The following is a 57,671-nucleotide window of genomic DNA, read 5'->3' as shown; positions in this document are numbered from 1 at the left end:
GCCGGGCCATCTCGTCGGCCAGCAGGGCTTCGATGCCCTTGGGGCAGGTCACCAGAATATCCAGCTCGGGCGTTGCCGGCGGTAGTAAAGAAGGAGAGGTTTGGCTCGGCTCGGTCATGATTATCGGGCGCCTGCGGCGCGGCATTCCTGGTCGATGAAGAAGGTCGATGAAAAAGGGAACAAAAAGGGAAACGTTAATTATTGTCGTCGGATGCGGCCTAAAGGCTCGACAGCGGCTCCATTGTGGGCTAATCATAAGGGTGTAGCTACACAAAACGCATGCGTTATCGGGCCGTGCCTCAAGGCACGGTATCAGGGTAACCGGCGGTACGCTCCGCATGGGAATGCACAGCACTTTGCCGCCCGGTTCCCGCCGCTCTTTGCTTGCCCACTGCCGCACGGCCGTTCATTTGCCCGCGGCGTTTCGAGTGGGTATCGAGTCAGCGCTTGCCCCGGCGCCGGGCACAGCACGACGCCTGATTGACCGCCAGTCGGCAGCGCGCTGCTTTTCGTCAAGGCTTTCATAAAAAGAGGTTAGCCCATGAAACGACAAAAGCGTGATCCCTTTCAGCGAGCCTATGTCCGTGGTTACCAGGCCGGCGTTAAAGGCCGTTCCCGCGATGAGTGTCCAAGTGATAACGTCAACGTGCGCGAGTACTGGATGAGCGGCTGGCGTGAGGGTCGCGGCGATCAATGGGACGGCATGACCGGCGTCGCCGGCATCCACCGAAGTCCCACCGTTTCTGTCTGAATGCCCCGGTGACACAAGCGTCACGACGGCCGCCTTCAGGCCTGGAAAGCCCGCTTATCCGGCGGGCTTTTTTGTGCCCGCCGTTTGCCCCGGCTAATGTCGCTCAATTAGTTTTCCTCGGCTAACGCTCCGGCGCATTCGCCTACCAGCCCGGGGCCCTGGTAAATCAATCCGGTGTATAGCTGCACCAGGTCTGCCCCGGCGGCTATTTTGGCCTTCGCCGCCTCGCCGCTGTCGATGCCGCCCACGCCAATAATCACCATCTCGGGCAGGTGCTCGCGCAGCTGGCGAATCACGCGATTCGAGGCCTTAAACACCGGCCGGCCAGAAAGCCCGCCGGCCTCTTCGGCCTGGGGGGCATCCTGCACCGCCTCCCGGGAAATCGTGGTGTTGGTGGCAATCACGCCGTCAAGGGCGTTGCGCGCGATGCTTCCGGCCACCAGTTCCACTTCGTCGGCCTCCATGTCCGGGGCAATCTTGACCAGCAGCGGCACGCGCCGGCCGTTTTCCTCATCCAGCTCAAAGGTGCGCGTGCGCAGCGGCGCCAGCAGCGCGTCCAGCTGCTCGCCGAACTGCAGAGTGCGAAGCCCCGGCGTGTTGGGCGAGGAGATGTTCACCGCGACGTAGTCGGCGTGGGGGTGTATCGCTTCCAGGCAGGTCAGGTAATCCCGCAGGGAGTCGTCCACCGCCGTTGCCAGGTTCTTGCCAATGTTGATGCCCACCACGCCGTCAAAACGGCGCTTTTGCACCCGCTCGACCAGGTGCGCCACGCCGTGGTTGTTGAAGCCGAAGCGGTTGATGATCGCCCCGTGTTCGGCCAGGCGAAACATCCGCGGTTTGGCGTTCCCCGGCTGGGCCTTGGGCGTCACCGTGCCCACTTCCACAAAGCCAAAGCCCAGCTCGCCCAGCGCATCCAGATGGTCGGCGTTCTTGTCGAGCCCCGCCGCCAGCCCGACGCGGTTGGGAAAGCGAAGACCCATCAGCTCCACCGGGTCCTCCACGCGCTTGCCGGCAATCTTTGGCACGCCGCCGGCGCGGTGGAGCCACTCCAGGGAGGTAAGCGCGGCGCGGTGGGCGGCTTCCGGATCCAGGCGGAAAAATAGCGGGCGGACAAAGTGATACATCGTCTCTCCAGACGTTGGGCAGGGGCGCGGCGAGTATAGCGCAAAGCAGAGTGGGAGAAAAAAGCACGCCGCAAAAAAGCGCCCCGAGCGGCGCTGGATGACGTCGCTCGGGGCGCTTGGGCCGGCCTTAGCCGGCATCTTGGCGCGGCATGCGCCGGGCGTTCGGCTTATTCGCTGCCGCTTTCGGCAAGGCCCACCAGCGCCCGTACCGCAACGGTGAACAGGGCAAAGCCGGGCTCGTTACCGCTGCGCACTTCGCTGATCAGGCGGCACCAGCGGTCGTGCAGCTCGGCGTGCTGCTCGAGCCACCGGTCTACCTTATCGGCGGCGCTGCCGCTGCTTTCCTCAAGCGTCAGCACGCCGGTGGTCAGCGCCAGCTGCTGGCGGTCGATGTCGTCGCGGAAGGTTTCCCGGGCCTGGGCCTGCCAGGCGTCCCGGGCTTCCAGCCGATTCACCTGCTGGATCATCCACGGAAGCTCCAGCCGGCTGCCGACCTCGTAGAACACCTCGGCCACGCGCTCGGGCGCCTCGTCGGCCTGGCGAGCGGCCTGGATAATCCCCAGCCCGGCATACAGGCTCGGCGCGGCGGCCACGGTCACGGCCAGGCTCTCCGGCACGCCGGCCTCCGTCAGCTCGTCCCGGCGCGCCTGCCAGGCCTCGAGCTCTTCGCCGCTCAGCAGCTCGCCGATGCTGCTTTGCAGCGTCGCCAGTCGCGGACCGAAATACTCGATGGTGTCGGTAATCGAGAGCCCGGTGTGCTGGCGCAGGAACCAGCGCGTGGCGCGGCGGATCATGCGCATCAGATCCAGCATCATCGAGTACTGCACCTGGCCCGGGACCTGGTTGTCGAGCGCTTCGATCTCGCCCCACAGCGCGGACAGGTTGAAGCTGTCCCGGGCGACGATGTAGGCCCGGGCGATGTCCGCCCGGCCAAGGCCGGTGGAGTCCGTCAGCCGGCGCACAAAGACGATGCCCATGCGATCCACCAGATCGTTGGCCACCTGGGTGGCAACGATTTCGCGCTTCAGGCGGTGGCCGTACATTTCGTCGGTGTAGCGCTCGACCAGCACCTCGGGAAACAGGCGCTCCAGGTGCTTTTCCACGTAGCTATCGTCGGGCAGTTCGGACTCGTTCAAATCGCCCTTGAGCGTGCTCTTGGCATAGGAAATCAGCGTCGCAAGCTCGGGCAGCAGCATGCCCTGGCCGCTGGCCGTACGCTCCTTGAGCACGTCGTCGCTGGGCAGCGCTTCCAGCTCGCGATCGATCTCGCCGACGTTCTCAAGCTCGCTGATAAAGCGGCGGTACGGCCCGATGCCCTGCTGCGAAATCAGCTCGGACAGATCCAGCGCCTGGGTCTGGCGATAGTTGTCCTTGATCACCAGGTCGGCCACTTCGTCGGTCATCTCGGCCAGCAGTTCGTTGCGCTGCTTGTCGGTCATGTCGCCGCGCTTGACCACTTCGTCAATGAGGATCTTGATGTTGACCTCGCGGTCGGAGCAGTTCACCCCGCCGGCGTTGTCGATGAAGTCAGCGTAGACGCGGATGCCCTTGGCCGCGGCTTCGGTCCGGCCAAGCTGGGTGCAGCCCAGGTTGCCGCCCTCGCCGATCACCCGGCAGTTGAGGTCGGCGCCGTTGACGCGCAGGGCATCGTTGGCCTTGTCGCCCACCTCGGCCTGGGTTTCTTCCGCCCCCTTGACGTAGGTACCGATGCCGCCGTTCCACACCAGATCCACCCGGGCGGTGAGCATGGCGCGAATCAGCTCCGCGGGCGCCAGCCGGTCCTCGCTGATGCCGAAGGCTTCCTGCATCTGCGGGGTAATGTCGATGGACTTGGCGCTGCGGCTGAAGACCCCGCCGCCTTCGGCAATCAACGAGGTGTCAAAGTCTTCCCAGCTGGAGCGCGGCATCTCGAATAGACGCTTGCGTTCTTCATAAGTGGACGCGGCGTCCGGCGACGGGTCGACGAAGATGTGCAGATGGTTGAACGCCCCCATCAGTCGGACCTGGTCGGACAGCAGCATGCCGTTGCCGAACACGTCCCCGGCCATGTCACCCACGCCCACCACGGTGAAGGTATCGTTCTGGGTGTCGACGTCGAGCCCGCGGAAGTGGCGCTTGACCGACTCCCAGGCGCCGCGCGCGGTAATCGCCATGCCCTTGTGGTCGTAGCCGTTGGCGCCGCCGGAAGCAAAGGCATCGCCCAGCCAGTGGTTGTATTCGTGGGAAATCTCGTTGGCGATGTTGGAGAAGGTCGCCGTGCCCTTGTCCGCCGCCACGACCATGTAGCTATCGGCATCGTCGTGGCGAACCACGTCCCTGGGCGGCACCACGTCGTCGCCGTCGAGGTTGTCGGTGATGTCAAGCAGCGCGCGGATGAAGGTCTGGTAGCAGGCGATGCCCTCGTTCTGCCGGGTTTCGCGGTCGGGGTTGTCGGGCATCTGCTTGCACACGAAGCCGCCCTTGGCGCCTACCGGGACGATGACCGAGTTCTTCACCTGCTGGGTTTTCACCAGCCCCAGCACCTCGGTACGGAAGTCCTCCAGCCGGTCGGACCAGCGCAAGCCCCCGCGGGCGACCTTGCCGCCGCGCAGGTGCACGCCCTCGATGCGCGGCGAGCAGACAAAGATTTCGTACGCCGGCTTGGGCTTGGGCATGCCGGTAACCCGGGACGGCGCCAGCTTGTAGGCAATGTAGTCCTTGGGCTTGCCGCTGGCGTCATACTGGTAGTAGTTGGTGCGCAGCGTGGCATCAATAAGCTCCATGAAACGACGCAGCAGCTGATCGTCATTGAGGCTGTCCACCTGCTCCAGATGCTCGTTGATGCGCGCAAGGCAGGCGTCGGTATCCCGGTCGTCAAGCGCGGGGTCAAAGCGCAGCCGGAACAGCTCGACAAGCTCCCGGGTAATCTCGGCGTAGCCGTTAAGCGTAGTGGCAATGTAGTCCTGGGACATGCCAAAGCGGATCTGCTTGAGATAGCGGGCGTAGCCGCGCAGCATCGCCACTTCGCGCCAGTCAAGGCCAGCGGAGATGATCAGCCGGTTGTAAGGGTCGTTGTCGGCCTCGCCGGCCCAGATGCGCTTGAACGCCTGGGTAAAGCCTTCGCCCATGTCGCTCAGGCTGACCTCGGCGCCGCTGTGCTCCAGGTTGAAGTCGTGGATCCAGTAGCGCTGATCCGCCGCGACAATTTCGTAGGGACGCTCGCCGATCACGCGCAGCCCGAGATTTTCCATCATCGGCAGCACGTCGGACAGCGGAATCTGGGCATTGTACTGGTAAAGCTTGAGCTTGACCCCGCCGTTCTGCTCTTCCAGCGGGCGGTAATAGGACAGCGCCAGGCGATTCTCGTCATCCAGGCCCAACAGGTGCTGAATGTCGTACACCGCCGTGCGGGCGCTGAAGTCTTCGCGGTAGCTGGCCGAGAAGGCGCCGTCAAAGCGATCCATCAGGTGGTTGGCCTGCTCTTCGCCAAAGCCCTCGATCATGGCCGAATGCAGGTCGTCGCGCCAGCTGCGGGCAAGCCGGGCGATCTTCTGCTCCAGCCGGGCAAGATCAAACTTGCCGGGGCGCTCGCCGTTAAAGCGCAGGATTAGCTGGATACGCGCCAGCACCGACTCCGAGAGGTAAGTGTTGAAGTCGCCGAAGTGAGCGTCCATTTCCTCGCACAGCAGCTGCTGGATAGCGGCGCGCAGGCGGGTGGAAAACACGTCCCGGGGCACGAAAATCAGGCACGAATAGAACTTGCCGCTGAGGTCTTCGCGAACGAACAGGCGTACCTGACGGCGTTCGCGGATATCGAGAATGCCCCGGGCGGTTTTCGCCAGCGCCTCGGTGCCGATATGGAAAAGGTCGTCGCGCGGGTAAACCTCAAGCACCTGCAGCAGCTGCTTGGCGTCGTGGCCGTGCGCGCCGAAGCCGGCCAGCTCCATCACTGCCTTGAGCTTGCGCCGCAAAAGCGGAATGTTGCGCGGCGAGTCGTTGTATACGGTGGCGGTCAGCAGGCCGAAAAAGCGCCGCTCGCCGATGACGTTGCCGTCGTCGTCGTAGCGGTCAACGCTGATATAGTCCGGGTAGGCCGGCCGGTGCACCCGGGAATGGTGGGCGCTTTTGGCAAATGACAAGAGCTGCGGCATCAGCACGTAGCCGTTATTTTCGTCCAGCCCTTCCGGCGCGCGAATATGCTCGTCGTTGCGCGGCTGCTCCAGGCGAAACACCCCAAGCAGGCTGTCGGGGTCACGCTTGAGCGTGCCGTTTTCCAGGCCGTACTCGTCGTAGCCGAGGAAAATGAAGTTGTCCTTGAGCAGCCACTCGAGAAAGGCAATGGCCTCTTCGTGGTCGTCCGGATCCACCTGGGGCGGGCAGGCTTTTTCCAGCTCTTGAATAGCGTCGCCGACCCGCGCGCTGATGCTGTCGTAGTCGCTCACCGCCGTGCGCACGTCGCGCAGCGCATCGTGCAGCTCCTGCTTCACGGCTTCAAGGGCCTCAGGATCGCTGTGGCGGTCCACTTCGATGACGATCAGCGACTCGCGCTGCTCGGGCGCGTTCTCGCCGCGCACCGTGGTCACGCTTTGCAGCTCATGATCGGCATTGCGCTCAACCGCCAGCACCGCGTTCTGGATCGCGTGGATGGTCAGCCCCTGGCGATTGAGAGCAATGCGCACCGAATCCACCAAAAACGGCATGTCCGGATGCAGGACGGCAACGAAGGTGTGGGAAGACTGCCAGCCGTGGGCCTCGAAATCGGGGTTGAAAACCTGCACCTTGGGGCTGTCCGGGTCGTGGTGCTGCAAAAACTGCCAGACGGAAAGCGTGGCGCCGTAAAAGTCGTCCAGCCGGCGGTTGGCTAGATCTTCCATGGGCACCGTGGCGTAGAACTGCCGCGCGAAAGCGTCGATGGCGGCCGCTCGCCCGGGTTTCAGGCGGGCGTCCAGACGCTCCTTTAGCTGCTTCAGCAGATCCTGCCGGCTTTCCTCAATCGCAACGTAATGCATCCGTCACCTCGACTGCCAAGACCGCTATCCGGCCAATATTGAAGGAAGAGAGGCGCTTGCCTCTCCTTGCCCCAGCTTACGCCAGCTGGGCAAGTGACCCAAGCCCCTTGAGCATTTGCTCATACTGCATGTCCGCGGCGCATGGCTGCCACTGGGCCACCTCAGGCGCTGTCGTGGCGGACCAGCAGCACGCCGCATTCGCAGTGGTGGGTAAACGGGAACTGGTCAAAAAGCGCCAGCCGCTCGATGCGGTGAGTAGGCGCGAGCTGCGCCAGATTGTCCGCCAGGGTTTCCGGGTTGCAGGAAACGTAGACGATGCGCTCATAGCCGCTGAGCTGCGCGCAGCTGTCCGCGTCCAGCCCCGCCCGCGGCGGATCCACCAGCACGGTGGAAAAAGCATAGCCGTCAAGCGCCATCTCGGCCACGCGGCGCCCGCCCTTCTCGCCTTTCAGCGCCAGGGCAAAGTCTTCCGCGGACATCCGCGCGACGCGGACGTTATCCACGCCGTTGGCGTCCAGGTTGACGCGGGCGCTGGCCACCGAGGTGCGCGAAATCTCGGTGGCCAGCGCCCGGCGGAAGTTGCCGGCAAGGGCAACGGTGAAGTTGCCGTTGCCGCAGTAAAGCTCGACCAGATCCTGCGCTTCGCTGCCGGCGGTAACGTTTTGCGCCCAGGCGAGCATCTTTTCGCACACCCGGGCGTTGGGCTGGGTGAAGCTGTTTTCCACCTGCTGGTAGGCAAGCGCGCGGCCGTTGACGTAAAGCCGCTCCCAGACGTGGTCCCGGGTAAGCACCAGGCGCTGCTTGCGCGAGCGGCCAATGATCATGATGCCAAGCTCGCGTTCAAGCGCCCGAGCCTCGGCTTCCCAGGCGTCGTCCAGCGGTCGGTGATACACCAGCGTCACCAGCGCTTCGCCGGAAAGCGTGGTCAAAAATTCGATCTGAAACAGTTTTCGCCGCAGGGTATTGCTTGCCAAGAACGCCGCGCGCAGCCGGGGCATCAGGGCGTTGATGGCCTCGCTTGCTACCGGGTATTGATCCAGACGCACGACCGTTTTCTGCTTGTTGCCGGCAGCGTCCCGCGCCACGTCGAACATGGCGTAGTAAAGATCGTCGCCTTCGTGCCAGAGGCGAAACTCGCAGCGCTGGCGGTAATGGCTCGGCGGCGAGTCGTAAACTTCCATCTCGGGGGTATCAAAGTCGGCAAAAAGGCGGCGGACGGTGTCGCATTTGGCCGCAAGCTGGGCATCGTAACGCTGCGGCTCCACCTGGGGTATGGCCAAGGGCTTCTCCTCTTGTGCGGGTAGCGGCTGGGCTTGTAGGGCAATGGCTAGTAGACAACGGCTAGTGGGCGACGGCACCGGCGTCGGCGAGCGCTAACGGCGCGGGCGGCTGAAAGCCGTAGGCGGCAAGCGCGCGTGCCAGCACGGCATTGGGGGCTGTCGCCAATCCGCGGCTTCGTTCGCCGCCGGCCGCGGCAAGCGGTGCTGCCAGCTGCCCTACGCGCCGGGCAATGGCATCGCCGGAATCGATCCAGGCAAGCGGCGTCGGGGCCAGCGCCGACAGCGTCGGGGTCAGCAGCGGAAAGTGGGTGCAGCCCAGCACCACGGTATCCAGCGGGGCCGCACCGGCCCGGGCCGCCTGCCATAGGGGGGCCAGAGCGGCGTCAAGGCGCGCGGCGTCAAGCTCGCCCCCGCCAAGCCAGGTTTCCGCTTCGCCCACCAGCGCATCGGCGGCAAGGCAGGTCACCCGGCAGTCGGCGGCAAAGCGCTCGATCAGCCGCTGAGTATAGGGGCGGCGCACCGTGGCCGACGTGGCCAGCAGGCCCAGGTGGCGCGTACGGCTCAGCGCCGCCGCGGGCTTGATCGCCGGCACGGTACCCACAACGGGTATCGCAAGCGCCCGGCGCAGCGGCTCGAGCGCCAGGGTGCTGGCGGTATTGCACGCCACTACCAGTACGGCCGGGCGGCAGGCTTCCACCGCGGCGGTGCACACCGCCACGATACGCCGCACCAGCGCCGCGTCCGGGCGTAGGCCGTAGGGCAGCCAGGCATTGTCGCAGGCGTAGCACAGCGCCGCCTCGGGGTAGTGGCGGCGCAGGGCCGCCGCGACAGACAGCCCACCGACGCCGGAGTCGAAAATCAGCACGGGGCCGGTCATGGCGGAAAGGCGATCTCCTCAGCGTGATGGCTCGGGACACAAGCCGGCCCGTAGGGCATAAAACCTGAAGGGCATAAAAAAACGGGGCGGCCAGTTTAGCACGCCCCGCTGTCAGGGTTCTCGCTCATTTTATGGCCGCCAGGCGCTAATCAAGGGGCGGCACGTCGGCCTCTTCCAGCTCTGCATAAAGCTCGGGGTAGGCCTCCTTGAGATGCTCGATTTTCTTGTCCGCATTGCTCGGCATCGTCTGCTCAAAGAACTCGGTGCCCTTGGCGTCAAAGCGGGTTTCCAGCAGCGGAAACAGCTCTTCGCGCTCTTGGCGCAGGTATTCCCGGTGCGCTTCCAGATACTGCTTGAGGTCGTCGGCAAAGCGGTCCATGGGCAGAATATTATCCATCAGCACCATGTCGATATCGTCGGAAAGCGCCTCCAGCCGGGGCCTGAGCTTGCGATAGTCGGCCAGCATCTGCTCGGCCACTTCTGAGTGCTCGGGCACGTACTCCTTGAGCTGCTCGACAAACCCCTGCTCAAGGGAGACCGCAAAGTCTTCCATGTAGGAAAGAATATAGTCCACCACTTCGCGCATCAGATGGAAGTTGGGGCGTTCGCCCTGCTGGAGAACCCGGTATTTCAGGTCCAGCACGTGGAGCATCCGCGCCATGTTGGCGTGGTCCAGGCTCAGCTGATTAATCATGGTACCGTCTCCTTTTCACCGCGCCTGCCCCAGGCTTTGCGCGTATGCGCGCCTGATGCGCGTAAGCCTTGCAGGGCACGGCGGGTCTCTTGCACTTGACGTTCATGTCCGAGGTTGCGCTCGACTCTTTTCGCGCTGACTGAAACAATCATGCTAACAGTAGCCGGGCGCCGAATAGATTGCCACCGTATCAGGCAAGCCACGGCACCTGCCCTTCATGACAGCCAACGGCACGGCGTTGTTCAACGGAGTTTGCATGGACCTTTTTTCTACCGCCGCCGGCCAGGCTCCGCTGGCTTACCGTATGCGCCCGCGTCGCCTTGCCGACTACATCGGCCAGCAGGCGCTGGTGGGCGAAGGCAAGCCGCTCAGGCAAATGGTGGACACCGCCACGGTTCGCTCCATGATCTTGTGGGGCCCGCCGGGCGTAGGCAAGACGACTTTAGCCGAAATACTTGCCCACGCCTCAGGCGCGGCGCTGGAGTCCCTGAGCGCGGTAATGGCCGGGGTCAAGGAGATCCGCGCCGTGGTTGAGCGCGCCCGGGCGCTTGCCCCCACGCCGATGGTGCTGTTTCTCGATGAGATCCACCGCCTGAACAAAAGCCAGCAGGACGCCCTGCTGCCCCACGTCGAGTCGGGGCTTTTTACCCTGATCGGCGCAACCACCGAAAATCCTTCCTTCGAGGTCAACTCGGCGCTGCTATCCCGCGCCCGGGTCTACGTGCTCAAACCCCTTGACCACGACGCGCTGATCGAGGTCATGCAGCAGGCGCTCGCCGATACGCAAAACGGCCTAGGCGAACGCCATATCCGGGTGGAAGACGGCGTGCTCGAGGCGCTGGCCCGGGCAAGCGCCGGCGATGCTCGCCGGGCCCTGGGACTTCTGGAAACCGCCTGCGACTTTACTACCGCGGCCGGCGACGGCGAGACGCTGGCGCTTGACGTGCTGGACGACGTCATCGGCCATCAGGCCAGCGCCATGGACAAGCAGGGAGACGGCTACTACGACCTGCTTTCCGCCATTCACAAGTCGATCCGCTCCTCAAGGCCCGACGCCGCGCTGCTCTACATCGCGCGGTTCACCCAGGGCGGCGGCGATCCTCTGGACGTGATCCGCCGGCTCACCGCCATTGCCTCGGAGGACGTCGGCAACGCCGATCCTCGCGCGCTGCCGCTGGCGATTGCCGCCTGGGATGCCTATCTGCGGCTCGGCGATTACGAGGGCCAGCGGGCCATGGCCCACGCCGCCATTCACCTGGCCGTGGCGCCCAAGAGCAACCGCATCGACCGCGCCTGGAAGGCGGCGCAACAGTACGTGCGCGTGCAGCCCCAGGTCGAGGTGCCGACCTACCTGCGCAACGCCCCGACCCGGCTGATGGAGGAGCTGGGCCACGGCGAGGGTTACCGCTATGCCCACAGCGAGCCCGACGGCTACCCTGCCGGAAGCGCCCACGACTGCTGGCCGGAGGGGCTGCCCCCGGCCAGCTTCTATCAGCCGGCGGAGCTCGGCCACGAAAAGCGCTTTGCCGCCATCATGGCCTGGCGCGCCGAACGCGACGCCGAGGCCGACGGCCAGCGCCGGCCATGAAGCCCTCGCTTAGGGCGCATCCTCGCGGATTACATCGACGCCGTCGGGCATATCAAAGCGGAAGCGCGCGTCGTCGATGGGAGTATTCTGGCTGATACCGGAAAAGCGGATAGCGGTGCGCTGGCCGGTGCTGTCGGTCATCCACAGCTCGGTCAGGGTATCACCGTCAAAGGTCATGCTGAGCTCTTCAAACAGCGTATCCGGCGAGACGGGAATCAGAGTAAAGACGTCGTCGCCGTCTTCCTGCTCGTAGAAAACGTCGAAGCTGTCGGTAAGCTCGCCGGCACTGCCGGACAGCAGCAGCGCCGGGGTATAGGTCACCCGGTTATCCAGGCCCTGGACCGTAACCTGCTCCAGATCGGGATCGTAGAGATAAACCTCGTCGCCGTCGGACACCACGGTCTGACTATAGGGGGCGCCGACCTCCCAGCGCAGCATGCCCGGGCGCGATAGCCACATCTCCCCTTCTGCCTGCTGCAGGCGCTCCCCGCTGCTGTCAAGGATCTGCTGATCGAACTCGGCCTCGTAGGTTTCCAGCGGGTCAAGCCGCTCGGTCAGCCGTTCGGCGGCCTCGTTGGCCCACGCCTGGGGGGCGGCAATAAAGCCCAAGGCGCTTGCGGCTAGCGCAAATGAAAACGATCGCGGTGTCTCGATATGGCGCATCTATATCTCCCTGAGGCCTGAGCGGCAAAAATGTCGTCCCCACTATGACGTAAAAAGCGCCGGCAGGTTTCCTCAGCGGCGCTTTTTCCCGATTTTTTCACGTTGTGGTCAGTCTCTGACCGGCGGCGGCGCCAGCACTTCCCGGGCGCCGTTGCTGCCCATGGGGCTAACCACGCCGGCGCTTTCCATGGCGTCCACCAGGCGCGCCGCGCGGTTATAGCCGATCTTGAAGCGGCGCTGCACCGAGGAAATGGAGGCGCGCTGGGTCTCGGTGACAAACTGCACCACCTCGTCGTAGAGCGCGTCCTGCTCGGCGTCTTCGCCCTCGGCCCCTTCGGCTTCCAGGCCGGCCAGGGCGTCGGCGGACACCCCGCCGGAGAGGATTTCCTCGATGTATTCGGGCTCGCCCCGGCGGCGCAGGTCTTCCACCACCCGGTGGACCTCGTCGTCGTCGACAAAGGCGCCGTGCACCCGGTTGGGCGGCCCCGAGCCCGCGGGCAGATAGAGCATGTCGCCGTGGCCCAGCAGGCTTTCCGCGCCGCCCTGGTCGAGGATAGTACGCGAGTCGATCCGCGACGACACCTGAAACGCCATCCGCGAGGGGATGTTGGCCTTGATCAGGCCGGTGACTACGTCCACCGAGGGCCGCTGGGTCGCGAGAATCAGGTGAATCCCCGCCGCCCGGGCCTTCTGCGCCAGCCGGGCGATGAGCTCTTCGACCTTTTTGCCCACGATCATGAACATGTCGGCAAACTCGTCGATCACCACCACGATATAGGGCAGCTTTTCCAGCACCGGCGGGTTCTGATGCATTTCCCAGGGCTGGGGCTCCCACAGCGGGTCGGCCACCTGGGCGCCGGCGCGCTCGGCTTCGTCAAGCCGGGCGTTGAACCCGGCAATGTTGCGCACGCCCATGGCCGCCATCAGCTTGTAACGGCGCTCCATTTCCGCCACGCACCAGCGCAGGGCGTTGGCGGCTTCCTTCATGTCGGTAACCACCGGCGCCAGCAGGTGCGGTATGCCGTCGTACACCGACAGCTCCAGCATCTTGGGGTCGACCATGATCATCTTGAGCTCGTCGGGCCTGGCCTTGAGCAGCATGGAAATCAGCATGGCGTTGACCCCCACGGATTTGCCCGAGCCGGTAGTGCCGGCCACCAGCAGGTGGGGCATTTTGCCCAGGTTGGCCACCACCGGCCCGCCGCCGATGTCCTGGCCAAGCGCCATGGTCAGCGGCGATTCCTTGTCCTGATAGACGTCGGAATCGATCACCTCGCGCAGGCGAATCATCGCCCGGCGGGGGTTGGGGATCTCGATGCCCACCGTCGGGCGGCCGGGAATCACCTCGACCACGCGCACGCTCTTGACCATCAGCGAGCGCGCCAGGTCCTTGGACAGGTTGCTGATCTTCGAGACCTTGACCCCGGCCGCGGGCTTGATTTCAAAGCGCGTAATCACCGGCCCCGGCCAGGTTTCCACTACCTCGGCCTTGACGCCGTACTCGCGCAGGCGCACTTCGAGAAGCTCGGCCATATCGGCAAGCTCCTGATCGGTATAGTTGGGCTGGTGGGGTTCGGGCTGGGTCAGCAGCCGGTAGCTCGGCAGCTCGCCTTCGGGTTCGGGCATGTCGTCGAGCACCGGCCGCTGGTTTTGCAGGTGCTCCACCGTCCACAGCGCCGGCGCTTCGTCGTCCGCTGACGCCGGCGTTTCGGGCATTTCCGGTTCCGGGCGCGCCGGCTCGGGTTCAGGCGCGGGGGTAGGTGACACAAACGCGGGGGGCGCCTGAGGCGACTCGGGCACTTCGTCGTCCTCCTCCCAGACGGGCTCGGGCACCACTTCGGGGCTGCGCGGCGGTGCAGGCGCCGGTTCAGGCTCGGGGCCTGTCTCAGGCTCCAGCTCCGGCTCTATCTCGGGCTCCGGCTCTGGCGCTAGTTCTGGCTCCGGCTCCGGTTCTGGTTCCGGTTCTGCATCGGATTCCGGCTCTGACGCTAATGCCGGTTCCGGCTCTGTCTCTGGTTCAGGTTCAGGTTCAGGTTCAGGTTCAGGTTCAGGTTCAGGTTCAGGTTCAGGCGACGATGCCGCTGCCGGCGCTGACTCGGTCTCAAGGTCACGCTGCGCGTCGGGATCGGGCTCCGCCCTTGCACCAAGAGTTGGTTCCCGGCGCGTGCCGGCTTCGCTGCGCTCCGGGACTTCCGTCGACGGCCCATCGCTTTTTGACTCAGAGGCTTTCGGCTCAGGAGCTTCTCGTGCAGGGGCTTCCGGCTCGGAAGCGCGGCCGGCGGCCTTGCCGGTAAAGTACGTCGCGGCGTCCCAGGGGATCTCGGTGGTATCGGCCTGCTTCGCGGCCGACTCGGTCGCGGCCAGGCTCGGCTCGCGCCGGGAGGGCCGCGCCGGCTCGGGCGCCGGCTGTACGGATGCCGCCGCCGGAGCAGCGCGGGCTCTGCCACGCCGCTTTTCACGAAGGCCCGCCGTGCGCGCCTTGAGCCAGTCGCCCAGGCCGTAGGCGCGGTAGCCTGCTTCATCTGCCACGCGCAGCCAGGACACGCCGCTGAACAGCGGAAAGCCACCGGCCATCAAAGCCGCGGCAATCAGCCCCGTGCCGGCGCTGCCCACCAGCGGCACCAGCGCGCCGACCAGGCCTTCGCCGATAATGCCGCCGGAGCCGTAGGGCAGCACGCTTTGCGGATGATAAAAATGCAGCGCCCCCAGCATGGTAGTGCCCAGCATCAGCAGCACGAGCCCGCCGACGTGCACCGCCAGCGCCACCGGGTCCAGGGTGAAACGCACCTGGCGTGAACGTATCAGCCACCAGGCGGCAAAGCCGCCCATGCCCGGCCACCACAGCGCGCTGGCGCCGAGCAGCGAATACAGGACGTCGGCAAGCCAGGCGCCAATGGTGCCCATCCAGTTGGCCACGTCGCTTTCCGGCCCGCGATAGGACCACCCCGGGTCTCCCGGCTGATAGCTCAAAAGCGCCAGCAGCAAGAAGACACACAGCGCCAGCAGCACCACGACCACGCTCTCACGGGCGGCCCCTTGAAGGCGCACGCCCATGCGCCGCGCCCCTTGTGTCGCTGCCTGGACGCGCCCTTTTGCTACCTTTGCGGACGTCTGTGGCCTGCGCTTGTTTCCCGCTTTATTAACTGTCAAGCGACCCCCTGTTGTACCCCTGAACCTTTGATGGATGCTTCGTTTGCCAGGCGCCGTGCGGTTATTGGTAACGTTCTCGAACGCGCCGGGACGTGGCATCATACCGGGCATCTTTATGCCGTCACAGGGCTCGTCACGCCCTGCCCGTCATCGGAGCACGCCATGCTACCCTGGCTATCCTCGCCTACGCCCGTCTTTCCTCCCGCCCATGCAGCGCTGGATCAACCCAACGGCCTGCTGGCCGCCGGCGGCGCGCTGACCCCGGCGTGGCTGGTCAACGCCTACCGTCACGGCATCTTCCCGTGGTTTACCGACGGCGACCCGATCCTGTGGTGGAGCCCAGATCCCCGCATGGTGCTTTTCCCCGAGGCGTTCAGGCAGCGCCGCAGCCTGACCAAACGGCTGCGCCACGGCGGCTTCAGCGTCACGCTGAACGGTGACTTCGCCGGCGTGATACGCGCCTGCGCTGCCCCCCGGGACGACGAGGCCGGCAGCTGGATCACCGCGGAAATGCACGCCGCCTACTGCCGGCTGCACCGGCTGGGCATTGCCCACAGCCTGGAAGTCTACCAGCACGGCGTGCTGGCCGGGGGGCTATACGGCGTCGCCCTGGGGCCTGTGTTTTTCGGCGAATCGATGTTCTCGCACCGGCCCGACGGTTCCAAGGCAGCGCTTGCCTACCTGGCTGCCGCCATGCGCGCCCGCGGTGGCAAGCTCATCGACTGCCAGATGCACACACAGCATCTGGCCAACCTCGGCGCAGTCAACGTGGCCCGGTCGACGTTTCTCGACTACCTTGATGCCTGGCTGCCCGAGGTTTCCCCCGGCGCGCCCGGCAGCCCGACGGCTCCGCCGCGCGTGCCCCGGCCTTCCTGGCTTGATGCCCTGGCGGCGCCCGACAGCCGGCGGCTGGTCATTTAGCCGGATTTATCCCGCGACTTTTGCCTTGACGCCCGCCTTGCGGCACAATATAGCGCGTTTTCCCCGCCCGGGCGCTGGCCGCGGGCGGCGCCTCCCCTGCGGGAGGTCTATCCAACATTCATTGAACCAGTGAGGAACGGCCTATATGGCACGTGAAGATCATATTGAAATGGAAGGCGTGATCGTCGACACCCTTCCCAACACCATGTTCCGCGTCGAGCTGGAAAACGGGCACGTGGTAACCGCCCACATTTCGGGCAAGATGCGCAAGAACTACATTCGTATCCTGACCGGCGACAAGGTCAAGGTCGAACTGACGCCGTACGACCTCTCCAAGGGCCGCATCGTCTACCGCTCGCGCTAGCACCGGACCCCTGACCTCTCCTTCCGGGCATGCTCTCGTTGCGCTGCCCGCGACGCCTGCCATCCCGCATCTGCCAGGCCCGGATACGCAAGCGCCCCGTCACCGTTATGGACAGGGCGCCTGATGCATTGCCGGCTCAGCGGCTGGCAGCGCCCCTGTCAGGGCGCATCCGCCATTTCCGCTTCCGTTGACAGCTGCAGCTCGCCGTTTTCCAGGCGGACGTGAACCGTGCCGCCGTGCTCGGCCAGCTCGCCGAAGAGGATCATCTCCGCCAGCGGCTTCTTGAGCTTTTCCTGGATCAGCCGTGCCATCGGGCGGGCGCCCATGTCGGGGTCGTAGCCCTGCTCGGCCAGCCAGTCCCGGGCGCTGTCGTCCACTTCCAGCTGCACGCGCTTCTCGTCCAGCTGCGCCTGCAGCTCGATGAGGAACTTGTCCACCACGCTGCGCACCACCTCGATCGGCAGCGAGCTGAACTGGATGATGCCGTCCAGCCGATTGCGGAACTCCGGCGAAAACGTCTGGTTGAGCACTTCCATGGCGTCGGTTGAGTGATCCTGGGTCTGAAAGCCGATGGAGCGCCGGGTGGCAAGCTCGGCACCGGCGTTGGACGTCATGATCACGATGACGTGGCGGAAGTCCGCTTCCCGGCCGTTGTTGTCGGTGAGCCGGCCGCTGTCCATCACCTGGAGCAGAAGGTTAAACACTTCCGGGTGTGCCTTCTCCATCTCGTCAAGGAGCAGCACGCAGTGGGGCTGCTTGGTGATGGCTTCGGTCAGAAGCCCGCCCTGCTCGTAGCCCACGTAGCCGGGAGGCGCGCCGATCAGCCGCGACACGGTATGGCGCTCCATGTATTCGGACATGTCGAAGCGCACAAGCTCGATTCCCATGATGTGGGATAGCTGGCGCGCTACCTCGGTCTTGCCCACCCCGGTGGGGCCGGCAAAGAGGAAACTGCCCACGGGCTTGTCCGGCGACTTGAGCCCCGCTCGGGAAAGCTTGATGGCCGCCGCCAGGGTGTCGATGGCTTCATCCTGGCCGAACACCAGCATCTTGAGATCGCGGTCGAGGTTGGCCAGCAGCTTGCGATCGGAGCTCGACACGCTCTTGGGCGGAATACGCGCCATGGACGCCACTACTGCCTCGACCTGGTCGACGTCGATGGTATCGATGCGCATTTCCGGCGGCAGCAGCCGCTGGTGGGCGCCGGCCTCGTCGATGACGTCGATGGCCTTGTCCGGCAGGTAGCGATCGTTGATGTAGCGATCCGCCAGGCGGGCGGCGCTTTCCACGGCGGCGTCGGTGTACTTCAGCTCGTGATGCTCCTCAAAGCGTGAACGCAACCCCTTGAGAATACTGATGGTGTCGTCCACCGAGGGCGCCAGCACGTCGACTTTCTGGAAGCGCCGGGCCAGAGCGCGGTCTTTCTCGAAGATGCCGCGAAACTCCTGGAAGGTGGTAGAGCCAATGCAGCGAAGCTCGCCGGAGGACAGCAGCGGCTTGAGCAGGTTGGAGGCGTCCATGACGCCGCCCGAGGCCGCGCCGGCGCCGATCACGGTGTGGATTTCGTCGATGAACAAAATCGCGTTGGGCTGCTTTTTCAGCTCGGCGAGCAGGGCCTTCAGGCGCTTCTCGAAGTCGCCACGATACTTGGTGCCGGCAAGCAGCGCGCCCATGTCCAGGGCGTAGACCACCGCATCGGCAATGACGTCGGGGACGTCTTCTTCTACCACTCGCCGGGCAAGCCCTTCGGCCACCGCCGTCTTGCCCACGCCGGCTTCGCCCACCAGCAGCGGGTTGTTCTTGCGCCGGCGGGCAAGAATCTGCACCACCCGCTCAAGCTCGTGGTCGCGCCCGATCAGCGGGTCAATCTTGCCCAGCCTTGCCTGCTCGTTGAGGTTGGTGGCGTAGCCGGTCAGCGGATGCGAGGCGCTGTCGCCGGTGCCCTCCTCGGCCTCTTCAGCTTCCTCCCGGGACGGCGACGGCGAGGCGCCGTGGCCGGACACCTTGGAAATGCCGTGGGCGATGTAGTTGACCGCATCCACCCGGGCCACGCTTTGCTGCTTGAGGAAATAGACCGCCTGGCTTTCCTGCTCGGAGAAAATCGCCACCAGCACGTTGGCGCCGGTGACTTCATTTTTTCCCGACGACTGCACGTGGAAGACGGCACGCTGCAGTACGCGCTGAAAGCCAAGCGTCGGCTGAGTTTCACGCTCGCCCTGGCTTTCGGGAATCAGCGGGGTGGTCGAGTTGATAAAGTCCTGCAGGTCGGAACGCAGCTTGTCCAGATCCGCCCCGCACGCCTTGAGCACGTCCACGGCGGCGGCGTTGTCCAGAAGCGCCAATAGCAGGTGCTCCACGGTCATGAACTCGTGGCGCTTGGAACGTGCCACGGTAAAGGCCGTATTCAGAGTCAGTTCAAGTTCTTTGCTCAGCATGGCAGTCCCCTTTTCGCTACTTCTGCCCGGGGCGTAACGCCACCTGGGGCTGGCGTCGGATCGGTTTCATCCTTCCGCACTCTCAACATCGGGTACAAAACCCCCACTTGCAAGCCTTCCGGCGAGGTTTTTCTCAACGTTTGTGGGAAATTCCGCGCCTAGTCGTCGGCCACTTCGATATCGCTTTTCAGCGGGTGCTCGCACTCCCGGGCGTACTCGTTGACCTGATGGCTCTTGGTTTCGGCGATATCCCGAGTAAACACCCCGCAGCTGGCCTTGCCCCGATGGTGCACCGTGAGCATGACTTCAATTGCCGCTTCGCTGTCCAGATGAAAAATGCTTCGCAGCACCTCTACCACGAAATCCATCGGGGTGTAGTCATCGTTGTGCAGCACTACCCTATACATGGGCGGCTTAGCAAGCGCGGGGTCAGCCGGCGCAACCGATAGCTCATCGTCGCCCGCCGGCGAGCCCGGGCGCGTCATGCCCGACAGCAGCGGGCGAATGGTGTGTGGTTTCAGCATAGATAATTACATAGACAATAGAGGTGGCATCGTTCACGCCGGGTAAGGAAGGCCGCAGGCCTTTCCCCTTGGACGCCCCACCCGGGCAAGAGTTCAGAGCGTCGGACATTCCAGGCTTGCATGGCTAAACGAGGCCCAAAATAGCACAGCCGGGCACGCCGGCATAAAAAAGCCCCGCCCGCGGCAGCGCGGACGGGGCCTGTGGCCGCTATCACGGCCCTTTTAATGTCGCGGGTATGGCGCGCGCCTACATGTTGTCGGCAACCGCCTGGCCAAACTCGGAGCACTTGAGCAGCACGGCGTTTTCCATCTGGCGGTGGAAGTCGTAGGTGACCTCGCCCTTGGCGATGGCTTTTTCCATGCCCTTGATCACCAGCTCCGCGGCTTCCGTCCAGCCCATGTAGCGCAGCATCATCTCGGCGGAGAGGATCAGCGAGCCGGGGTTGACCTTGTCCTGACCGGCGTATTTGGGCGCGGTGCCGTGGGTGGCTTCGAACATGGCCACCGAGTCGGAAATGTTGGCCCCCGGGGCAATGCCGATACCGCCGACTTCGGCTGCCAGGGCGTCGGAGATATAGTCGCCGTTGAGGTTAAGCGTGGCAATGACGTCGTACTCGGCCGGGCGCAGCAGGATCTGCTGGAGCATGGCGTCGGCAATCACGTCCTTGATGACGATATCCTTGCCGGTCTTGGGGTTTTTCATGGTCATCCACGGGCCGCCATCGAGCGGCTCGGCGCCGAACTCTTCCGCGGCAAGCTCGTAGCCCCAGTTCTTGAACGAGCCCTCGGTGAATTTCATGATGTTGCCCTTGTGCACCAGGGTCATCGAGTCGCGGTCGTTGTCGATGGTGTACTGGATGGCCTGGCGTACCAGCCGCTTGGTGCCCTCCTCGGATACCGGCTTGACGCCGATGCCGCACTGCTCGGGGAAGCGGATGTTGGTCACCCCCATCTCTTCGCGCAGAAACTTGATGACCTTGTCCGCCTCGGCCGAGCCTGCCTGCCACTCGACGCCGGCGTAGATGTCTTCGGAGTTTTCGCGGAAAATTACCATGTCCACGTCGGCAGGTTTTTTCACCGGGCTGGGCACGCCCTTGAACCAGCGCACCGGACGCTGGCAGACGTACAGGTCAAGCTTCTGGCGCAGGGCGACGTTAAGCGAGCGAATGCCGCCGCTGACCGGCGTGGTCAAGGGCCCCTTGATCGAGACCACGTAGTCCTCGACCGCGCGCAGGGTTTCCTCGGGTAGCCAGGTATCGGCGTCGTAGATGCCGGTGGCTTTTTCACCGGCGTAGACCTCCATCCAGTGAATCTTGCGCTCGCCGCCGTAGGCCTTGGCGACCGCGGCGTCGATGGCGATTTTCATCGCCGGGGTGATGTCGGTACCGGTGCCGTCGCCTTCGATATAGGGGATGATCGGCTCGTGGGGAACGTTGAGCGTTTTGTCGGCGTTGACGGTAATCCGGCTACCGCCTTCGGGTACAACAATATGCTGATAGTCCGCGTGGTTGGCGCCCATGAAGAACTCCCTTGTGGGGGTCGGCCCCCGGGCCGGGTTAGCCCGGAGCCGACGGGTTGATTCAGTGCGTCCGCGAGTGTAACACCGCCGCTTCCAGGCACAGTAGCCTTGAGGGCGCGCACTGATCTAAAGTCGAGTATGCTATCGCTTTTTCGAGTAAGCATCAGGTGTTGCCAACGCCGCCATGAGCCAACTTTATCTGCTACACAAGCCTTATCGCGTGCTCAGCCAGTTTCGCGACGACCAGGGCCGCGCGACCCTTGCCGATCACCTTGACGCCAAGGGCGTCTACCCGGCAGGCCGGCTGGACTACGATTCCGAAGGCCTGCTGCTGCTCTCCGACGACGGCGCGCTGATCCATCGTATCGCCCACCCGCGCCACAAACAGCCCAAAACCTACTGGGTGCAGGTAGAAGGCCATATCGACGACGCCGCGCTTGCCGCCCTGCGCCAGGGCATTACGCTGAAGGACGGCCCCACCCGGCCGGCCCGGGCCCGGCGCATCGCCGCCCCCGAGGTCGCCGAGCGCACGCCGCCGGTGGACCCCAAGCGCCACCCGCACACCGGCTGGCTTGAGCTTGTCATCTCTGAGGGGCGCAACCGCCAGGTGCGGCGGATGACCGCCCACGTCGGCTTTCCCACCCTTCGCCTGATACGCGCCGCCGTCGGCCCCTGGCGGCTCGGCCGCCTCGCTCCCGGCGAGTGGCGCCGGGAAACCCTGCACGCCCCGCGCCCTGCCAGCCGGAGATCTCGCCGATGACCTTTGAAACACTCTTTGAACCCCCTGCACGCGCCGCCTGCCGTCCGCACATTCGTGCGACGGTGGCCTGCGTCATCCAGCGCCAGGGGCGCATCCTCATGGTAGAGGAAGACCGCGGCGGGCCCGTCACGCTTTACAACCAGCCCGCCGGCCACATCGAAGCCGGCGAAGGCCCGATCGCCGCCGTGCACCGCGAGGTCAGAGAAGAGACCGCCTGGGAAGTCACTCTCGACGGCTACCTCGGGCTGTACGTTTTCGAGCTCCACGGGCTGACCTTTCACAGCCACGGCTTTATTGCCACGCCGGCGCGCTTTCTGGATACGCCCCTGGACGACGACATCCACGCCGTGCACTGGCTCGTCCCCGATGAGATCCGCGCGCTGGCCGCCAACGGACGCATGCGAAGCCCGCGCGTTCTCCCCCGGGTCGAGGACGCCCTGGCCGAACAGGCGTTTCCGCTGGGCGTTATCCGCGAAGGCTAGCCGGCCGAAAAACGATCGCCGGCTGCCACGGCTCGAAGCATCGCCTGCGCATCGTGTATACTTGCGACCTACCTGCACTATTTTAATCGAGGGTGGCCATGACATCCCCCCAAGGCAAAGTGATCGTCGGCATGTCCGGCGGCGTCGACTCTTCCGTCTCCGCCCTTTTGCTGCTTGAGCAGGGCTATGAGGTCGAAGGCCTGTTCATGAAGAACTGGGACGAAGATGACGGCACCGAATACTGCACCGCCAAGGAAGACCTGGCGGACGCCGAAGCGGTGTGCGAAAAGCTCGGCATCCCGCTGCACACGGCCAACTTTGCCGCCGAATACTGGGACAACGTTTTCGAACACTTCCTGGCCGAATACCAGGCCGGGCGCACGCCGAATCCGGATATCCTCTGCAACCGCGAGATCAAGTTCAAAGTATTTCTCGACTACGCCGAGCTGCTCGGCGCCGAGAAAATCGCCACCGGGCACTACGTGCGCCAGGGGCTGGTTCGCCAGGGTCAGGACGACGCTCGCCCGCGGCTGCTCAAGGGGCTCGATGCCAACAAGGACCAGAGCTACTTTCTCCACGCGGTGCCCGAGGCGGCCATTGCCCGCACGCTGTTCCCGGTGGGCGAGCTTGCCAAGCCCGCGGTGCGCGAGCTGGCCGAAAAGCACGGCCTGGCCACCGCGCGCAAGAAAGACTCCACCGGCATCTGCTTTATCGGCGAGCGGCGCTTCAGCGATTTCCTGAAGCAGTACCTGCCCGCCCAGCCGGGCACCATCGAAACCCCGGGCGGCGACGTCATCGGCGCGCACCAGGGGCTGATGTATTACACCCTGGGCCAGCGCCAGGGGCTGGGCATCGGCGGGCTTGCCGACTACTCCGAAGACCCCTGGTACGTGGCGCAGAAGGACCTTTCTCGTAATGTCCTGGTCGCCGTGCAGGGCAAGCACCACCCGCTTTTGTACAGCGACTCGCTTGCCACCGAGCCCATGGAATGGATCGCCGGCCGCCCGCCCGCGACCCAGGGGCGCTTTCGCGCCAAGACCCGCTATCGCCAGGCGGATCAGCCGTGCTCGCTTGTGACCCGCGCCGACGGCGGCGTCGACGTTCACTTTGACGACCCTCAGCGCGCGGTAACGCCGGGCCAGTCGCTGGTGATTTACGACGGCGACATCTGCCTGGGCGGCGGCGTGATCCGCGACACCTGGAACGCCAGGGAGGCCGCCGCATGAGCAGCGCCACACCGATTCACCGCGCCCCGGACGACCCGGCCAGCCGTCAGGCGCTGGCACTTGCCGGCGTGTTTCAGGCGGCAAGCCTGGTCGACGAGCTGGCGCGCAACGGCCACGCCGACCAGCGCCCCTGGGAGACGCTGATGCAAGCCACCGTGGACACCAGCCCGCCCAGCTTCGAGGCGATTTACGGCGGCCATCCCAACAACCTGCGCCAGGGGCTCGAGCTGCTCGAGGCCCTCGTCGGGCGCAAACAGGGGAGCCCGGTGATCATGCGCTACGGCTTTTCGCTGATTCTGCTGATGAGCAAGCTGCGTAAAAATCCCGACATGCTCGATGCGCTGGGCGAGTCGCTGGATCGCATTCAGCATCAGGCCGCGCACTTCGGCGCCACCCACGAAAACGTCATCGCCAACCTCGGCGAGACCTATCAGGAAACGCTGTCTACCTTTAAACACCGCATCGTGGTGCAGGGCGACCCCACCATGCTGCAAAGCCCCATGATGCCCGAACGCGTACGCGCCTGCCTGCTGGCCGGGGTGCGCTTTGCCCTGCTCTGGCACCAGCAGGGCGGGCGCCGCTGGAAGCTGATGTTTCAGCGCAGCGCCCTGCGCCGCGCCCTGGACGATCTGCGCTAGACCGTTTGCGCCACCCTCGGCCTGCGCCCGGATGACGATTGACTGACCTGGAAAACGACCATGCAACTTTCTGCCCTGACCGCCCTTTCCCCCGTTGACGGCCGCTACGGCGCCAAGACCGCCGCGCTGCGCGAGCACTTCAGCGAGTTTGGCCTGATCCGCGCCCGGGTCATTGTCGAAGTGCGCTGGCTTGAGCGCCTCGCGGGCCAGGGGCAGATTGTCGAGGTGCCGCCGCTTTCCGCCGACGCCACGGGCTTTCTCGACGCCCTGATTCGCGAGTTTTCCGAAGCCGACGCTCAGCGCATCAAGGACATCGAGCGCACCACCAACCACGACGTCAAGGCGGTGGAGTATTTCCTCAAGGAGCGCATCGCCGCTAACGCCGAGCTTGACGCCGTCAGCGAATTCATCCACTTCGCCTGCACCTCCGAAGACATCAACAACCTCGCCTACGGCGTGATGCTAAGCGACGGCCTGGGTGCCCTGCTGCCCGTGCTCCACGAAGTAGTCGAGAGCATCGCCGCGCTGGCCGAAGAGCACGCCGCCCAGCCGATGCTTTCGCGCACCCACGGCCAGACCGCAAGCCCCACCACCCTGGGCAAGGAAATGGCCAACGTCGCCTACCGCCTCAAGCGCCAGCTCCGCCAGATCGAAGAGATCCCTATCCTTGGCAAGATCAACGGCGCGGTGGGCAACTACAACGCCCACCTTACTACCTACCCGGAAGTTGATTGGCAGGCCAACGCGCGCACCTTCGTTGAAGGCCTGGGGCTCTCCTTCAACCCCTACACCACCCAGATCGAACCCCACGACTACATCGCCGAGCTGTTTGACGCCATCGGCCGCTTCAACACCGTGCTGTTGGACTTCGACCGCGACGTCTGGGGCTACATTTCGCTTGGCTACTTCAAACAGAAAACCGTGGAAGGCGAGATCGGCTCCTCGACCATGCCGCACAAGGTCAACCCCATCGACTTCGAAAACTCCGAAGGCAACCTGGGGCTTGCCAACGCCGTGCTTGACCACCTGGCCGCCAAGCTGCCGCTGTCGCGCTGGCAGCGCGACCTCACCGACTCCACGGTGCTCAGAAACCTGGGCGTGGGGCTTGGCTACGCGCTGATTGCCTATCGCGCCTCGCTCAAGGGAATCGCCAAGCTCGAGGCCAACCCCGAGCGCCTGGCCGATGACCTCGACGCCAGCTGGGAAGTGCTCGCCGAGCCGATCCAGACCGTGATGCGCCGCTACGGCATTGACAAGCCCTACGAGAAGCTCAAGGAGCTGACCCGGGGCAAGCGCATCGACCAGGCCGGCTTTGCTGCCTTTATCGACACCCTTTCGCTACCCGACGACGTCAAAGGCGAGCTTAAAGCGCTGACGCCGGCCCGCTATATCGGCAACGCCGAAGCCCAGGCCCGCGATCTCACCCAACAGTTGCGTACGCTGTAAACACCTACGTTGTAAACCGGCTACATCGCCAAGGATACCGCCATGAGCCACCATGATACGCCGCTGACCCTGCTGGGAGACTTGACCCCGGCCGAGTTTATGGCCGAGTACTGGCAGCAAAAGCCGCTGCTGATTCGCGGCGCCATGCCGGAGTTTCTGTCGCCGATCGACGCCGACGAACTCGCCGGGCTTGCCTGCGAGGACGGCGTGGAAGCCCGCCTGATCGAAGAAAACGGCCCGGACGGCCCCTGGCAGGTGTCCCACGGCCCCTTTGACGAGGCCACCTTCGAGCGTCTGCCCGAGCGCGACTGGACGCTTCTGGTGCAGGCCGTGGATCACTACGTGCCCGCGGTTGCCGCCCTGCTCGACGAGTTCGACTTCCTCCCGCGCTGGCGGCTGGACGACATCATGATCAGCTACGCCCCGCCGGGCGGAAGCGTCGGCCCCCACGCCGACCAGTACGATGTCTTTCTGCTACAGGCCGCCGGCCACCGCCGCTGGCAGCTCGGCGGCGAAACCGCGGAAGACGCGCCGATCATTGACGGCATCGACCTGAAAATCCTCGAAACCTTTGAAGTCGAGGCAGACTCCGACTGGGTGCTGGAAACCGGCGATATGCTTTACCTGCCGCCGGGCTGGGCGCACCACGGCGTCAGCGAAACCGACGAGTGCATGACCGTCTCGGTGGGCTTTCGCGCGCCGTCTGCCGACGAGGCCGTGACCTCCTACGCCGACTACCTGGGCGAGCAGCTGCCGGCGTCGCTGCGCTACACCGATGCCGGCATGGCGCCGGCACAGACGCCCGGCGAGATCGACGACGCCGCGCTTGAGCGCATGCGCCGGCTGATACTCGATACGCTGGACAGCCCCGTGCAGATGAGCCAGTGGTTCGGCCGGGTAATGACCCAGCCCAAGTACGTCGACCAGCTGATTCCCTTTGACCCGCCGCTGGACGAGGCGGCCCTGATCGAAAAGCTCGAGCGGACACCGCTGCACCCGGCCCCGGGCTCCCGCTTTGCCTGGCGCCGAGACGGCGGCGCCACTACGCTCTTTGCCGACGGCGACGGCTACCCCTGCACGCCCGAGCTTGCCGTCAGGCTGTGCGAAGGCCGGCTGATACGCGCCGACGTGCTCACCGACTTCCCGGGGGCGGCAGCGCTGCTCGCGCAGCTGGTCAACGCCGGCAGCCTCAACTTCCCGCTCGACGACGACTAGCACCGCCCCTCACCTGCCGGGCGACTTGCCCGGCTTTGCCTCTCCTTTCGCCGTTCGCTGACGGAGGCTTTCAAGAAACTCTGCTACAGCATTGGCAGCGCTTCTCTCGTCATGTCGTCACGCTACAACCCCGCCTGCTCCCAAAAGCCAATTGCTGCCGGCAGGCTCCGTCGCGGATAGTAGAGCCACGTACCGCGGCAAGCAGGGCCGCCGGATACCCTTAGCGATACGTCGACGCCACAGGAGACAGCACATGACGGGACTGCTTGAAGAGATTCAGGAACTGAAGAAGAAGCGCGACGCCCACGGCGGCAAGTGGGACAACATCAACCCCGAATACGCGGCGCGCATGCGCCGGCAAAACCAGTTTCATACCGGACTGGACATTGCCCGCTACACCGCCGCCATCATGCGCGAAGACATGGCCGCCTACGACGCCGACAGCAGCCTGTACACCCAGTCGCTGGGCTGCTGGCACGGCTTTATCGGCCAGCAGAAGATGATTTCGATCAAGAAGCACTTCAACACCACCAAGCGCAGCTACCTCTACTTGTCCGGCTGGATGGTCGCGGCCATGCGCTCGGAGTTCGGCCCGCTGCCGGACCAGTCGATGCACGAAAAGACTTCGGTGCCCGCCCTGGTCGAAGAGCTCTACACTTTTTTGAAGCAGGCCGACGCCTGGGAGCTCAACCACCTGTTCCGCGAGCTGGACGAAGCCCAGGAAGCCGGCAACGACGTTCAGGCCAAGGCGCTGGTTCGTGAGATCGACGAGCACCAGACCCACATCGTGCCGATCATCGCCGACATCGACGCCGGCTTTGGCAACGCCGAGGCTACCTACCTGCTGGCGAAAAAGTTCATCGAGGCCGGCGCCTGCTGCATCCAGCTGGAAAACCAGGTGTCCGACGAGAAGCAGTGCGGCCACCAGGACGGCAAGGTCACCGTGCCCCACGAAGACTTTATCGCCAAGATCAACGCCGTGCGCTACGCCTTTATCGAGCTCGGCGTTGACGACGGCGTCATCGTCGCCCGCACCGACTCGCTGGGCGCCGGCCTGACCCAGAAAATCGCCGTCACCGAAGAGCCCGGCGATCTGGGCGACCAATACAACAGCTACCTCGACGGCGACGAGATCGCAAGCGCTGCCGATATCGGCAACGGCGACGTGGTCATCAAGCAGGGCGGCAAGCTGGTCAAACCCAAGCGTCTGGCCTCCAACCTTTACCAGTTCAAGCCCGGCACCGGCGAAGACCGCGTGGTGCTCGACTGCATCACCAGCCTGCAAAACGGCGCCGATCTTCTGTGGATCGAAACCGAAAAGCCCCACGTAGGCCAGATCGCCGGCATGGTCAACCGCATCCGCGAGGTCTGCCCGGACGCCAAGCTGGTCTACAACAACTCGCCGTCGTTCAACTGGACGCTCAACTTCCGTCAGCAGGTGTTCGACGCCTGGCAGGCAGAGGGCAAGGACGTCTCGGCCTACGAGCGCGAGGCGCTAATGCAAGAGCAATACGACAACACCGAGCTTGGCCGGCTGGCCGACCAGTGGACCGCCAACTTCCAGCGCGATGCTGCCCGGGAGGCCGGCGTATTCCACCACCTGATCACGCTGCCGACCTACCACACCGCGGCACTCTCCACCGACAACCTGGCCAAGGGCTACTTCGGTGAAGACGGCATGCTGGCCTACGTGGCCGGCGTCCAGCGCGAAGAAATCCGCCAGGGCATCGCCACGGTCAGGCACCAGGACATGGCCGGCTCCAACATCGGCGACGACCACAAGGAGTTCTTCCACGGCGACGCCGCGCTCAAGGCCGGCGGCAAGGACAACACCATGAACCAGTTCGGCTGATCCCCGGCAGGCGCCGCCTGGATCACCCGGCACATCAACTATCAAGACAGCAACCATCAAGGGAGGCGAACGCCTCCCTTTTTTACTGTCTGGAGACCGGCAAGCCGCCCGCCGAGCACGTCGGGCTGTTCATGAACAGCGTTTCGGCCTATGCTGCACGCCGTAAAGACGTCTTGAGCGACGGGCTTTATCCTATTACGCTGCACATAACATACTGACTGGAGAATGTGCCATGAAACGACTACTGCCCGTTGCCGCGATCAGCCTGCTGACCCTTGCCGGCTGCGTTAACACCTCGCCCTACTCCGGCGACGTTTACAGCGGCAACCAGGCGAAAAGCAGCCAGAACGTTACCTACGGCACCATCCAGGCCGTGCGCCCGGTTCAGATTCAGGCGGACAGCCGCACCGGCGGCCTCCTCGGCGGCGGCACCGGCGCGCTGATCGGCGGCGTGCTGGGTAATCAAGTGGGCGGCGGCAGCGGCAAGAAGATTGCCACCGCTGCCGGGGCCATCGGCGGCGCCATGGCGGGCACCAAGGTGGAAGACAGCGCCAACCGCATCAACGGCGTTGAGCTTGAGATCCGCACCGATGCCGGTAACGACGTGGTCGTGGTACAAAAAGCCGACCGTCGGTTTGAGCCCGGACAAAAAGTTCGCCTGATCGGCAGCGGCTCCAACGTCAGCGTCGCGCCTTACTAAGCCGGCTACGCGCCCTCTTGAGGCGCGTACCGTCGCGGTAACGAAAAACACCGGCCAAAAGGCCGGTGTTTTGCATTCGGTCGGGGTCTTTTGCGCCTCAGGGCATCTTCTTGCCCGCCACGCTTGCTACCTTGGCAACGATCAGCGCGATAATGCCAAGCAGGATCACCACCAGCAGCACGTCGATCGGGCGCACCAGCGCCGTTGCCCCTAGCACGGCAATGGCGGCGACCCAGATATAGCGGTTCTTGCCGTGGCTTTTCAGCATCGCGGTGAGCATCTTGTCGATGCCCTGGCTGACGCCGTCGTTCCAGCGCTTGTTGGCAAAATAGAAGATCAAGGCAAAAGCAATGACCCAGATGACAAAGATTGTCATAGACAGACTCCAGGAGGCAGTAGGTCGGACGTCAAAAGCCGAACGTCAACGGGATAAGTGGCGCTAGGGTAGCTTTGCTCTTTGAACGGCGCAATAGCGCCGGGAAATCGCGTCAAGGAAAATCCCCGCGAGCACTGACATCGGGTCCGTTTCCGCGTTACCATCCGCCGACACGTTTCCAATGCATTCACCGAAAGGTTCTTTCATGCAAATTGCGCAAAACTCGGTCGTCGCATTTCACTACACCCTGACCAACGATGCAGGCGAAGTGCTCGACAGCTCCGAAGGCCGCGAGCCGCTTACCTACCTGCACGGCACGGGCAACATCATCCCCGGGCTGGAAAAGCAGCTGGAAGGCGCCTCCCCCGGCGAAAAACTCAACGTCAGCGTAACGCCTGAGGAAGGCTACGGTGAAGTCCAGGAACAGCTGATGCAGGAAGTCCCGCGCGATGCGTTCCAGGGCGTGGAAAACGTTGAGCCGGGCATGCAGTTTCAGGCCCAGACCGAAGGCGGCCCGCTGATGGTCACCGTCAAGAAGGTCGAAGGCGACACGGTCGTGGTAGACGGCAACCACCCGCTGGCCGGCCAGAACCTGACGTTCGACGTTGAAATCTCCGAGGTCCGCGAAGCCAGCGCCGAAGAAATCGAGCACGGCCACGTGCACGGCGAAGGTGAAGGCGAAAGCGAAGGTAACGCCGAGCAATAAACGCCGGCATGGCGGGGCTTTCCCCGCCAGGGACACGACAAAGCGGCCCTTTTGGGCCGCTTTTTTTATCGCCGACTTATGGCTGGCGGCGCTCTACCCGGCGTAGCCAGGTCGCGATGGCAAACGTCACCGCAAACAGCAGCCAGGAGCCAAGGGTGACGCCGGCCCAGCCGTCCCACAGCCAGAACGGTTCCAGCCAGAAACCGCCAAGGCTTGCCCCGGTGTAATAAAACACCAGATACAGCGCCGAGGCGCTGCCCCTTGCCCGCTGGGCGTTGCGCCCCACCCAGGCGGACGCCAGCGAGTGGGTGAGAAAAAAGCCGAAGGCGTTAACGGTCAGCCCCAGAATGACCAGCATCAGCGAATCGGCCCGGGTCACGGCGGTGCCGGCGCACAGCAGGGCAACGCCTGCCATCATGCAGCGCGCCGGAGAAAAGCGCCCCGCCAGCCGGCCGGACAGCATGGAGCCCAGGGTGCCGCTTAGATAAGTCAGGAACAAAAGCCCCAGGCTGCTCGCCGCCAGGCTATACGGCGCCTGGGCGAGCCGGAAAGTGATGTAGCTGTACTGGTTGATAAACACCATGAAGTTGATGCCGCCAAGCACATAGGCCCCCAGCAGCACCGGCGTGCGCAGGTGCTGGTAGAGGTCAACCGCGGCGGTCTTTACGTGAAACGGCTGGGCCACAAACGTCCGGCTTTGCGGCAGCAGGCGCCAGAATACTGCCGTGCCGGCCAGCGTCATGAGGCCCACGACAATGAAGGACGCCGACGCCCCGCCCAGGTCCGACACCAGGCCACCGACTACCCGCCCGCTGATGCCGCCCAGCGAGTTGGCGGCAATATAAAGCCCCACGGCGCCGGCAAGCGCCCGCTTGTCGAACGTATCCGCCATCCAGGCAATGGCCACCGCCGGCAGCCCGCCGAGCACAAACCCCTGCAGCAGACGCAGCGCTAACAGAGCAGAAAAGCTCGGCGCAAAGGCCAGCACAAGGGAGCCGATACCTGCCACCAGCAGGCTGTAGCGCATGATGCCTTCGCGCCCGATGGCGTCCGACAGCGGCCCGAATACGACCAGCGCAAAGGCCAGCGACAGCGTCGCTGCCGACATCACGAAGCTGACCGCAAGCGTGGAGACGCCGTAGGTCCGGTGCAGCTCGGGCAGCAGCGGCTGGGGAACGTACAGGTTGATGAAAACGAGAAACGAGCCGAGGCACAGCGCAAGCGTAGCGCGCCACCAGGCCGGCGTATGGATTTCGATCATAAAGGGCGGCTCGACCCGGCGGTCAAAGCGTCACAGTACACGGCTGAGCTGGGCCATTTGTGGGCCTTCAAGGGTGCGGCGCGACTGCCAGTAGTAGCGCTGCCAGTAGGTATTATCCAGCTCCGATATGATCACGCCCCGGGACGTGGAGGCGTGGAGAAAGTGGCCGTCGCCGACGTAAATGCCCACGTGGCGGCTGCCCGGCGGGCGGAAAAACACCAGGTCGCCGGCGCGCAGGTTGCGACGCTTGATCGCATGCCCCTTGTTCACCAGCCCCCGGGTCGTTCGCGGCAGGGAAATATCGAACGTATCGCGGTAGACGTTCTGCACCAGCGCCGAGCAGTCCACCCCGCTCTGGGTCGTGCCGCCCAGCCGGTAAGGCGTCCCCGACCAGCTGTCGTGCTGCTCCATCAGCGCTCGGCGGATCACCAGCGGCGGCGAGTTCTGCCGCCGCGACAGCGCCCCATCAACCGGCGACATCATCGCCTCACCGTTTTGGGCCATGCTCGGCAGCGACATGGCAAAGTAGTCATCCGGCGGCTCGGTGTCCTGGGCGCTGGGGGTGCCGGCACAGCCGGCCAGCACCAGGGTAAGCGTCAACACGCAGGCGTCACGGGTGCCCCTGAGACAGTGAGATGGCGCGTCAGCCATACGGCAGTCCTCATCCAACGATAGAAAATGCCCGGCGGCAACGGCACGACTTTCCACAGTCACGGGCCGCAGTCTCGGGCAGAAAAGGCTCAGCGGATATTAGTATAAACGAAAGGCCCTTGTATAAGCGATCACTACGAACCGGCTCCCGGCGCTATCAGTGCAGCGTCCGCCGATCCCCCGGAAGCGTATCGATATGCAGCGGGGCAAAGTGGCGCGGCCGGCCGCCGGGGAAGTCCAGGCTGGCCCAGGCGCCTGCCAGCACCGGCGCGCCGCAGCACCAGGCGACGAGAGCATGGCGCAGCCCGGCCAGAAAGCTTTCGCGCTCGCCGGTCTCCCCCATGAAAAAGGAAAACCCGGTGTACAGGCCTTCGGCGTACTCCTGCCAGCCGCCGTAGTGGTTTTCGGCCAGGGCATAGGCGCGCTCGAGAATCCGCGCCAGCTGCGCCGGGTCGAGCCAGCCAAGCTCGCGTCCGGCAATGGCCAGGTCTACCGTCTGGGCAATGTCCCAGGCGGCCATGTCGCATTCGTTGCAGCCGTCCTCGTTGTCGCGCACCCGCTCCAGGCGCAGCCGGTGGTTGCGCTCCTCGACGTCGCTGTCGCCGGTTTGCAAGACGGCAATTTCATCGTCCAGCCGCGCCCGGTTGAGCGTGTACGGCGCATAGTTGATCTGATACTCCTGGCGGTCGCCGGCTTCCAGCATGGTATCGATAAAGCCGCGCAGCTCCTCGGCGTCGTGCAGCTGGTAATGCTCTTCCACCCAGGCGCGGATGGACTCGCGCTCCCGGGGGCTTTCCGGCTCCGGCTGACGCCAGGCGGTGCTGTTCAGCGGCCCCACCAGCGCCATGGCGGTGAAGTGGCGAAGCGAAGGGCGCTCGCCGGGTTCCTGCCAAGCGCCGGGCTGCCAGTCGACCCAGTGGAACACGCTGCCCGGGTCGTTCAGATGCCAGGCGATGTCGTGCTCAAGCCCGGCCTGGTCGGGCTCGGGCAGGCAGCGCTCCCAGGCAAGCCAGGCCTCCAACAGCCGGGTGGGGGTGGCATAAAAATGGCACAGGCAGCTTTTCAGCGACTGCCCCAGCGCCAGCAGCGCCGCCTCGTCGAAGCGCCGGCTGTCCATGGCGGTATGCAGATAAAAGGCAAACTTCTCCGCCATGTGCACGGTAGCCGCGTGGCGGCTGGCCTGGCCCAGCCGGCCGCGCTCGGCAAGCGCCTCCCGGGAGGGTCGACCAAACGGCGTACGCGAAGGCGCATGGAGGCCGTGGGTGGCATCCGCCGCCATCTGGTTGAGATGGTGCGCCTGGGCCGGGAGCCAGTAGCGCCCGAGCGCCTCGGCTCCCTCGTCGGCATAAAGCTCCAGGGCGTCCTCGAGGTAGCGCTCGGCTTCCCGGCGCTGGGGCTCGGGCAGCGGCAGGCCGGGTTCGCGCTGGCGCAGCGTAAGCTCGGGGTCGCGCACGCCGGCTATCGCCTGCAGCCAGTGGGCAAGCGTGGCGCGATAGCTGCGCATGGCCGCGCGCGAGGCCTCCCGGCTGGCGGGCTCCAAAAGTACCGCCAGCGCGCGCTGCCAGGGTAGGCCCGGCGTCTCAAGCGCCGCCGGGGGCTGAATCGCCGGGTCCAGCCCCCGGCAGTCGGCGCCGACAAACAGGCTGAGCCCGCGCAGGTACGCCGCAAGCACCGGCTGCCAGTCGTCATAGCGGGCGTGGAGAAGCTCGGCGGCGTGGCCGGCGAAGTGCTCCGCCTCGGCCTCGGTCAGGTAGCCGCAGCAGGCTCCGGCCCAGGCTAGCTCCGCCAGGCGCAGCCAGTCCCACGCCGCCCATTCAAGGGGCTCGCCCGCGGCCACCCAGTCGGGCAGCAGCACGGCATGGGGCGCGTCTTCCGCCGGCGTTTGCTGCTGCCATTCAAGGCGTTTGGGCACGCTCATGGCCTTGAGCCCGGCGGCATCGATATCCCAGCGCTGGCGCTCGCCCTGGGCGGCAAGCCACAGCATGGCGTCCACCAGCGCCTCTCGGGTATCGATCTGCCATGCCTGGGCCAGCCAGAGGTCAGGGTCGGGCCAGCGGCCCCCGGGCGTGGGGCAGGCAATGCCCAGGTGCCAAAGGTCTTCGCTTGTGGCGGCGGGCAGCGGGCAGGCGCGGTCGCCTGCCGTGCAAAGTTCCAGCTGTTGCCCCCACCAGGCATGTAACGCGTCGAGCAAAAGATTCCCCTATTAAGCACCACGGGCCCGCCAGAGCGGCCGGCACAACGGCGCCTAGTGTAACGGGGCGCGTACGGTAACGGAAAGCGTCATCGGGACCGATGCCGCAAACGCCATCGCCCGGCAGGGCGCCGGGCGATGAACGGGCCTGAGCCCGGTTAAGTAATAAGGTCAGCGGGGCGCTATCGCACCTTGCTCACCACCCACAGCAGGACGGCCGACCCCACCACGGCGGTGACCAGCGAGCCGATGAAGCCGCCGGCGCTCAGCCCCAGCAGGCTGAACAGAAAACCGCCGATGATCGCGCCGACAATGCCCACCCCGATATTACCCAGAATACCGAAGCCGCCGCCGCGCATCAGATTGCCCGCAATCCAGCCGGCAAGACCGCCGATGATCAACCACGCTAGAAAACCCATAACCGTCTCTCCTTGTGTCGTTATCGACAGGGTGCTAGTGAACGCGAAAGGTGAACAATGCATCCCGCTTGTCTTACCATAGCAGACGACTTAAGGTGCCTTGCATGCGCTCACCGATCAATGCCCCGCGTAGTCATACGGGGCTCATGCACGCTATTTCCGCAATTCCTTTTCCCTTGCAGGGCGCTCGGCACCCACTCAACGACGATCACCAGGACGCTTCATGATCCCCGATTCGCTTCAAGAGCGGCTTGACGCCACCGACGACCAGCAGACCCTGACTTGGGAAGGCCGCGAGCTGGTGCTGTTCAATCAGCCCTGGGGGCAGCTGGCCGTAGCGCTGACCGGTGCCCAGGTGGTGCACTTTAAGCCGGCGGGCGATACGCCCTGGCTGTGGCTCACCCCCACGCCGGCGGCGGCGCCGGCCACGCTGCGCGGCGGCATACCGCTGTGCTGGCCGTGGTTCGGCGACGAGCGCTACGCCGACGAAAGCCCCAACCGCCAGGGGCCCTTTCACGGTACGGCGCGGCTCGCCCCCTGGCGTCTGGACGGCGTCGACGAGCACGAGGAAGGCATCGAAGTGCACCTCTCGCCGGAAGAGCGCCTGCACGGCCGGCTGACCGTCCGAGTGGTGATCCAGGCCAACGCGCGGCGCCTGCACGTCGAGCTGATCAGCGAAAACGTCGGCGACGCCCCGGTCAAGACCAGCGCCGCCCTGCACACCTACCTCGCCGTCGACGACGCTTTCGCCTGCCGGCTTGAGGGTCTGGCCGGCGCCCGCTATCTGGACAAGCACCAGGGCTTTGCCGAAGGCGAACAGCAGGGCACCCTGGCCCCGAGCGGCGCCGTTGACCGTATCTACCACAGCAACGCCGCGGTGCGCGTACATGACGGCAGACGCACGCTGCTCGTGGCCAAGGATCAGAGCGACTCCACCGTGGTCTGGCACCCCGGCGAGGCGCCGCCGGATGACACCTCTCCCGCCGCGGCGCGGGGCTTTCTCTGCGTGGAGGCGGCCAACACCCGGCTCGACCCGGTGTGGCTGGTGTCCGGCGCCCAGCACCTGCTGGGGACCACCCTCACCCGCCCGCCGGCGGAGGGCACGGTATGAACCTTTCGCTTCTGATCGATGCGTTTTCCATGGTGTTCAACATCATCGGCATGGTGCTCGGCGTCGGCGGGCTGCTGCTCGCCCAGCGTTCGATCCGGCGCTGGCCGGGCTACAGCATGACCGCGGCGGGCTTTTTGATCGCCACGCTGCCGTTCTGGTACCAGCTCTTTACCACCCTGACGGGCACGGAATAGCGCCCGTGGCCGCCCTACACGACACCCTGGGCCGGGAGCTTGGCAACCTGCTGGAACGCGGCCGCGACCGCCAGCTGCGCCTGGCCGTCACCGGCCTTTCCCAGGCGGGCAAAACGGCCTTTCTGACCTCGCTGGTCAATCAGCTACGCCACGCCGGCGTGGAAGCCCGGCTGGACCTGCTGCCCGCCGCCCGCGACGGCCGCCTGCTGGGCGCCCGGCGCCTTAACCAGCCGGACCTGGGCGTGCCGCGCTTTCCCTACGACCCGGCCATGCAGGCGCTGAGGGAAACGCCGCCGCGCTGGCCCGACCCCACCCGGGGCATCAGCGAGCTGCGCCTTGAGCTGCGCTACCGCCCGGCACGCGCCGGCTGGCTGCGCGGGGCCGCCTCGCACCTGACGCTGGATCTTTTCGACTACCCCGGCGAATGGCTGCTGGATCTGCCGCTGCTGGACCAGGACTACTACCAGTGGTGCCGCACCCGCCCCTTTGATCAGGGCGAGCAGCGCCGGGAGGTGTTTGCCGAATGGCTTGCCGCCGCCGAGCAGCTCGACCCCGCCGCCGAGGCCGACGAAGCGGTGCTCGCCGAGCTGGCCGAAGCCTACGCCAAGGGGCTTAAGCGCGCCAAGCAGCTGGGCTTTTCGCAGCTGCAGCCGGGGCGGTTTCTGCTCCCCGGGGAGCTCGACGGCGCGCCGGTGCTGCAGTTCTTCCCCCTGCCCCACCTCGAGCAGCCCCGGGACGAGCTCGACGCCCTGCCCGACACCAGCGTTTACGCGACCCTTGCCGCGCGCTTTCGCTACTACCAGAAACAGGTGGTGCAGCCCTTCTACCGCGAGCACTTTCGCCGCTTTGACCGCCAGATCGTGCTGGTGGACGTGCTCGGCGCCCTGAACGCCGGGCCGGAGCGCTTCGAAGACCTGTCTCGGGCGCTTGGCGAGCTCATGCAAAGCTTCAGCTACGGCAAGCGCAGCCTGCTGCGCCGGCTGTTTACCCCGCGTATCGACCGGCTCGCCATCGCCGCAACCAAGGCCGACCACGTCACGCCCGACCAGCACGACAACCTGGTGACGCTGCTCAACACCCTGCTCAAGGAGCCGCTCAAGGACCTGCGCTTTGCCGACGTGCCGGTCAAGGCGCTGTCGCTGGCCGCCATCCGCGCGACTCAGCCGCGCGAGGTCAACCAGGGCAAAACGCGCCTGCCGGCGCTGCGCGGCACCACGCTTGAAGGAGAGGACGTGCTGGTGTATCCCGGCGACGTGCCCGCCGCGCTTCCCGACGCCGCCTTCTGGCAGCGCCAGGGCTTTGACTTTCCGCGCTTCCGCCCGATGCCCGAGGTGTCCGGTGCGCTGCCGCATATCCGCATGGATGCCGCCATCGACTGGCTGATCGGAGACAAGCTGACATGACCTCGCCCAGACCGCGCCGGCACTTCCACCTCGACGGCGAAACCGTTGCCACCGCGCAAGCCCACCGCGACGATACCCTGCGCGGCACCTACCGCTTTGACGACACCGCCCGGGAGCAGCCTCTCAAGGACGACGCGGCCAGCCGCGACGCTCTGCCCGAACAAAGCCTGGGGACGCCGCGCAAGCGCCGCTGGGGGCTTTTGTTCACCCTGGCCGGCTGCGCCGCGCTGGGCACCGCCGAGTTTGTCACCGGGCTGCCCGACGCCCTCACCGGCGCCCGCTGGCTGGACGCCGCCTGGCGGCTTTTCGGCATCGGCGTCATCGGCGTTGGCAGCGCGGCCATGCTGCGCGAGCTTTTCCGCCTGCGCCGGCTCAAGCGCCACGACAAGCTGCGCGCCGCCCTTGCCGCGCTGCCTGGCCGCTCGCCGCGCCAGGCCCGCAGCCTTGCCGACCGGCTGCAGACCCAGCTTAAGCTCAGCGACGACGATCCGCACTGGGCGACTTTCACCGCGGCCCGGGAGCCCCACCACAGCGGCGAGGAAACGCTTGCGCTGCTCGACCACCACCTGCTTGCCCCCCGCGACCGCGAGGCCCGCCGGCTCATTTCGCGCATGTGCGGGGAAACCGCCGTCATGGTGGCCGTGAGCCCCCTGACGCTTGTTGATATGGCGCTGGTCGCCTGGCGCAACCTGGCCATGGTCGACCGCCTGTGCCGGCTTTACGGCCTGGAGCTTGGCTACGCCAGCCGCCTGCGGCTGTTCAAGACCGTGCTTTCCAACATGGCCTTTGCCGGCGCCAGCGAGCTTGCCACCGACGCCGGCATGGATATGCTCTCCCTCGACGTCACCGGCCGGCTCTCGAGCCGGGCCGGCCAGGGGCTCGCCGTGGGGCTATTGAGCGCCAGGCTCGGGCTGCGCACCCTGCGCCTGTGCCGGCCGCTGGCCTTCGCCCCGGGGCAGCAGCCTACCCTTGGCGACCTGCGCCGGGACTTGTGGCTCCAGCTGCGCCGGCTCGATAAAAGCCCCGGCGCGGACGATAACGCGACCCCGCCCTGAGCAAAACCGCCGCGCGATTGGCGCCATCGCCCCGAATCCGTATAGTGGCAGCCTACCCTCGCCAACCGATTGAGCCTCATGTTGCAGAACAACTCCATGCTTGCCCAGCTCAAGCAGCAGATTCGTGACACCACGCCGCGCGTTGAAGGTGTCATCAAAGGCACCGACCGCGGCTTCGGCTTTCTGGAAACCGACGACGGTGAATCCTATTTCGTCCCGCCGCCCGCCATGAAGCAGGCGATTCACGGCGACCGCATCGAGGCCGTGATTCATGAAAACGGCGACAAGGTCTCCGTCGCGCCGGAAACGCTCATCGAACAAGGGCTCGACCGCTTCGTCGCCCGGGTGCAAAAGCGCGAAGGCCGCCTGGCCGTGGTACCCGACCACCCGTCGATCCGCAACGTGATCAAGGCACGCATCAAGCGCGGCCTGGACGAAGACAGCATCGCCGACGGCGACTGGGTGGTCGCCCGGCTGGTGCGCCACCCGATGAAAAAGGACGACCGCAGCTTTTTCGCCCAGATCGACGAGCTGGTCGCCAAGAGCGACAACCCGGCCGTGCCCTGGCGCGTCACGCTTGCCCGCCACGCGCTGGAGCAGGAATGCCCCGACGCCGGCAGCGAGTGGCCGCTGCACGAAGAAGGCCTGGAGCGCGAAGACATCACCGCCATGCCCTTCTTCACCATCGACAGCGCCTCCACCCGGGACATGGACGACGCCCTGCACGTCACCGAGCGCGAAGACGGCGGCTGGCGCATGAGCGTGGCCATTGCCGACCCCACGGCCTACGTCGACGAAGAGCACGCCGCCGACAAGGAAGCCCGGGTGCGCGCCTTTACCGTTTACCTCCCGGGGCAGAACGTGACCATGCTGCCCGAGCAGCTGGCCGACGATCTGTGCTCGCTGCTTGAGGGGCAAGCCCGCCCGGTGCTCGCCTGCACGCTGGACGTCAACGCCGACGGCAGCCTGGGCGACTACCGCTTCTTCGCCGCCAACGCCATGTCCCACGCCAGGCTTTCCTACGACAACGTCTCCAACTGGATCGACGGCGAAGGCGACTGGGCGCCCGCTGATGACATCGCCCCGCAGCTCACCGCCCTGCGCGAGCTGACCGAGGCACGCACGCGCTGGCGCGAAGAGCACGCCCTAGTGTTCAGCGGAAGCCCGGACTACGAGTTCGAGCTGGACGAAGCCGGCAACGTGCTGGGGATTCACGTCGAAGAGCGGCGCATCGCCAACCGCATGATCGAAGAGTCGATGATCGCGGCCAACGCCTGCTGCGCCGACTATCTCGCTACCCACGTCGGCCACGGCATTTTCAACGTCCACCGCGCCTTCGAGCCGGAAAAGGCCGAAGACGCCCAGGCGTTTCTCGCCGAGCAGGACATCAACGTCGACACCGAGGCCCTGCTTGAGCTGCCGCGCTACAAGGAGCTCAAGCGCGAGCTGGAAGGCCGCGAAGACGCCTGGCTCGACGTGCGCCTGCGCCGCTTCCAGGGCTTTACCCGGATGTCCGCCCTGCCCGGCCCGCACTTCGGCCTGGGGCTTGCCGCCTACGCCACCTGGACCTCGCCGATTCGTAAGTACGGCGACATGGTCAATCACCGCCTGATCAAGCACGTGCTCAAGGGCGAACAGGCGCCGGCCGAGGCAAGCGAAGCGCTCACCGATCAGCTCACCGAGCGCCGCCGGCTCAACCGCATGGCCGAGCGCGACGTCAAGGACTGGCTCTACGTGCGCTACCTGACCCCGGACGCCGAGGCCCAGACGACCTTCGACGCCGAGATCATCGCCGTGAACCGCGGCGGCATGCGCGTACGCCTGACCGACAACGGCGCCACCGCCTTTGTCCCCGCGCCGCTGATGCACAGCGACCGGCGCAAGGTGGTCATCGACGACAAGGAAGGCCGCATCCAGATCGAAGACGTCGAGCGCTACAAGCTTGGCGACAGCGTGCGCGTGGACCTGGTCGAAGCCCGGGAAGAAACCCGCTCGCTAGTGGCGCGCCCGGCGGAGTAAACCGCCGCGCGGCTGTCGACGCCGGCCTTTTAGCCCACGAAACAAAACCGCCCGGACCTTGAAAAGGCCCGGGCGGTTTTTTATACGCCTGGCTAAAGCAGTGGTCTTACAGCAGCCTGCTTACCAGCCGGTCACGGCCTTCAGCGCATCGCCGATGCCCGCCAGCGAACGCACGGTCTTGACCCCGGCGTCTTCCAGCGCGGCGAATTTTTCATCCGCGGTGCCCTTGCCGCCGGCGATGATCGCCCCGGCGTGGCCCATGCGCTTGCCGGGGGGAGCGGTCACGCCGGCAATGTAGGAGACCACCGGCTTGGAGACGTTGTCCTTGATGTAGGCCGCCGCCTCTTCTTCCGCGGTACCGCCGATTTCACCGATCATCACGATGGCTTCGGTTTTCGGATCGTTTTCAAAAAGCTCGAGCATGTCGATGAAGCTGGAGCCCGGAATCGGATCGCCGCCGATGCCCACACAGGTGGACTGGCCAAAGCCGTGATCGGTGGTCTGCTTGACCGCTTCGTAGGTCAGCGTGCCCGAACGCGAGATGATGCCCACGCGGCCCGGCTGGTGAATATGACCGGGCATGATGCCGATCTTGGACTCGTCCGGGGTGATCACGCCCGGGCAGTTGGGGCCGATCAGAGTGACGCCCAGCTCGTCGCATTTCACCTTGGACTCGAGCATGTCGAGGGTGGGAATGCCTTCGGTAATGCACACGATCAGCTTGATGCCGCCGTTGGCCGCCTCGATGATCGAGTCCTTGCAGAACGGCGCCGGCACGTAGATCACGCTGGCGTCCGCGCCGGTTTGCGCAACGGCTTCCTTCACCGTGTTGAACACCGGCAGGCCCAGGTGCTCCTGGCCGCCCTTGCCCGGCGTGACGCCGCCGACCATCTGGGTGCCGTAGGCAATGGCCTGCTCGGAGTGAAAGGTGCCCTGACCGCCGGTGAAACCCTGGCAGATGACCTTGGTGTGCTTGTCGATGAGGATGCTCATTACTTGCCCTCCGCCGCGTTGACGACCTGCTCTGCCGCGTCGGTCAGGCTGGTCGCGGCGATAATGTTAAGACCGCTTGACGCCAGCTTTTCCGTACCCAGCTCGGCGTTGTTACCTTCCAGGCGCACGACCACCGGCACGTTGACGCCCACTTGCTCGACGGCGCCGATGATGCCTTCGGCAATCATGTCGCAGCGCACGATACCGCCAAAGATGTTGACCAGCACCGCCTTGACGTTGTCATCCGAGAGAATGATCTTGAACGCCTCGGCCACGCGCTCCTTGGTCGCGCCGCCGCCCACGTCGAGGAAGTTGGCCGGCTTGCCGCCGTTCAAGTTGACGATGTCCATGGTGCCCATGGCAAGGCCGGCGCCGTTGACCATGCAGCCGATGTTGCCGTCGAGAGCGACGTAGTTCAGCTCCCACTTGGCGGCGTCGGCTTCGCGCTCGTCTTCCTGGGACGGATCGCGCATGGCCTGCAGGTCCGGATGGCGGTACAGCGCGTTGCCGTCCAGATTGACCTTGGCGTCCAGGCACAGCAGATCGCCCTCGCCGGTGATCACCAGCGGGTTGATCTCCAAAAGCGCCAGATCCTTGTCGTGGAACAGCTTGGAAAGACCCAGAAAGATCTTGGTGAACTGCTTGATCTGGGCGCCTTCAAGCCCCAGAGCAAACGCAAGCTCCCGGGCCTGGTACGGCTGGGCACCGACCAGCGGGTCGACTTCCGCCTTGAGAATCTTCTCCGGCGTTTCCTCGGCGACCTGCTCGATTTCCACGCCGCCTTCGGTCGACGCCATGAACACCACCCGGCGGGTGGTGCGGTCCACCACGGCGCCCAGGTACAGCTCGGAGGCGATATCGGTGCCGTTTTCCACCAGAATCTTGGAAACCGGCTGGCCCTTGGCGTCGGTCTGATAGGTCACCAGGTTCTTGCCCAGCCACTGCTCAGTAAAGGCTCTCGCCTCTTCCGGGTCCTTGATCAGCTTGACGCCGCCGGCCTTGCCCCGGCCGCCGGCGTGTACCTGGGCCTTGACGACCCACTGCTCGCCGCCGATTTTCTTACAGGCGTCTACGGCATCTTCCGGGGTGTCCACGGCAAAATTCCTGGACACCGGCAGACCATAGTCGGCAAACAGCTGTTTGCCCTGATACTCGTGAAGGTTCATCGCTTCATGCCATTGGTTGCATGTGACTCGAACGATGGGCGACGTTCGTCCCCCATCCCCGCGCCCTGGCCGCGCGCTTCAAGTGCACGGCCAGGGCCTCACGTCACCCGCAGGTGGCGCTTCTTTACCTGAACTGGATCACTTACGCTTCTTGCGGTTGGCCATGTGGATGGCGTGTCCGTCAACGGCCAGCGCCGCTTCGTGGACCGCCTCGGACATGGTCGGATGCGCGTAGCAGGTAAGCGCCAGGTCTTCGGCGCTGGAGCCGAATTCCATGGCGATAACGCCCTGGGCGATCATCTCGCCGGCGTGCTGGCCGACGATGTGCAAACCGAGAATACGGTCGGTCTTGGCGTCGGCAATGACCTTGGCGCTACCTTCGGTAGCGTTGTTGGCCATCGCCCGGCCGCTGGCGGCAAACGGGAAGTTACCGGTCTTGACCTCGAAGCCCTGGTCCTTGGCCTCCTGCTCGGTAATGCCAACCCAGGCAATCTCCGGCGCGGTGTAGATGACGCTGGGAATGGCGTCGTAGTTCACCTCGGCCTTCTGGCCGGCGACGATGTCCGCCACCATGATGCCCTCGTCGGACGCCTTGTGCGCCAGCATCGGCCCGCGCACGCAGTCGCCGATGGCGTAGACGCCGGGCACGCTGGTGCGGCACTGGTCGTCCACGGTGATCATGCCGCGCTCGTCAAGCTCAACCTCTACGCCGTCGGCAATCACCCCTTGGGTATAGGGCTTGCGGCCGACGCAGACGATCAGCTTATCGAAGGTCATTTCCTGCTCGCCGTCGGCGTCTTCGTACTTGACCACGACTTCTTCGTCCTTGACCTCGGAGCCGGTGACCTTGGCGCCCAGCCGGATATCCATGCCCTGCTTTTTGAGCAGCTTCTGGGTCTCCTTGGCGATGGCGCCGTCGACCATGGGCAGGAAAGTGTCCATGGCTTCAAGCACGGTGACCTCTGAGCCCAGGCGGTTCCATACGCTGCCAAGCTCCAGGCCGATAACGCCGGCGCCGATGACGCCTAGGCGCTTGGGCGTTTCCTGAAACTCAAGCGCACCAGCGGAATCGACGATCAGCCCTTCGGTGAGCGGCGTCGGCGGAATTTCCACCGGTACCGAGCCCGCGGCCACCACGATGCTGTCGGCTTCGTAGGTCGCTTTCTTGCCGTCAAAGTCGGTGACTTCCACCTGCTTGTTGCCGGTCACCTGGCCGGTGCCGTCAATGGCGGTCACGCCGTTGGACTTGAACAGCCCGGAAATGCCGCCGGTGAGGTTTTTGACGATCTTGTCCTTGCGCGCCATCATTTTCTTGACGTCCATGGACACGTCGCCGCCGACGATGCCCAGCTCGTCGAAGTCGTCCCGGGCTTCAACGAACTTGTGCGTGGTTTCCAGCAGCGCCTTGGACGGGATGCAGCCCACGTTCAGACAGGTGCCGCCGTGGGATACCTTGCCCTGCTTGTCCTGCCATTTTTCCACGCAGGCGGTTTTCAGCCCCAGCTGCGCTGCGCGAATGGCGGCAACGTAACCACCGGGGCCGGCACCAATAACAATCACATCAAACTTGTCAGCCATATTGGCTCCTTTGTTCGGGCCGCCTCGCCCCGATAGAGCGAGGGCTATCTTGAATAAAGTGTCTGAACGCGTCAGGCCTTCCTGCGTGCCCGGCCCTGCGTCGAAGGCACAGGCTATACGTTAAGCAGCAGGCGTGCAGGATCTTCCAGCAGCTCCTTGATCGCTACCAGGAACTGCACGGCGTCCTTACCATCGATCATGCGGTGGTCATAGGATATCGCCAGATACATCATCGGCCGTATTTCCACCTGGCCGTCTACCGCCATCGGGCGCTCCTGGATCTTGTGCATGCCCAGAATGGCCGTTTGCGGCGGGTTGAGAATCGGCGTGGATAAAAGCGAGCCGAAAATGCCGCCGTTGGTGATGGTAAAGGTGCCGCCCTGCATCTCGTCGATGCCAAGCTTACCGTCACGCGCGCGCTTGCCAAAATCGCCGATGGTTTTTTCCACGTCGGCCATCTGCATCTGGTCGGTATCGCGCAGCACCGGCACGACCAGGCCGCGGTCGGTAGACACGGCAACGCTGATATCCTGATAGCCGTGGTAAACGATCTCTTTACCGTCGATAGAGGCGTTGACGTCGGGGAAGCGCTTGAGCGCCTCAGAGGCCGCCTTGACGAAAAAGCTCATGAAGCCGAGCTTGACGTCGTGGGCTTTCTGGAACCGCTCCTTGTACTCGGCGCGCAGCGCCATGATCGCGCTCATGTCCACCTCGTTGTAGGTGGTCAGCATGGCGGCGGTTTGCTGGGCCTCGACCAGGCGCTTGGCGACGGTCTGGCGCAGCCGGCTCATGGGCACGCGCTTTTCCGGGCGCTGGCCTTCTACCGGCGCGGGCGCTGCCTTTGCCGTCGCCGCGGCGTCCGCTTTCTTCTGCTCGCCGCCGGACTTGGCCGCGCTGCCGTCCTTGAGCGCTTTCTGGACGTCTTCCTTGAGAATCCGCCCGCCCTTGCCGGTGCCTTCAAGACGCGATACGTCCAGATCGTTTTCCGCGACCATCTTGCGCGCCGCCGGCGCCAGAATCTTGCCGCCGAGATTTTCGTCGGCGCTGTCATCGCTTTCGCCGTGGGTGTCAGTCTTGGCGGAAGAGGCCTTGTCATCCCGGCCTTCATCGCCGCCGTCCGCGTCGCCGGCCCCTTCGGTAAACAGCGCCAGCACCTCTTCGGACTCGACCTGGCTGTCGGCTTCTGCCTTGATTTCGGTAAGCGCGCCGTCGGCCGGGGCCACGACTTCAAGCACCACTTTGTCGGTTTCGATCTCGGCCAGCACTTCGTCGCGCTTGACCGCTTCGCCGACCTGCTTGTTCCAGCTGGCTACCGTGCCTTCCTGCACCGACTCGGGGAACGACGGCGCCTTGACCTCGTGCTGCTTGCCGCCGCTCTTGGCCGTGCCAGCCTGCTTGCTATCGCCGCCCTTGGCCTTCGACGACGTGTCGCCGGACGCCTCGTCATCCGCCTTTTCCTGCTTACCGCTTTCTTCCTTGCCGCTGCCACCCTTGGCAGCGCCCGCGTCGAGCTTGCCCAGCAGCTGCTCGGACTCGACGGTCTCGTCTTCATCGACGAGCACGTCGCTTAACGTGCCCGCTTCCGGTGCCACCACTTCAAGCACCACCTTATCGGTTTCAATTTCCACCAGCAGCTCGTCACGCTCGACGCTGTCGCCGGGCTTTTTGTGCCAGGTGGCAACCGTGCCCTCGGCCACGGATTCCGGAAAATTTGGTGCTTTGATTTCGGTAGCCATGTCGCTTCCCCTTAATGTGTTCGCTAAACCGGTGTGACTCACACCCTAAACAGGCGCTGATTACAGGTTGAAGGCGTCTTCGACCAGCCGGCGCTGCTGCTCGGTGTGCACGGACATATAGCCCGCGGCAGGCGCGGCAGAGGCGGGACGACCGGCAAACTTCAACTTGCCGCCAAGGCCTTCACGCAGCCTTTCGGCAACGGCGCGCATGTGGTGCTGACTGGGGTACCAGGCCCCCTGGTTCAGCGGCTCTTCCTGACACCAGACGATATCTTCCACGTGCGGATAGGCTTTCAGCACCTCCAGCAGTGCATCCTGGGCGAAGGGATACAGCTGCTCGATACGCACGATCGCCGTGTCGTAGCGCTCGTTCTCCTCGCGCCAGGCGGCAAGATCGTAGTATACCTTGCCGGCGCACAGCACCACGCGGTTGACCTCTTCCGCCACCAGGTCCGCCTGGTCGGCGATCACCATGTGGAACTCGCCGTAGGCCAGGTCTTCCAGGGTCGAGGTAGCCGCCTTGTGGCGCAGCAGCGACTTGGGCGACATCACCACCAGCGGTTTTCTCAGCGGACGGATCACCTGACGGCGCAGCAGATGGTAAATCTGGGCCGGCGTGGTCGGCACGCACACCTGCATGTTGTTTTCCGCGCTCAGCTGCAAAAACCGCTCGAGGCGCGCCGAGGAGTGCTCGGGACCCTGGCCTTCGTAGCCGTGGGGCAGCAGCATGGTCAGCCCGCACAGCCGGCCCCACTTGGTTTCGCCCGAGGAGATGAACTGGTCAATCATCACCTGGGCGCCGTTGACGAAGTCGCCGAACTGGGCCTCCCAGATCACCAGGTCGTTGGGCGCGGTGGTGGCATAGCCGTACTCAAAGGCCAGCACGGCCTCCTCGGAGAGGAAGGAGTCGTGGATGGTAAAGCTCGGCTGGCCGTCGCTGATATTTTGCAGCGGCACGTAGGTGCTGCCGTCCTTCTGGTTGTGCACCACGGCGTGGCGGTGGGAGAAGGTGCCGCGCCCCGTGTCCTGTCCGGTGAGGCGGATCGGGTGCCCCTGGTCAAGCAGCGTGGCGTACGCCAGGGTCTCGCCAAAGCCCCAGTTGATGGGCGTTTCCCCCGCCTGCATCTTGCGCCGTTCGCTGTAGATCTTTTCCACCTGCCGCTGGGCCTCAATGCCCTCGGGAATATCGCACATGCGCTCGGCCAACAGCTGCATGCGCTGCATGTCAAAGGTGGTATCGGCGTAGCCGGTCCACTCATGCCCCAGGTACGGCTGCCAGTTGACGAACAGCGCCTCGTTGGGCTTTTGCACCAGGGCGTTGGCCACGTGATTACCGGCCATCAGATCGTCGCGGTACGTCTCCTCCATGGCGTCGGTATCGTCCTTGCTGACGACGCCCTGTTTGACCAGACGATCGACGTAGAGCGACCGCGCCGAGGCGTGCTCCTTGATCTTGGTATACATCATCGGCTGGGTACCGGACGGCTCGTCGGCTTCGTTGTGGCCGCGGCGGCGGTAGCAGACCAGGTCGATGACCACGTCTTTCTTGAACTGCTGGCGATAGTCGAGCGCCACCTGGGTGGCATGGAGGACGGCGTCGGGATCATCGCCGTTGACGTGGAAAATCGGCGCCTGCACCATTTTGGCGATGTCGGTGCAGTATTCGGTCGAGCGCGCATCCAGCGGGTGCGAGGTGGTAAACCCGATCTGGTTGTTGATCACGATATGCACGGTACCGCCGGTGCGGTAGGCGCGGGTCTGGGACATCTGGAATGTCTCCATCACCACGCCCTGGCCGGCCAGAGAGGCGTCACCGTGGACGTTGATCGGCAGCACCTTTTCGCCGTTGGGATCCTGACGGCGGTCCTGGCGCGCGCGCACCGAGCCTTCCACTACCGGGGCGACGATTTCCAGGTGCGAGGGGTTGAACGAGAGCGCCAGATGGACTTCGCCGCCCGGCGACATGACGTTGGAGCTGAAGCCCTGGTGATACTTGACGTCACCCGAGCCGCGTTCGATCACCTTCTTGCCGTCGAACTCGTCGATCAGGTCGGCGGGGTTCTTGCCAAGGATATTGACCAGCATGTTCAAGCGCCCGCGGTGGGCCATGCCGATGACGACTTCCTTGGCGCCGTAGCCGCCCGCCCGCTGGATCAGCTCGTCCATCATGGGGATGAAAGTCTCGCCGCCTTCCAGGCCAAAGCGCTTGGTCCCGGGATACTTGGAGGCGAGGTAGTTTTCCAGCCCTTCGGCGGCGGTCAGGCGCTCAAGCACGTGCCGGCGCACCTCGTCGCTGAATTTGGGCGCGCTGCGTACCGATTCGAAACGGCGCTGCAGCCAGCGCTTTTCTTCGGTATCGACAATGTGCATGATTTCGCAGCCGATGGAGCGACAGTAGGTGCGCTCCAGGGCGTCGACGATATCGCGCAGCGGCGCCTTGTCGATACCCAGAAAAAACGACCCGGTCTGAAACTCGGTGTCCATGTCGTCTTTGGACAGCTGATGGAAGGACAGATCAAGGTCGGGGACGGGGGTGGGGTCACGCAACCCCAGCGGGTCAATATCGGCTTTCTGGTGCCCGCGAAAGCGGTACGCGTTGATCAGCTGGAGCACCTTGACCTGTTTTTTACCGACGTTGTCGTCGGCGGTAACGGCGCCTGAGCGCTGCTCCTGGCCCAGCTTGTAGAACTGATCGCGTACGGGGGTCAGCGGCACATCTTCTTCGGCGCCGCCGTCGGGCCTGGGCAACTCATCAAAATAGCGACGCCACTCGTCGGGAACGGCGTCTGGGTTGTCAAGGTACTGCTCAAATAGCGCTTCCGCATAGTGAGCGTTGCCGCTGCTCACGTGGGAGGAACGCCACATCAACTCCATTATGCCTTGTTGCATCTCTCGGTCACCCTGCACTGATGGGGTGGTATCGCTGCGCCGAGCGCGCGGCGACATCGTGATTGCGTAAAACGGTGCGACGTCGCGCCGCACCGCTTAATGGGCCATGATAACAAGCTACGCGCTGCGGTTTAAGTGGCTGCCGTGCAACTTGATGCAGCAAGCCGCATCATTTGGGCTGCACGACCCGGGCCACACAACCGTAGGGCAGCCGGGCTAGGTCGCCTCGGCTACCAGCATTTCGCGAATCTTGCCGATGGCGCGGGTCGGGTTCAGCCCCTTGGGACAGAACGCCACGCAGTTCATGATGCCGCGGCAGCGGAATACCGAGAACGGGTCCTGAAGGTCGGTCAACCGCTCCCGTGTCGCGGTATCCCGGGAATCGGCGAGAAAGCGATAGGACTGCAGAAGCCCCGCCGGGCCAACAAACTTGTCGGGGTTCCACCAGAACGACGGGCAGGCCGTGGAGCAGCAGGCGCACAGGATGCACTCGTACAGGCCGTCGAGCTTTTCGCGGTCTTCCGGCGACTGCAGCCGCTCGATGGTGGGCTCGGGCTCGTCGTTTTGCAGGTACGGCTGAATGCGCTCGTACTGCTTGTAGAAGATCGCCATATCCACGACCAGGTCGCGGATAACCGGCAGGCCCGGCAGCGGGCGCAGCGCTATCTTGCCTTTTTTCACCACGTCGGAAAGCGGGGTGACGCAGGCCAGCCCGTTCTTGCCGTTCATGTTCATGCCGTCGGAGCCGCATACCCCTTCGCGGCAGCTGCGGCGAAACGCCAGGCTGGAATCCTGCTCTTTCATCATGTGCAGAACGTCCAGCACCATGACGTCGCGGCCTTTTGTATCGACCTGAAACTCCTGCATGTACGGCGCAGAATCGGTTTCAGGATTGTAGCGATATATCGATACCTGAAGATTGGACATCGTGACTCCCTCTCGTCTGCGCGTAATCAGTAAGTACGGATCTTGGGTTCGAACGTGTCGACGGTCTTGGGCGTGAAGTTGACGTCGCGCTTACCCAGCCGCTTCTCGGCGGGGAAGTAAATCGAGTGCTTCAGCCAGTTGACGTCGTCACGGTCGGGATAGTCGTAGCGCGAATGCGCGCCGCGGCTTTCCTTGCGCTCAAGCGCAGAAATCGCCGTGGCTTCGGCCACTTCCATCAGGTTATCCAGCTCCAGCGCCTCGACCCTGGCAGTGTTGAAGGCGTTGGACTTGTCCGGCAGGTAGGCGTTGTCGATCCGCTTGCGCAGCTCGGCCAGACGCTTGACGCCTTCCTGCATCTTCTGCTCTTCGCGGAATACGCCGAAGTCGGTCTGCATGATGTCCTGCAGGGCGCGCTTGAGCTCGGGCACGGACTCGCCGTCGCCGGACTCGTTCCAGCGCTCCAGACGCTTCATCGCCGCCTGGATATCCGCCTCGTTGGCGTCCAGGTACTCGATGCCCTCGTTCAGCGCGCTTTCGATGAACTTGCCCGCCGAGCGGCCAAAGACCACCAGGTCCAAAAGCGAGTTGCCGCCCAGGCGGTTGGCGCCGTGAACCGAGACGCAGGCCACCTCGCCACAGGCAAAGAGGCCGTTGATCACGTGATCGTTGCCGTTTTCGTCCTGCTGGATCGCCTGGCCGTGCACGTTGGTGGGAATACCCCCCATCATGTAGTGACAGGTCGGCACCACGGGGATCGGCTCGTGTACCGGGTCGACGTGGGCAAAGGTCTTGGACAGCTCGACGATGCCGGGCAGGCGCTTGCTGAGCACCTCTTCGCCCAGGTGGTCAAGCTTGAGGAAGACGTGATCGCCGTCATCGCCGGCGCCCTTGCCGTCGAGCATCTCCATGACCATGGAGCGGGCGACGACGTCGCGGCTGGCAAGGTCCTTGGCGTTGGGCGCGTAGCGCTCCATGAAGCGTTCGCCGTCCTTGTTGATCAGGTAGCCGCCTTCGCCGCGGCAGCCCTCGGTGACCAGGGTGCCCGCGCCGTAGATGCCGGTGGGGTGGAACTGCCACATTTCCATGTCCTGCATGGGGAAGCCCGCCCGCAGCGCCATGCCGATGCCGTCGCCGGTGTTGATCAGCGCGTTGGTGGTCGAGGCGTAGATGCGCCCGGCCCCGCCGGTGGCAAGCACCGTGGCCTTGGATTTGATGTGCGCCACTTCGCCGGTTTCGATGCACATGGCAATGCAGCCCACCACGTCACCGTTGGCGTTTTTCACCAGGTCAACGGCGTACCACTCGTTAAGAAAGGTGGTGTTGTTCTTGATGTTGTTCTGGTAGAGCGTGTGCAACAGCGCGTGCCCGGTACGGTCGGCCGCCGCGCAGGTGCGCGCCGCCTGGCCGCCTTCGCCGAAATTTTTCGACTGGCCGCCGAACGGACGCTGGTAGATACGGCCGTTGTCGAAGCGCGAAAACGGCAGGCCCATGTGCTCAAGCTCGAATACCGCTTTGGGGCCTTCGGAGCACAGGTATTCCGCCGCGTCCTGGTCGGCAATGTAGTCGCTGCCCTTGACCGTGTCGTACATGTGCCAGCGCCAGTCGTCCTCGGGGTCAGCCGCGCCGATAGCGCAGGTAATGCCGCCCTGGGCCGAGACCGTGTGCGAACGTGTGGGAAACACCTTGGACAATACGGCGGTTTGCTTGCCGGACTTGGCCAGCTCCAGCGCCGCTCGCAGACCGGAGCCGCCGCCACCGATGATAATGGCGTCAAATGTCAGGCTACGCAGGTTAGACATGAATCAGGCTCCCCACAGAAGTTGAATGCCCCATACCAGGTAGGCAAAGATGGCCAGGATGATCAGCATCTGGACACCCATGCGCTGGTAGGTGGACTTGAGGTAATCGGTGGTCACGGTCCACAGGCCGACCCAGGCGTGCGCCGCCAGGGAAATAAAGGCGAGCAGCGAGAAAATCCGCATCCAGGTCTGCTCGAACAGGCCGCTCCAGGTGTAATAGTCAAGGTCGGGATGAAACAGCAGATAGGCCACGATGAATACCGTGTACACCGCCAGTACCACGGCAGACACGCGCTGCATGACCCAGTCGGAAACGCCGTTGCGACTGAAATTGGTGACGCTGGTTACCATATCCACACTCCTGCCAAAATGATCAGTACGGCGCTGATAACCACGGTGGCCTGCGCCTTCTGGATGCCGCCTTCATGGGTCACGCCGATATCGGCATCCATGAACAGGTGCTTGATGCCGGCCACAAAATGAAATGCCAGGGCCGAGACCAGCCCCCAGGCAATCAGCTTGGCCAGAAAGTTGCTGGCCAGGGCGTCGCTGACCGCATCAAAGCCCGCCGGCGACGACAGCGATTTGCTGAGCGCCCAGAAGGCAAAGATCAGGCCCACAAACAGGATGACGCCGGTGATGCGGTGCACAATTGACGTCAGTGCCGGCAGGGGGAAATGAAACGTTGTCAGATCGAGATTTACGGGTCGTTTGCTATTCACGGCTCTATACACACTCTCTTGGCCCGCTCGGCGGCGATCGGGCGTAGCCCGGGCGGGCGGTGATGGCTGGAAGGGCTCGGCCGTTGCCAAGTCGAGCACACCGCCCTTGCTACCGGCAGTGCGCTGCACGAATTATATGAATCTGAGCGCTGGCTGACAAACCAAACCCTGCGTGACTCGACCATGGTGCAAGATATCGGCACTAGGTCGCTGCTGCTAAAAAGCGCATAATGGCCCGGCCGTCCGGCCCCGCTAGCGCATCGCTTGCAGGCAGGCGCGGACGACGCCGCACCGGCGGCCACCGGCCCAATCATAGACAAAAACTGTGCCATATCACAGTTTTGTACAGCAGCGCGGCTCTCGCCGCCACCCTTGGCATTTCGGCTAATTGACAATCTTTCGGGCCCTTTTATAGTGGATTGGCTTTTTTCCCCGGCGCGCAAACCACCGCAATCTCGTACGTCCCATCCGAATTCGAAAGGAGGCCAGCATGGCTGACAGGAAAGCAACACTGACGGTAGACGGTCTGGACAAGTCGATTGAACTGCCCGTCTACTCAGGCGCCCTGGGCCCCGACGTCATCGACGTTCGCGGCCTGGTCGGCGAAGGCCTGTTCACCTATGACCCCGGCTTCATGGCAACGTCTTCCTGCCAGTCCGCCATCACCTATATCGACGGCGGCCAGGGCATGCTGCTGCACCGCGGCTACCCCATCGGCCAGCTGGCCCAGCACTCCAACTTCGTCGAGCTCTGCTACACCCTGCTGTTTGGTGACTTGCCCAACGACGACCAGTACGCCGAGTTCCAGGCGCGCATCCGCAACCACACCATGGTTCACGACCAGCTCAACAACTTCTTCAAAGGGTTCCGCCGGGATGCGCACCCGATGTCGATCCTGTGCAGCGTGACCGGCGGGCTTGCGGCCTTCTATCACGACCACATGGACATTTCCCGCGAAGAAGACCGCGTCATCAGCGCCGTGCGCCTGATCGCCAAGATGCCGACCATTGCCGCCATGGCGTACAAGTACAACATCGGCCAGCCGTTCAACTCGCCGCGCAACGACCTGAGCTACGCAGAAAATTTCCTCTACATGATGTTTGCCACGCCCGCCGAGGAATACCAGGTCAATCCGGTCTACGCCAAGGCCATGGACCGCATCTTCATGCTCCACGCCGACCACGAGCAGAACGCCTCGACCTCGACCGTGCGCATGGCGGGCTCGACCGGCGCCAACCCGTTCGCCTGCATCAGCGCCGGCATTGCCGCCCTCTGGGGGCCGGCACACGGCGGTGCCAACGAGGCGGTGCTCAAGATGCTCGACGAGATCGGCGACGACTCCGAAGAGAACATCCAGCGCTTTATCGACAAGGCCAAGGACAAGGACGATCCGTTCAAGCTCATGGGCTTTGGCCACCGCGTCTATCGCAACTTCGACCCCCGCGCCCGGGTGATGAAGGAAACCTGCGACGAAGTGCTCGAAGAGCTGGGCCTGGCCGATGACCCGCAGCTCAAGATCGCCAAGCGCCTGGAGCAGATCGCGCTGGAGGACGACTACTTCATCGAGCGCAAGCTCTACCCCAACGTCGACTTCTACTCGGGCATCGTCCTCAAGGCCATGGGCATTCCGACCAACATGTTCACCGTGATCTTTGCCGTCTCGCGCACCATCGGCTGGATTTCCCACTGGCACGAGATGCTCAGCGACAGCTACAAGATCAACCGCCCGCGCCAGCTCTACACCGGCCATGACCAGCGGGACTATCCGCAGAAGAAATAACGCGCCGCAGAAGAACGTGCGTTTCTGCTACCACAAGGCCACCTGCGGTGGCCTTTTGCGTGGGCGATCCAGTAACTTGACCTCTCCCTTTTTACCAGCAGGAGCCACCAGCCTATGCGTCCCGTCTCCACCGTTGCCTTTATCGGCCTTGGCGTCATGGGCGGCCCCATGGCCGGCCATCTGGCACGTCAGGGATTTACCCTGCGCGTCTATAACCGCACCGCCGGCAAAGCCGACGCCTGGGTCGAGCAATACGGCGGCAGCGCCCACGACACCCCCGCCGAGGCGGCCGAAGGCGCCGATTTGGTGCTCAGCTGCGTGGGCAACGACAACGACGTCCGCGACGTCACCACCGGCGAACAAGGCGCGCTTTGGGGCATGTCGCCCGGTGCTTTTCTGGTCGACCACACCACCGCCTCCGCTGACCTGGCGCTGGAGCTAGCTGAGGCCTGCCGGCAGCGCGATATCGGCTTTATTGACGCCCCGGTCTCCGGCGGCCAGCAGGGAGCGGAAAACGGCGCGCTGACGATCATGTGCGGCGGCGAGGATGCGCTGTTCCAGCACCTTGAGCCGGTCTTGGCCCACTACTCGCGCGCGGTGACGCTCATGGGGCCGGCGAGCAGCGGCCAGCTGACCAAAATGGTCAATCAGATCTGCGTGGCCGGGCTGGTACAAAGCCTCTCTGAAGGGCTGAATTTTGCCCGGCAGGCAGGGCTTGATGGCCACCGCGTGATGGAGGTGCTCTCCAAGGGGGCGGCCGGCTCCTGGCAGATGGAAAATCGTCATCGGACCATGCTCGCCGGCGACTACGATCACGGCTTTGCCGTGGACTGGATGCGCAAGGACCTTGATATCTGCCTGGGTGAAGCACGCCGGCTGAACGCTGCTCTCCCGGTTACCGCGCTGGTGGATCAGTTCTATGCCGAACTGCAGCGCCAGAGCGACGGACGCCGGGACATCACGGCGCTTTTGAAGCGCCTGCAAGCGCCCGAATGACCCTTGACATTTTCTGAAAATGACGTCGATCGGGGTTTTCCACACTTACTGTGGATAACCCTGTTTACAACCGTTAGAAAACGTTCTCTAGTCGGCATGCAGAGCGGCTCTGCCTTAAATTGGTTATTTTTTAACCTTCAGTAAGTCATTGTTTTAAAACAAAATAAAGATATCAAGCCTTTTTTCGGCCAATAATAGGCAGTTGTGCACAGCGCCCCTTCGCGGAACAGACGAAGTGGACAAGTCAAGCGCAAAACGGCGCAAAAACGCCTTTTTTTGAGGCCAGGCAAGGCGTTTGAGGCTAGCGTTACCAAGGCCCGGGGCAAGCCGGCACAGCGTCGCTTGGCAGCGGACCCAGCATGCAGAAAAAGCGGATAGCCAGGCAGCAAAAAGCGGCCGGCATCATGCGCGGCAGGGAATCAGGCAGACAGCGGAAGTGGCGTCCCATAGGGGGTTCGAACCCCTGTTACCGCCGTGAAAGGGCGGTGTCCTGGACCACTAGACGAATGGGACGCAAAGATGCCGCAATACGGCAGGAAGCAGAACGCTTCGGGGGAAATCCTGAAGAGAATGGTGGAGCCTAGCGGGATCGAACCGCTGACCTCGACACTGCCAGTGTCGCGCTCTCCCAGCTGAGCTAAGGCCCCACTTGTCTCGAGGACGGAGCGTATAATACTTATGCCCCGGGGGCGCGTCAAGAAAAAAGCGCCGCTTTTTTGCAGCGCTTTTGGCTGCGCGATCCGGGTGCCATTCAGCCAGCATTTTGGCCTTTTGCTAGGCGAGATCGCGATACTCCTTCTCCAGGCGCTTGGCCTGCTTTTTCGACACGCCGCCCAGCACGCTGACGGCGTGACGCAACCGGGCACGGGTCATATCCGAGCCGAGAATGGCCATGGCGTCCATCACCGAGGTGCTCGCGCTCGAGCCGGTGATGGCGATAAACACCGGCGCCAGAAACGCCTTCATCTTCAGCTCGAAATACGCCGCCAGCGCTTTCACTTCCTCAAGCAGCGCTTCCTTGTGCCAGGCAGGCACCGTTTCCAGCCGCCACACCAGAAACTGCAGCAGCTTGACCAGGGTCTCTTTCTCCAGCTTGACCGACTCAAACGACGCCTCGGTAATCGCCGGCAGGCCTGAGAAAAAGTGCCCGGCCAGCGGCACCACCTGGGCAAGCGTTTCCACCCGCGGGCGCACCTGGGGCAAAATCTGCCTGACGTAGTCCTCGTTGAACGCCCAGTCGCGAAGCGCCTGCAAAAAGGCGTCGTCGTCCAGGTCTTCGCGGATGTAGACGCCGTTGAGCCAGGTCAGCTTTTCCAGATCGAACACCGGCCCGCCAAGCGACACCCGGTGAATATCGAAGGCGTCAATCATTTCGCCAAGGCTGAATTTTTCCCGCTCGTCGGGCATGGACCAGCCCATGCGCCCCAAGTAGTTGGTCACCGCCTGGGGGAGAAAGCCCATGCGGCGATAATAGTTGATCGAAGTGGGATTCTTGCGCTTGGACAGCTTGGACTTGTCGGGATTGCGCAGCAGCGGCATGTGGCAGAGCACCGGCATGTCCCAGTCCAGGTACTCGTAGAGCAGCTGATGCTTGGGCGCGGAGTTGATCCACTCCTCGCCGCGCAGCACGTGGGTGATGCCCATCAGGTGGTCATCGACCACGTTGGCCAGATGGTAGGTGGGCATGCCGTCGGATTTCAGCAGGATCTGGGCGTCTACCTGAGCCCAGTCCACGTCGATACGCCCGCGCAGCATGTCCTGCACCACGCAGACCCCCTCCTTCGGCACCTTCATGCGCACCACGTGGGGCCAGCCCTCGTCGGCGCGGCGCTGCTGTTCGTCCGCCGTCAGCGCCAGGTCCTCGGGCTTCAGCGCCAGGTGCATGCCGGCCGCCTTGCGCTCCTCGCGCAGCGCGTCAAGCTCCTCGGCGGTGCGATAGCACTTGAACGCGTGCCCGGCGTCCAGCAGCTTTTGCGCGTACTCGGCGTAGATATCGCCGCGCTCGCTCTGCCGGTAGGGGCCGTGCGCCCCGCCGACGTCGGGCCCTTCGTCCCACTCGATCCCCAGCCAGCGCAGCGAATCGAGGATCATCTGCTCGGACTCCGCCGTGGAACGCGCGCGGTCGGTGTCCTCGATGCGCAGAATGAAGTCACCGCCGTGCTGGCGCGCAAAACACAGGTTAAACAGCGCCACATAGGCGGTGCCAACGTGGGGGTCGCCCGTGGGCGACGGCGCGATACGGGTACGTACGGTCATGGTGAAGTCCTTAATGTCACAAGGGGGTGAGCGTCGTCGACAAAAGCGTGGCGCCATTATACGCACCGCAACGCTTGCCGACAGCAGGCGCACCGGCATGGGGGCAAAACCGGCGCGCCTGCCTAGGGCCTGTTGACGTTTCACATTGGTAGCCATAAAAAGCCGCATGCCAAGGCCACCATGCTTTCGTAATTTCGTTTGAGCTTATCGTAGCGCGTCGCAATGGCGCGATACGGTTTCAATCGA

Annotated in this window: 46 protein-coding genes, 2 tRNA genes and 1 pseudogene (1 of these 49 running past the window's edge); 20 read left to right on the top strand and 29 right to left on the bottom strand. The window is 64.4% G+C overall.

The window, feature by feature from the left end:
* Positions 1-118, bottom strand: partial view of a bifunctional 23S rRNA (guanine(2069)-N(7))-methyltransferase RlmK/23S rRNA (guanine(2445)-N(2))-methyltransferase RlmL gene (gene rlmKL, locus RS027_RS03905; RefSeq protein ID WP_311954515.1) — the start only. Its footprint begins 2,174 nt before the window's first position; only the first 118 of its 2,292 coding nucleotides appear in the window; it begins with the start codon at positions 116-118; its stop codon lies beyond the left edge, outside the window.
* Positions 119-541: 423 nt separating this feature from the next.
* Here rlmKL and RS027_RS03900 point away from each other — a divergent pair, with 423 nt between their 5' ends.
* Complete coding sequence (locus RS027_RS03900) at positions 542-751, top strand: BatR family protein (protein WP_311954512.1); 210 nt, start codon at positions 542-544, stop codon at positions 749-751.
* Positions 752-858: 107 nt separating this feature from the next.
* Here the strand turns inward: RS027_RS03900 and RS027_RS03895 are convergent, their stop codons facing one another.
* The 5 genes from RS027_RS03895 to RS027_RS03875 form a co-directional block, all read right to left on the bottom strand.
* Positions 859-1,875: a quinone-dependent dihydroorotate dehydrogenase gene (locus RS027_RS03895; RefSeq protein WP_311954508.1), complete on the bottom strand. Its 1,017-nt coding sequence runs from the start codon at positions 1,873-1,875 to the stop codon at positions 859-861.
* Between the two features lie 167 nt (positions 1,876-2,042).
* Positions 2,043-6,863, bottom strand: coding sequence for an NAD-glutamate dehydrogenase (locus tag RS027_RS03890; protein WP_311954504.1), 4,821 nt, complete (start codon positions 6,861-6,863; stop codon positions 2,043-2,045).
* Positions 6,864-7,024: 161 nt separating this feature from the next.
* Entirely contained in the window at positions 7,025-8,143 is a 1,119-nt protein-coding gene (gene trmA, locus RS027_RS03885) for a tRNA (uridine(54)-C5)-methyltransferase TrmA (RefSeq protein WP_311954496.1), read from the bottom strand.
* Positions 8,144-8,204: 61 nt separating this feature from the next.
* Positions 8,205-9,020, bottom strand: a complete 816-nt coding sequence (gene murI, locus RS027_RS03880; RefSeq protein ID WP_311954494.1) for a glutamate racemase — start codon at positions 9,018-9,020, stop codon at positions 8,205-8,207.
* Positions 9,021-9,165: 145 nt separating this feature from the next.
* Positions 9,166-9,714, bottom strand: coding sequence for a hemerythrin domain-containing protein (locus tag RS027_RS03875; protein WP_311954492.1), 549 nt, complete (start codon positions 9,712-9,714; stop codon positions 9,166-9,168).
* Between the two features lie 256 nt (positions 9,715-9,970).
* Between RS027_RS03875 and RS027_RS03870 the strand changes: the two genes are divergently transcribed.
* Positions 9,971-11,302, top strand: coding sequence for a replication-associated recombination protein A (locus tag RS027_RS03870; protein WP_311954488.1), 1,332 nt, complete (start codon positions 9,971-9,973; stop codon positions 11,300-11,302).
* Positions 11,303-11,311: 9 nt separating this feature from the next.
* Here RS027_RS03870 and lolA read toward each other — a convergent pair whose 3' ends face one another.
* Together lolA and RS027_RS03860 are read right to left on the bottom strand one after the other, a co-directional pair.
* A complete protein-coding gene (gene lolA / locus RS027_RS03865; RefSeq protein ID WP_311954481.1) occupies positions 11,312-11,965 on the bottom strand; it encodes an outer membrane lipoprotein periplasmic chaperone LolA in 654 nt (217 codons plus the stop codon).
* A 108-nt stretch (positions 11,966-12,073) separates the two neighbouring features.
* Positions 12,074-15,019 carry a DNA translocase FtsK gene (locus RS027_RS03860; protein WP_311954478.1) on the bottom strand — a complete coding sequence of 982 codons (2,946 nt, stop codon included), beginning with the start codon at positions 15,017-15,019 and terminating at the stop codon, positions 12,074-12,076.
* Between the two features lie 258 nt (positions 15,020-15,277).
* On the opposite strand from RS027_RS03860, the gene aat reads away from it, so the two are divergent.
* A complete protein-coding gene (aat, locus tag RS027_RS03855; RefSeq protein ID WP_311954475.1) occupies positions 15,278-16,036 on the top strand; it encodes a leucyl/phenylalanyl-tRNA--protein transferase in 759 nt (252 codons plus the stop codon).
* A 145-nt stretch (positions 16,037-16,181) separates the two neighbouring features.
* Positions 16,182-16,400: a translation initiation factor IF-1 gene (gene infA / locus RS027_RS03850; protein ID WP_007111068.1), complete on the top strand. Its 219-nt coding sequence runs from the start codon at positions 16,182-16,184 to the stop codon at positions 16,398-16,400.
* Positions 16,401-16,558: 158 nt separating this feature from the next.
* Here the strand turns inward: infA and clpA are convergent, their stop codons facing one another.
* The 3 genes from clpA to icd all read right to left on the bottom strand — a co-directional run bounded on the left by clpA (position 16,559) and on the right by icd (position 20,878).
* Complete coding sequence (clpA, locus tag RS027_RS03845) at positions 16,559-18,835, bottom strand: ATP-dependent Clp protease ATP-binding subunit ClpA (RefSeq protein ID WP_311954469.1); 2,277 nt, start codon at positions 18,833-18,835, stop codon at positions 16,559-16,561.
* A 158-nt stretch (positions 18,836-18,993) separates the two neighbouring features.
* Positions 18,994-19,359 (bottom strand): ATP-dependent Clp protease adapter ClpS, encoded by a 366-nt coding sequence (gene clpS, locus RS027_RS03840; protein WP_376717576.1) that lies wholly within the window; start codon positions 19,357-19,359, stop codon positions 18,994-18,996.
* A 247-nt stretch (positions 19,360-19,606) separates the two neighbouring features.
* Positions 19,607-20,878 carry an NADP-dependent isocitrate dehydrogenase gene (gene icd / locus RS027_RS03835; RefSeq protein ID WP_311954463.1) on the bottom strand — a complete coding sequence of 424 codons (1,272 nt, stop codon included), beginning with the start codon at positions 20,876-20,878 and terminating at the stop codon, positions 19,607-19,609.
* A gap of 184 nt (positions 20,879-21,062) precedes the next feature.
* Between icd and RS027_RS03830 the strand changes: the two genes are divergently transcribed.
* The 8 genes from RS027_RS03830 (at position 21,063) to RS027_RS03795 (ending at position 29,197) form a co-directional block, all read left to right on the top strand.
* On the top strand, positions 21,063-21,638 hold the full coding sequence (locus RS027_RS03830; RefSeq protein ID WP_311954458.1) for a pseudouridine synthase: 576 nt from the start codon (positions 21,063-21,065) through the stop codon (positions 21,636-21,638).
* The gene (locus RS027_RS03825) at positions 21,635-22,120 is read left to right on the top strand and encodes an NUDIX domain-containing protein (protein ID WP_311954454.1); all 486 of its coding nucleotides are present in this window, start codon (positions 21,635-21,637) and stop codon (positions 22,118-22,120) included. Before RS027_RS03830 ends, RS027_RS03825 begins: the two co-directional genes overlap by 4 nt.
* Before the next feature lie 98 nt (positions 22,121-22,218).
* Positions 22,219-23,346 (top strand): tRNA 2-thiouridine(34) synthase MnmA, encoded by a 1,128-nt coding sequence (mnmA, locus tag RS027_RS03820; RefSeq protein ID WP_311954449.1) that lies wholly within the window; start codon positions 22,219-22,221, stop codon positions 23,344-23,346.
* Positions 23,343-23,984, top strand: coding sequence for a high frequency lysogenization protein HflD (gene hflD / locus RS027_RS03815; protein WP_311954445.1), 642 nt, complete (start codon positions 23,343-23,345; stop codon positions 23,982-23,984). Before mnmA ends, hflD begins: the two co-directional genes overlap by 4 nt.
* Positions 23,985-24,044: 60 nt before the next feature.
* Complete coding sequence (gene purB, locus RS027_RS03810) at positions 24,045-25,430, top strand: adenylosuccinate lyase (protein ID WP_311954441.1); 1,386 nt, start codon at positions 24,045-24,047, stop codon at positions 25,428-25,430.
* A gap of 42 nt (positions 25,431-25,472) precedes the next feature.
* On the top strand, positions 25,473-26,645 hold the full coding sequence (locus RS027_RS03805) for a JmjC domain-containing protein (RefSeq protein ID WP_311954438.1): 1,173 nt from the start codon (positions 25,473-25,475) through the stop codon (positions 26,643-26,645).
* A 253-nt stretch (positions 26,646-26,898) separates the two neighbouring features.
* Positions 26,899-28,497, top strand: coding sequence for an isocitrate lyase (locus tag RS027_RS03800; protein WP_311954433.1), 1,599 nt, complete (start codon positions 26,899-26,901; stop codon positions 28,495-28,497).
* Between the two features lie 232 nt (positions 28,498-28,729).
* Positions 28,730-29,197 (top strand): outer membrane lipoprotein, encoded by a 468-nt coding sequence (locus RS027_RS03795; protein ID WP_311954429.1) that lies wholly within the window; start codon positions 28,730-28,732, stop codon positions 29,195-29,197.
* Between the two features lie 97 nt (positions 29,198-29,294).
* Here the strand turns inward: RS027_RS03795 and RS027_RS03790 are convergent, their stop codons facing one another.
* Positions 29,295-29,579, bottom strand: a complete 285-nt coding sequence (locus RS027_RS03790) for a DUF3566 domain-containing protein (RefSeq protein WP_311954646.1) — start codon at positions 29,577-29,579, stop codon at positions 29,295-29,297.
* 199 nt (positions 29,580-29,778) lie between these two features.
* Between RS027_RS03790 and RS027_RS03785 the strand changes: the two genes are divergently transcribed.
* Entirely contained in the window at positions 29,779-30,279 is a 501-nt protein-coding gene (locus RS027_RS03785) for an FKBP-type peptidyl-prolyl cis-trans isomerase (RefSeq protein ID WP_311954426.1), read from the top strand.
* Between the two features lie 76 nt (positions 30,280-30,355).
* Here RS027_RS03785 and RS027_RS03780 read toward each other — a convergent pair whose 3' ends face one another.
* The 4 genes from RS027_RS03780 to RS027_RS03765 form a co-directional block, all read right to left on the bottom strand.
* Positions 30,356-31,540: an MFS transporter gene (locus RS027_RS03780; protein WP_311954423.1), complete on the bottom strand. Its 1,185-nt coding sequence runs from the start codon at positions 31,538-31,540 to the stop codon at positions 30,356-30,358.
* Positions 31,541-31,570: 30 nt separating this feature from the next.
* A complete protein-coding gene (locus RS027_RS03775) occupies positions 31,571-32,191 on the bottom strand; it encodes an NlpC/P60 family protein (protein WP_311954420.1) in 621 nt (206 codons plus the stop codon).
* 157 nt (positions 32,192-32,348) lie between these two features.
* On the bottom strand, positions 32,349-34,382 hold the full coding sequence (locus RS027_RS03770; RefSeq protein WP_311954416.1) for a DUF1266 domain-containing protein: 2,034 nt from the start codon (positions 34,380-34,382) through the stop codon (positions 32,349-32,351).
* Positions 34,383-34,564: 182 nt separating this feature from the next.
* A complete protein-coding gene (locus RS027_RS03765) occupies positions 34,565-34,801 on the bottom strand; it encodes a GlsB/YeaQ/YmgE family stress response membrane protein (RefSeq protein WP_311954413.1) in 237 nt (78 codons plus the stop codon).
* A gap of 223 nt (positions 34,802-35,024) precedes the next feature.
* On the opposite strand from RS027_RS03765, the gene RS027_RS03760 reads away from it, so the two are divergent.
* The 5 genes from RS027_RS03760 (at position 35,025) to RS027_RS03740 (ending at position 40,583) form a co-directional block, all read left to right on the top strand.
* Positions 35,025-35,912, top strand: a complete 888-nt coding sequence (locus RS027_RS03760) for an aldose epimerase family protein (RefSeq protein WP_311954408.1) — start codon at positions 35,025-35,027, stop codon at positions 35,910-35,912.
* Positions 35,909-36,106, top strand: a complete 198-nt coding sequence (locus RS027_RS03755; protein WP_311954405.1) for a hypothetical protein — start codon at positions 35,909-35,911, stop codon at positions 36,104-36,106. The genes RS027_RS03760 and RS027_RS03755 overlap by 4 nt, the downstream gene beginning before the upstream one ends.
* 5 nt (positions 36,107-36,111) lie before the next feature.
* Positions 36,112-37,509, top strand: coding sequence for a YcjX family GTP-binding protein (locus RS027_RS03750; protein WP_311954402.1), 1,398 nt, complete (start codon positions 36,112-36,114; stop codon positions 37,507-37,509).
* Positions 37,506-38,564 (top strand): TIGR01620 family protein, encoded by a 1,059-nt coding sequence (locus RS027_RS03745; protein WP_311954398.1) that lies wholly within the window; start codon positions 37,506-37,508, stop codon positions 38,562-38,564. The genes RS027_RS03750 and RS027_RS03745 overlap by 4 nt, the downstream gene beginning before the upstream one ends.
* Before the next feature lie 78 nt (positions 38,565-38,642).
* Positions 38,643-40,583, top strand: a complete 1,941-nt coding sequence (locus tag RS027_RS03740; RefSeq protein WP_311954395.1) for an exoribonuclease II — start codon at positions 38,643-38,645, stop codon at positions 40,581-40,583.
* A 120-nt stretch (positions 40,584-40,703) separates the two neighbouring features.
* Here RS027_RS03740 and sucD read toward each other — a convergent pair whose 3' ends face one another.
* The 9 genes from sucD to sdhC form a co-directional block, all read right to left on the bottom strand.
* Positions 40,704-41,576 (bottom strand): succinate--CoA ligase subunit alpha, encoded by an 873-nt coding sequence (sucD, locus tag RS027_RS03735; RefSeq protein WP_311954391.1) that lies wholly within the window; start codon positions 41,574-41,576, stop codon positions 40,704-40,706.
* Entirely contained in the window at positions 41,576-42,742 is a 1,167-nt protein-coding gene (gene sucC, locus RS027_RS03730) for an ADP-forming succinate--CoA ligase subunit beta (protein ID WP_311954389.1), read from the bottom strand. The genes sucD and sucC overlap by 1 nt, the downstream gene beginning before the upstream one ends.
* Before the next feature lie 138 nt (positions 42,743-42,880).
* Complete coding sequence (gene lpdA / locus RS027_RS03725) at positions 42,881-44,320, bottom strand: dihydrolipoyl dehydrogenase (protein ID WP_311954386.1); 1,440 nt, start codon at positions 44,318-44,320, stop codon at positions 42,881-42,883.
* A gap of 113 nt (positions 44,321-44,433) precedes the next feature.
* Positions 44,434-46,056, bottom strand: a complete 1,623-nt coding sequence (odhB, locus tag RS027_RS03720) for a 2-oxoglutarate dehydrogenase complex dihydrolipoyllysine-residue succinyltransferase (RefSeq protein ID WP_311954383.1) — start codon at positions 46,054-46,056, stop codon at positions 44,434-44,436.
* A 60-nt stretch (positions 46,057-46,116) separates the two neighbouring features.
* The gene (locus RS027_RS03715) at positions 46,117-48,945 is read right to left on the bottom strand and encodes a 2-oxoglutarate dehydrogenase E1 component (RefSeq protein WP_311954381.1); all 2,829 of its coding nucleotides are present in this window, start codon (positions 48,943-48,945) and stop codon (positions 46,117-46,119) included.
* A gap of 216 nt (positions 48,946-49,161) precedes the next feature.
* Positions 49,162-49,872, bottom strand: coding sequence for a succinate dehydrogenase iron-sulfur subunit (locus RS027_RS03710; RefSeq protein ID WP_311954378.1), 711 nt, complete (start codon positions 49,870-49,872; stop codon positions 49,162-49,164).
* 26 nt (positions 49,873-49,898) lie between these two features.
* Positions 49,899-51,671, bottom strand: a complete 1,773-nt coding sequence (gene sdhA, locus RS027_RS03705; protein ID WP_311954376.1) for a succinate dehydrogenase flavoprotein subunit — start codon at positions 51,669-51,671, stop codon at positions 49,899-49,901.
* Positions 51,672-51,674: 3 nt separating this feature from the next.
* Positions 51,675-52,022: a succinate dehydrogenase, hydrophobic membrane anchor protein gene (sdhD, locus tag RS027_RS03700; protein ID WP_311954373.1), complete on the bottom strand. Its 348-nt coding sequence runs from the start codon at positions 52,020-52,022 to the stop codon at positions 51,675-51,677.
* The gene (gene sdhC / locus RS027_RS03695) at positions 52,016-52,393 is read right to left on the bottom strand and encodes a succinate dehydrogenase, cytochrome b556 subunit (protein ID WP_311954371.1); all 378 of its coding nucleotides are present in this window, start codon (positions 52,391-52,393) and stop codon (positions 52,016-52,018) included. The genes sdhD and sdhC overlap by 7 nt, the downstream gene beginning before the upstream one ends.
* A 490-nt stretch (positions 52,394-52,883) precedes the next feature.
* On the opposite strand from sdhC, the gene gltA reads away from it, so the two are divergent.
* Positions 52,884-54,173: a citrate synthase gene (gene gltA / locus RS027_RS03690; RefSeq protein ID WP_311954369.1), complete on the top strand. Its 1,290-nt coding sequence runs from the start codon at positions 52,884-52,886 to the stop codon at positions 54,171-54,173.
* A 114-nt stretch (positions 54,174-54,287) separates the two neighbouring features.
* Entirely contained in the window at positions 54,288-55,169 is an 882-nt protein-coding gene (locus RS027_RS03685) for an NAD(P)-dependent oxidoreductase (RefSeq protein WP_311954367.1), read from the top strand.
* 437 nt (positions 55,170-55,606) lie between these two features.
* Here the strand turns inward: RS027_RS03685 and RS027_RS03680 are convergent.
* The 4 genes and pseudogenes from RS027_RS03680 to RS027_RS03665 form a co-directional block, all read right to left on the bottom strand.
* A tRNA-Glu gene (locus RS027_RS03680) sits at positions 55,607-55,682 on the bottom strand.
* Between the two features lie 58 nt (positions 55,683-55,740).
* Positions 55,741-55,816 (bottom strand) — tRNA-Ala (locus RS027_RS03675).
* Between the two features lie 127 nt (positions 55,817-55,943).
* The gene (gene gltX / locus RS027_RS03670) at positions 55,944-57,425 is read right to left on the bottom strand and encodes a glutamate--tRNA ligase (protein WP_311954363.1); all 1,482 of its coding nucleotides are present in this window, start codon (positions 57,423-57,425) and stop codon (positions 55,944-55,946) included.
* Positions 57,426-57,565: 140 nt separating this feature from the next.
* Positions 57,566-57,671, bottom strand: a pseudogene (locus RS027_RS03665) (IS5/IS1182 family transposase); the annotation flags it as partial.

This window comes from Halomonas garicola (assembly GCF_031935715.1).
Lineage (GTDB): Bacteria > Pseudomonadota > Gammaproteobacteria > Pseudomonadales > Halomonadaceae > Vreelandella > Vreelandella garicola.
This window is presented reverse-complemented; position numbering and strand designations above follow the sequence as displayed.

Bases quoted from the DNA above. Each gene is read 5' to 3' on its own strand.
- RS027_RS03900 (WP_311954512.1), top strand. From the start codon at position 542: ATGAAACGACAAAAGCGTGATCCCTTTCAGCGAGCCTATGTCCGTGGT.
- RS027_RS03895 (WP_311954508.1), bottom strand. From the start codon at position 1,875: ATGTATCACTTTGTCCGCCCGCTATTTTTCCGCCTGGATCCGGAAGCC.
- RS027_RS03890 (WP_311954504.1), bottom strand. From the start codon at position 6,863: ATGCATTACGTTGCGATTGAGGAAAGCCGGCAGGATCTGCTGAAGCAG.
- murI (WP_311954494.1), bottom strand. From the start codon at position 9,020: ATGACCGGCCCCGTGCTGATTTTCGACTCCGGCGTCGGTGGGCTGTCT.
- RS027_RS03875 (WP_311954492.1), bottom strand. From the start codon at position 9,714: ATGATTAATCAGCTGAGCCTGGACCACGCCAACATGGCGCGGATGCTC.
- RS027_RS03870 (WP_311954488.1), top strand. From the start codon at position 9,971: ATGGACCTTTTTTCTACCGCCGCCGGCCAGGCTCCGCTGGCTTACCGT.
- lolA (WP_311954481.1), bottom strand. From the start codon at position 11,965: ATGCGCCATATCGAGACACCGCGATCGTTTTCATTTGCGCTAGCCGCA.
- RS027_RS03860 (WP_311954478.1), bottom strand. From the start codon at position 15,019: ATGGGCGTGCGCCTTCAAGGGGCCGCCCGTGAGAGCGTGGTCGTGGTG.
- aat (WP_311954475.1), top strand. From the start codon at position 15,278: ATGCTACCCTGGCTATCCTCGCCTACGCCCGTCTTTCCTCCCGCCCAT.
- infA (WP_007111068.1), top strand. From the start codon at position 16,182: ATGGCACGTGAAGATCATATTGAAATGGAAGGCGTGATCGTCGACACC.
- clpA (WP_311954469.1), bottom strand. From the start codon at position 18,835: ATGCTGAGCAAAGAACTTGAACTGACTCTGAATACGGCCTTTACCGTG.
- clpS (WP_376717576.1), bottom strand. From the start codon at position 19,359: ATGCTGAAACCACACACCATTCGCCCGCTGCTGTCGGGCATGACGCGC.
- icd (WP_311954463.1), bottom strand. From the start codon at position 20,878: ATGGGCGCCAACCACGCGGACTATCAGCATATTGTTGTACCCGAAGGC.
- RS027_RS03830 (WP_311954458.1), top strand. From the start codon at position 21,063: ATGAGCCAACTTTATCTGCTACACAAGCCTTATCGCGTGCTCAGCCAG.
- RS027_RS03825 (WP_311954454.1), top strand. From the start codon at position 21,635: ATGACCTTTGAAACACTCTTTGAACCCCCTGCACGCGCCGCCTGCCGT.
- mnmA (WP_311954449.1), top strand. From the start codon at position 22,219: ATGACATCCCCCCAAGGCAAAGTGATCGTCGGCATGTCCGGCGGCGTC.
- hflD (WP_311954445.1), top strand. From the start codon at position 23,343: ATGAGCAGCGCCACACCGATTCACCGCGCCCCGGACGACCCGGCCAGC.
- purB (WP_311954441.1), top strand. From the start codon at position 24,045: ATGCAACTTTCTGCCCTGACCGCCCTTTCCCCCGTTGACGGCCGCTAC.
- RS027_RS03805 (WP_311954438.1), top strand. From the start codon at position 25,473: ATGAGCCACCATGATACGCCGCTGACCCTGCTGGGAGACTTGACCCCG.
- RS027_RS03800 (WP_311954433.1), top strand. From the start codon at position 26,899: ATGACGGGACTGCTTGAAGAGATTCAGGAACTGAAGAAGAAGCGCGAC.
- RS027_RS03795 (WP_311954429.1), top strand. From the start codon at position 28,730: ATGAAACGACTACTGCCCGTTGCCGCGATCAGCCTGCTGACCCTTGCC.
- RS027_RS03785 (WP_311954426.1), top strand. From the start codon at position 29,779: ATGCAAATTGCGCAAAACTCGGTCGTCGCATTTCACTACACCCTGACC.
- RS027_RS03780 (WP_311954423.1), bottom strand. From the start codon at position 31,540: ATGATCGAAATCCATACGCCGGCCTGGTGGCGCGCTACGCTTGCGCTG.
- RS027_RS03775 (WP_311954420.1), bottom strand. From the start codon at position 32,191: ATGGCTGACGCGCCATCTCACTGTCTCAGGGGCACCCGTGACGCCTGC.
- RS027_RS03765 (WP_311954413.1), bottom strand. From the start codon at position 34,801: ATGGGTTTTCTAGCGTGGTTGATCATCGGCGGTCTTGCCGGCTGGATT.
- RS027_RS03760 (WP_311954408.1), top strand. From the start codon at position 35,025: ATGATCCCCGATTCGCTTCAAGAGCGGCTTGACGCCACCGACGACCAG.
- RS027_RS03755 (WP_311954405.1), top strand. From the start codon at position 35,909: ATGAACCTTTCGCTTCTGATCGATGCGTTTTCCATGGTGTTCAACATC.
- RS027_RS03745 (WP_311954398.1), top strand. From the start codon at position 37,506: ATGACCTCGCCCAGACCGCGCCGGCACTTCCACCTCGACGGCGAAACC.
- RS027_RS03740 (WP_311954395.1), top strand. From the start codon at position 38,643: ATGTTGCAGAACAACTCCATGCTTGCCCAGCTCAAGCAGCAGATTCGT.
- sucD (WP_311954391.1), bottom strand. From the start codon at position 41,576: ATGAGCATCCTCATCGACAAGCACACCAAGGTCATCTGCCAGGGTTTC.
- sucC (WP_311954389.1), bottom strand. From the start codon at position 42,742: ATGAACCTTCACGAGTATCAGGGCAAACAGCTGTTTGCCGACTATGGT.
- lpdA (WP_311954386.1), bottom strand. From the start codon at position 44,320: ATGGCTGACAAGTTTGATGTGATTGTTATTGGTGCCGGCCCCGGTGGT.
- odhB (WP_311954383.1), bottom strand. From the start codon at position 46,056: ATGGCTACCGAAATCAAAGCACCAAATTTTCCGGAATCCGTGGCCGAG.
- RS027_RS03715 (WP_311954381.1), bottom strand. From the start codon at position 48,945: ATGCAACAAGGCATAATGGAGTTGATGTGGCGTTCCTCCCACGTGAGC.
- RS027_RS03710 (WP_311954378.1), bottom strand. From the start codon at position 49,872: ATGTCCAATCTTCAGGTATCGATATATCGCTACAATCCTGAAACCGAT.
- sdhA (WP_311954376.1), bottom strand. From the start codon at position 51,671: ATGTCTAACCTGCGTAGCCTGACATTTGACGCCATTATCATCGGTGGC.
- sdhD (WP_311954373.1), bottom strand. From the start codon at position 52,022: ATGGTAACCAGCGTCACCAATTTCAGTCGCAACGGCGTTTCCGACTGG.
- gltA (WP_311954369.1), top strand. From the start codon at position 52,884: ATGGCTGACAGGAAAGCAACACTGACGGTAGACGGTCTGGACAAGTCG.
- RS027_RS03685 (WP_311954367.1), top strand. From the start codon at position 54,288: ATGCGTCCCGTCTCCACCGTTGCCTTTATCGGCCTTGGCGTCATGGGC.
- gltX (WP_311954363.1), bottom strand. From the start codon at position 57,425: ATGACCGTACGTACCCGTATCGCGCCGTCGCCCACGGGCGACCCCCAC.